At 71.3% G+C, this 45118-nt stretch carries 40 protein-coding genes (1 of these 40 cut by a window edge); 20 read left to right on the forward strand and 20 right to left on the reverse strand.

All coding sequences use genetic code 11. From position 1 onward, the window contains the following. The 6 genes from ACIRL2_RS06285 to ACIRL2_RS06310 all read left to right on the forward strand — a co-directional run. Positions 1 to 110 carry the 3' end of an alpha/beta family hydrolase gene (locus ACIRL2_RS06285; protein ID WP_395866520.1) on the forward strand. Its footprint begins 541 nt before the window's first position, so only the last 110 of its 651 coding nucleotides appear in the window; its start codon lies beyond the left edge, outside the window; its stop codon occupies positions 108 to 110. A gap of 148 nt (positions 111 to 258) precedes the next feature. Then, positions 259 to 894, forward strand: coding sequence for a sigma-70 family RNA polymerase sigma factor (locus tag ACIRL2_RS06290; RefSeq protein WP_063744985.1), 636 nt, complete (start codon positions 259 to 261; stop codon positions 892 to 894). Continuing rightward, positions 891 to 1211: a mycothiol system anti-sigma-R factor gene (rsrA, locus tag ACIRL2_RS06295; RefSeq protein WP_395866222.1), complete on the forward strand. Its 321-nt coding sequence runs from the start codon at positions 891 to 893 to the stop codon at positions 1209 to 1211. Before ACIRL2_RS06290 ends, rsrA begins: the two co-directional genes overlap by 4 nt. A gap of 179 nt (positions 1212 to 1390) precedes the next feature. Beyond that, complete coding sequence (locus tag ACIRL2_RS06300; protein WP_402230507.1) at positions 1391 to 2779, forward strand: HD domain-containing phosphohydrolase; 1389 nt, start codon at positions 1391 to 1393, stop codon at positions 2777 to 2779. Further along, entirely contained in the window at positions 2776 to 4128 is a 1353-nt protein-coding gene (locus ACIRL2_RS06305) for an HD-GYP domain-containing protein (RefSeq protein ID WP_395866219.1), read from the forward strand. Before ACIRL2_RS06300 ends, ACIRL2_RS06305 begins: the two co-directional genes overlap by 4 nt. A 153-nt stretch (positions 4129 to 4281) precedes the next feature. Next, positions 4282 to 4497, forward strand: a complete 216-nt coding sequence (locus ACIRL2_RS06310; RefSeq protein ID WP_355535427.1) for a biotin/lipoyl-binding carrier protein — start codon at positions 4282 to 4284, stop codon at positions 4495 to 4497. Positions 4498 to 4609: 112 nt separating this feature from the next. Here ACIRL2_RS06310 and ACIRL2_RS06315 read toward each other — a convergent pair whose 3' ends face one another. The 6 genes from ACIRL2_RS06315 to ACIRL2_RS06340 all read right to left on the reverse strand — a co-directional run bounded on the left by ACIRL2_RS06315 (position 4610) and on the right by ACIRL2_RS06340 (position 10046). Continuing rightward, positions 4610 to 4804: a hypothetical protein gene (locus ACIRL2_RS06315; protein ID WP_395866217.1), complete on the reverse strand. Its 195-nt coding sequence runs from the start codon at positions 4802 to 4804 to the stop codon at positions 4610 to 4612. Positions 4805 to 4874: 70 nt separating this feature from the next. Further along, positions 4875 to 5438 (reverse strand): GNAT family N-acetyltransferase, encoded by a 564-nt coding sequence (locus ACIRL2_RS06320; RefSeq protein WP_395866215.1) that lies wholly within the window; start codon positions 5436 to 5438, stop codon positions 4875 to 4877. Between the two features lie 23 nt (positions 5439 to 5461). After that, positions 5462 to 7153 (reverse strand): acetolactate synthase, encoded by a 1692-nt coding sequence (locus tag ACIRL2_RS06325; RefSeq protein WP_395866213.1) that lies wholly within the window; start codon positions 7151 to 7153, stop codon positions 5462 to 5464. A 133-nt stretch (positions 7154 to 7286) separates the two neighbouring features. Beyond that, the gene (gene bioB, locus ACIRL2_RS06330) at positions 7287 to 8321 is read right to left on the reverse strand and encodes a biotin synthase BioB (RefSeq protein ID WP_395866211.1); all 1035 of its coding nucleotides are present in this window, start codon (positions 8319 to 8321) and stop codon (positions 7287 to 7289) included. Positions 8322 to 8326: 5 nt separating this feature from the next. Then, complete coding sequence (gene bioD / locus ACIRL2_RS06335; protein WP_395866209.1) at positions 8327 to 9052, reverse strand: dethiobiotin synthase; 726 nt, start codon at positions 9050 to 9052, stop codon at positions 8327 to 8329. A 250-nt stretch (positions 9053 to 9302) separates the two neighbouring features. Then, positions 9303 to 10046 carry a GntR family transcriptional regulator gene (locus ACIRL2_RS06340; protein ID WP_395866518.1) on the reverse strand — a complete coding sequence of 248 codons (744 nt, stop codon included), beginning with the start codon at positions 10044 to 10046 and terminating at the stop codon, positions 9303 to 9305. A gap of 365 nt (positions 10047 to 10411) precedes the next feature. On the opposite strand from ACIRL2_RS06340, the gene ACIRL2_RS06345 reads away from it, so the two are divergent. From ACIRL2_RS06345 to ACIRL2_RS06365, 5 genes are all read left to right on the forward strand, one after another. Beyond that, positions 10412 to 11707, forward strand: coding sequence for an extracellular solute-binding protein (locus ACIRL2_RS06345; RefSeq protein ID WP_395866207.1), 1296 nt, complete (start codon positions 10412 to 10414; stop codon positions 11705 to 11707). 244 nt (positions 11708 to 11951) lie between these two features. Next, a complete protein-coding gene (locus ACIRL2_RS06350) occupies positions 11952 to 12932 on the forward strand; it encodes a carbohydrate ABC transporter permease (protein ID WP_402230513.1) in 981 nt (326 codons plus the stop codon). After that, positions 12929 to 13762 (forward strand): carbohydrate ABC transporter permease, encoded by an 834-nt coding sequence (locus ACIRL2_RS06355; RefSeq protein ID WP_395866203.1) that lies wholly within the window; start codon positions 12929 to 12931, stop codon positions 13760 to 13762. Before ACIRL2_RS06350 ends, ACIRL2_RS06355 begins: the two co-directional genes overlap by 4 nt. A gap of 6 nt (positions 13763 to 13768) precedes the next feature. Then, positions 13769 to 15235: a glycoside hydrolase family 3 protein gene (locus ACIRL2_RS06360; RefSeq protein ID WP_395866201.1), complete on the forward strand. Its 1467-nt coding sequence runs from the start codon at positions 13769 to 13771 to the stop codon at positions 15233 to 15235. A 270-nt stretch (positions 15236 to 15505) separates the two neighbouring features. Further along, a complete protein-coding gene (locus tag ACIRL2_RS06365; RefSeq protein WP_395866200.1) occupies positions 15506 to 16576 on the forward strand; it encodes an SIS domain-containing protein in 1071 nt (356 codons plus the stop codon). 876 nt (positions 16577 to 17452) lie between these two features. Here the strand turns inward: ACIRL2_RS06365 and ACIRL2_RS06370 are convergent. The 3 genes from ACIRL2_RS06370 to ACIRL2_RS06380 form a co-directional block, all read right to left on the reverse strand. Further along, positions 17453 to 17728, reverse strand: a complete 276-nt coding sequence (locus ACIRL2_RS06370) for a DUF4235 domain-containing protein (protein ID WP_402230517.1) — start codon at positions 17726 to 17728, stop codon at positions 17453 to 17455. Positions 17729 to 17798: 70 nt separating this feature from the next. Further along, a complete protein-coding gene (gene nagA / locus ACIRL2_RS06375) occupies positions 17799 to 18953 on the reverse strand; it encodes an N-acetylglucosamine-6-phosphate deacetylase (protein WP_402230518.1) in 1155 nt (384 codons plus the stop codon). 324 nt (positions 18954 to 19277) lie between these two features. Next, positions 19278 to 20459, reverse strand: coding sequence for an 8-amino-7-oxononanoate synthase (locus ACIRL2_RS06380; RefSeq protein ID WP_402230521.1), 1182 nt, complete (start codon positions 20457 to 20459; stop codon positions 19278 to 19280). Positions 20460 to 20537: 78 nt separating this feature from the next. Here ACIRL2_RS06380 and ACIRL2_RS06385 point away from each other — a divergent pair, with 78 nt between their 5' ends. Further along, positions 20538 to 22007 carry a sensor histidine kinase gene (locus ACIRL2_RS06385; RefSeq protein ID WP_395866516.1) on the forward strand — a complete coding sequence of 490 codons (1470 nt, stop codon included), beginning with the start codon at positions 20538 to 20540 and terminating at the stop codon, positions 22005 to 22007. A 205-nt stretch (positions 22008 to 22212) separates the two neighbouring features. Here ACIRL2_RS06385 and ACIRL2_RS06390 read toward each other — a convergent pair whose 3' ends face one another. Continuing rightward, positions 22213 to 22467, reverse strand: a complete 255-nt coding sequence (locus tag ACIRL2_RS06390; protein ID WP_020557388.1) for a WhiB family transcriptional regulator — start codon at positions 22465 to 22467, stop codon at positions 22213 to 22215. Between the two features lie 315 nt (positions 22468 to 22782). Beyond that, positions 22783 to 23712, reverse strand: a complete 930-nt coding sequence (locus tag ACIRL2_RS06395) for a diacylglycerol/lipid kinase family protein (RefSeq protein WP_395866192.1) — start codon at positions 23710 to 23712, stop codon at positions 22783 to 22785. Between the two features lie 73 nt (positions 23713 to 23785). Here ACIRL2_RS06395 and ACIRL2_RS06400 point away from each other — a divergent pair, with 73 nt between their 5' ends. Further along, entirely contained in the window at positions 23786 to 24220 is a 435-nt protein-coding gene (locus ACIRL2_RS06400; protein WP_395866190.1) for a hypothetical protein, read from the forward strand. A 280-nt stretch (positions 24221 to 24500) separates the two neighbouring features. On the opposite strand, the gene ACIRL2_RS06405 is transcribed toward ACIRL2_RS06400, so the two are convergent. From ACIRL2_RS06405 to ACIRL2_RS06415, 3 genes are all read right to left on the reverse strand, one after another. Further along, complete coding sequence (locus ACIRL2_RS06405; protein ID WP_395866514.1) at positions 24501 to 25394, reverse strand: RNA polymerase sigma factor SigF; 894 nt, start codon at positions 25392 to 25394, stop codon at positions 24501 to 24503. Between the two features lie 92 nt (positions 25395 to 25486). Next, positions 25487 to 25930: an anti-sigma regulatory factor gene (locus ACIRL2_RS06410; protein WP_395866188.1), complete on the reverse strand. Its 444-nt coding sequence runs from the start codon at positions 25928 to 25930 to the stop codon at positions 25487 to 25489. Between the two features lie 263 nt (positions 25931 to 26193). Then, positions 26194 to 26838: a CGNR zinc finger domain-containing protein gene (locus ACIRL2_RS06415; protein ID WP_402230525.1), complete on the reverse strand. Its 645-nt coding sequence runs from the start codon at positions 26836 to 26838 to the stop codon at positions 26194 to 26196. 295 nt (positions 26839 to 27133) lie between these two features. Between ACIRL2_RS06415 and ACIRL2_RS06420 the strand changes: the two genes are divergently transcribed. From ACIRL2_RS06420 to ACIRL2_RS06430, 3 genes are all read left to right on the forward strand, one after another. Next, the gene (locus ACIRL2_RS06420) at positions 27134 to 28327 is read left to right on the forward strand and encodes an NADP-dependent malic enzyme (RefSeq protein ID WP_395866184.1); all 1194 of its coding nucleotides are present in this window, start codon (positions 27134 to 27136) and stop codon (positions 28325 to 28327) included. A 139-nt stretch (positions 28328 to 28466) separates the two neighbouring features. Continuing rightward, positions 28467 to 29429 carry a zinc-binding dehydrogenase gene (locus ACIRL2_RS06425; RefSeq protein ID WP_395866182.1) on the forward strand — a complete coding sequence of 321 codons (963 nt, stop codon included), beginning with the start codon at positions 28467 to 28469 and terminating at the stop codon, positions 29427 to 29429. A 49-nt stretch (positions 29430 to 29478) separates the two neighbouring features. Continuing rightward, positions 29479 to 31068 (forward strand): ABC transporter substrate-binding protein, encoded by a 1590-nt coding sequence (locus tag ACIRL2_RS06430; RefSeq protein ID WP_402230529.1) that lies wholly within the window; start codon positions 29479 to 29481, stop codon positions 31066 to 31068. A 287-nt stretch (positions 31069 to 31355) separates the two neighbouring features. On the opposite strand, the gene ACIRL2_RS06435 is transcribed toward ACIRL2_RS06430, so the two are convergent. Both ACIRL2_RS06435 and ACIRL2_RS06440 read right to left on the reverse strand, forming a co-directional pair. After that, positions 31356 to 32159, reverse strand: coding sequence for a helix-turn-helix transcriptional regulator (locus tag ACIRL2_RS06435; protein WP_402230531.1), 804 nt, complete (start codon positions 32157 to 32159; stop codon positions 31356 to 31358). Next, positions 32156 to 33022: a DUF4097 family beta strand repeat-containing protein gene (locus ACIRL2_RS06440; RefSeq protein ID WP_402230534.1), complete on the reverse strand. Its 867-nt coding sequence runs from the start codon at positions 33020 to 33022 to the stop codon at positions 32156 to 32158. Before ACIRL2_RS06440 ends, ACIRL2_RS06435 begins: the two co-directional genes overlap by 4 nt. Positions 33023 to 33241: 219 nt before the next feature. Between ACIRL2_RS06440 and ACIRL2_RS06445 the strand changes: the two genes are divergently transcribed. Continuing rightward, entirely contained in the window at positions 33242 to 34126 is an 885-nt protein-coding gene (locus ACIRL2_RS06445; protein WP_395866174.1) for a DUF4184 family protein, read from the forward strand. A 69-nt stretch (positions 34127 to 34195) separates the two neighbouring features. Here the strand turns inward: ACIRL2_RS06445 and ACIRL2_RS06450 are convergent, their stop codons facing one another. The 4 genes from ACIRL2_RS06450 to ACIRL2_RS06465 all read right to left on the reverse strand — a co-directional run bounded on the left by ACIRL2_RS06450 (position 34196) and on the right by ACIRL2_RS06465 (position 40366). After that, positions 34196 to 34378, reverse strand: coding sequence for a DUF6104 family protein (locus ACIRL2_RS06450; protein WP_020557400.1), 183 nt, complete (start codon positions 34376 to 34378; stop codon positions 34196 to 34198). A 137-nt stretch (positions 34379 to 34515) separates the two neighbouring features. Beyond that, positions 34516 to 38346 carry a multifunctional oxoglutarate decarboxylase/oxoglutarate dehydrogenase thiamine pyrophosphate-binding subunit/dihydrolipoyllysine-residue succinyltransferase subunit gene (locus tag ACIRL2_RS06455; RefSeq protein ID WP_402230537.1) on the reverse strand — a complete coding sequence of 1277 codons (3831 nt, stop codon included), beginning with the start codon at positions 38344 to 38346 and terminating at the stop codon, positions 34516 to 34518. Positions 38347 to 38585: 239 nt separating this feature from the next. Further along, positions 38586 to 39659 carry an ATP-binding protein gene (locus ACIRL2_RS06460; RefSeq protein ID WP_395866512.1) on the reverse strand — a complete coding sequence of 358 codons (1074 nt, stop codon included), beginning with the start codon at positions 39657 to 39659 and terminating at the stop codon, positions 38586 to 38588. Then, positions 39656 to 40366 carry a response regulator transcription factor gene (locus ACIRL2_RS06465; protein ID WP_395866170.1) on the reverse strand — a complete coding sequence of 237 codons (711 nt, stop codon included), beginning with the start codon at positions 40364 to 40366 and terminating at the stop codon, positions 39656 to 39658. The genes ACIRL2_RS06460 and ACIRL2_RS06465 overlap by 4 nt, the downstream gene beginning before the upstream one ends. 307 nt (positions 40367 to 40673) lie before the next feature. Here ACIRL2_RS06465 and ACIRL2_RS06470 point away from each other — a divergent pair, with 307 nt between their 5' ends. The 3 genes from ACIRL2_RS06470 to ACIRL2_RS06480 all read left to right on the forward strand — a co-directional run bounded on the left by ACIRL2_RS06470 (position 40674) and on the right by ACIRL2_RS06480 (position 44409). Then, positions 40674 to 41585 carry a phosphatase PAP2 family protein gene (locus ACIRL2_RS06470; RefSeq protein WP_402230539.1) on the forward strand — a complete coding sequence of 304 codons (912 nt, stop codon included), beginning with the start codon at positions 40674 to 40676 and terminating at the stop codon, positions 41583 to 41585. 217 nt (positions 41586 to 41802) lie between these two features. Beyond that, positions 41803 to 43311, forward strand: a complete 1509-nt coding sequence (locus tag ACIRL2_RS06475; protein ID WP_395866166.1) for an MFS transporter — start codon at positions 41803 to 41805, stop codon at positions 43309 to 43311. Between the two features lie 306 nt (positions 43312 to 43617). Continuing rightward, positions 43618 to 44409 (forward strand): enoyl-CoA hydratase/isomerase family protein, encoded by a 792-nt coding sequence (locus tag ACIRL2_RS06480; RefSeq protein ID WP_402230541.1) that lies wholly within the window; start codon positions 43618 to 43620, stop codon positions 44407 to 44409. Positions 44410 to 45118: the final 709 nt, after the last annotated feature.

Below are 45118 nucleotides of genomic sequence, written 5' to 3' on the forward strand. Positions count from 1 at the left end.
ACCACGGATTTGCCGTGCCCAAGCGTGCCGAGATCACCCAGGAAGCGGCATTGGCCCTGATCACAGCGGGTGTCGGCGATTGGCTGGTGGCCGCGAGCGGGCGGGAATGATCCGTGTCGGCGACGTGTTCCCCCAACTGTCAAGCGTCGACGAGTGGAGGTCGCTCCCATGCTCAAGGCCGCAGGTTCGGTTGTCCGAAACGAGGCACCGTTTCTCGCCTGGCCCGAGTGGGGTGCGGGCACCGATCAGCCTCGGGCGATATCGTCGACTCCTGGCTTGAAGGAGGTGGGTCTCGTACCGGAGACCTTGGAGCAGCAAGACGCGCGGTTCGAGCGGGACGCCCTGCCGTTCCTCGATCAGTTGTATTCGGCGGCCCTGCGGATGACCCGCAACCCGGCGGATGCCGAGGACCTGGTCCAGGAGACGTTCGCCAAGGCGTACGCGTCGTTCCACCAGTTCAAAGAGGGCACCAACCTCAAGGCCTGGCTGTACCGCATCCTGACCAACACCTTCATCAACTCCTACCGCAAGAAGCAGCGGCAGCCGCTGGAATCGCATGCGGAGGAGATCGAGGACTGGCAGTTGCACCGCGCCGAGTCGCACATGTCCACCGGACTGCGCTCGGCCGAGGCGCAGGCGCTCGACCACCTGCCGGACTCCGACGTGAAGACGGCCCTGCAGGCCATTCCGGAGGAGTTCCGGATCGCGGTGTACCTCGCCGATGTCGAGGGCTTCGCGTACAAGGAGATCGCGGACATCATGGGTACTCCCATCGGGACCGTGATGTCGCGCCTGCACCGCGGGCGGCGCCAGCTTCGCGATCTGCTGGCCGACTACGCACGTGAGCGCGGCCTCGTCCCCGCAGGCACCGACCGGAAAGGCTCGGACTCATGAGCTGCGGTGACCACCACGAGGTGGATTGCTCCGAGATCCTCGGGCACCTGTACGAGTACATCGACAACGAGTTGGCGGACGCGGACTGCACCAGCATCCGCACCCATCTCGACGAGTGCTCGCCGTGTCTGGACAAGTACGGGCTCGAGCAGCAGGTGAAGGAGCTGGTGCACCGCTGCTGCGGGCGCGACGAGGTCCCCTCGGAGCTGCGCAACAAGGTGCTGGAGCGGATCAAGCTGGTGCGGGTCGAGGTGGACGCGCAGCGGGTCTCCGTCGAGGAGACCGTGGTCGAGATAGAGCGACCGGGTCGGTCCTGACCCGGCCGACGCGCCGGCGCCGTCGGGTCCTCGACCCGATCGAGTGGCCGACCCGCGCGGGTGGCTGACCCGAACGAGCTAAAACAGGGCGCATGGCCGGGATAAACCGGGCATGCGCCCTTCGGCCGTTGGTGGGGCGCCCTATTCTCGGTGGTCCGAGCGACCAGCCGAGGAGTCGCATGCGCACGCTGCCGCCGAGCGCCCGGATCCACGTCGGGATCGTGGTGGGCGGGTCCGTGCCCGCGCTGATCCTGCTGCCGTGGTCGGGCGTGGACATCGATCGACTGGGCGCTTTGGCGGTGTTGTTCATCGCCTTCGGGGCGGTGGCCCGAGCCCGACTCACCGGCCTGAGCGGCGCCCCCGACGGGGCGCTTTTTCCGTTGGTGTGCGCGGCCGTGCCGCTGTTGCCCGGCGGCGCGGCGGCGGCGATCGTGGTGCCCGGCGTACTGATCGCGCGGGCCCGTGCCGCCGACCCGGTCGCTCCCGTGGTCAACGCCGCGCATCTGGTGTTGTCCGTCGCGGTCGCCTCCCGGGTGTACGAACTCCTGGATGGGTCGCGATATCCGACCGCTTCCGAGTTACCCGCCAAGCTGGTGCCGACGGCCGCGGCGGGAGTGGCGCTGTATGTGGTGAGCGGGCTGCTGGACGCCGCGTTGTGCACCACGACCCAGGGCGCCGCCCGACTCCCGGTGTTGCGCGAGGTGTTCGTGCGCTCGGCCGGCTGGCGGCTGGGCTCGGTGCCGATCGCGCTGATGATGGCCGTGTTGTGGCAGCAGCGGCTGGGCGTGTTCGCGGCCGTGCTCGTACTGCTCCCGCTGTACGTGGCCTTCTGGGCCTACGCCCAGCAGGCGCGCGAGCGGGCGGCGCACGAGGCGACCGTGCGCACCCTGGTGCGCGCGGTGGAGATCAAGGACGGCTACACCCGGGGCCACAGCGAACGGGTGGCCCGGGCCTCGGTGTTGATCGCCCGACGGCTGGGCATGCGGGAGGACCGCGTGGTCCGGCTGCGCTACGCGGGGATCCTGCACGACGTCGGCAAGCTGAGCGTGTCCACCCGGGTGTTGACCAAGCCGGGGCGGCTGGATGCGGACGAACTGCGCGAGATGCAGCGACACCCGGTCAGCGGCGCCGAGATGGTGGCCGACCTGACCTTCCTCGGCGAGGCGCACGGCGGCATCCTGCACCACCACGAACGCATGGACGGGCGCGGTTATCCGGCGGGCCTGGTCGGCGCCGAGATCCCCGAGTTCGCCCGGGTGATCGCGGTCGCGGACGCGTTCGACTCGATGACCTCGACCCGCTCCTACCGGCCCGCGCGCGGCGCGGACGCGGCAATGGCCGAACTGCGGCGGTGCAGCGGGAGCCAGTTCGACCCCAGGATGGTCGAGGCACTCGCCCAGGCATTGGACCGGCACGGCTGGCCGGAGGGCGAGCCGGCCGAGGGCGGCGAGCCGGCCCGGACGCCGAAGCCGACGGGCGAGCTGCGCGACCGGGTGCCCGGGCCACGCGGGGAATCGCCCGTCGACACCCACTCGGTGGCCCGCGGACGGGTCGGTGGCGACTCGTGACGGCGACCGAGGTCCGGCCCGAACGGGGCGGTACGACCGGGCGACTGCGCGCGCACACCGGTACCGCGGTGCTCGTGCTCGGTGCGCTCGCCGCCGTCGCCGCGCTGGCCGCCACCGCGGCCCGAGGCGTCGTGCAGCCGTCCTACGCCCTGGTGTTCGGCACGGTGATCGCCGTCGGCGAGATGGCCCGGGTGAGCCTGCCGGACGGTCGGGAGACCGCTCCGCTGGGCGCGGCCGGCGCGCTCGCGTACGCGCTGCTCCCGGACGTGCACGGCACCGTGTCGCGGCACGGTGTGCTCCAGGTGGTCGCGGTGGTCGGGGTCGCGCTGCTCGCCGGGACGTTGCCGCACGTCGCGCGCGGTCGGGCGCCGGCGCCGGGGTACGTCGCGCGCCGGTTGCTGGCGGCGGGCTTCGCGGCGACGCTGTTTCGGCCGCTGTACGCGACCGGCGGGCTCGATCCGGTGATGGCGCGCGGGTGGGCCTATGGCACGTTCCTGGTCCTGGTGGTGCTGTTGACGTCGCTGTGCGACGCGGTGGCGGCCGCGATAGTGCGGGTGGGCGGCCCGTTCTGCCCCGTGCTGCTGGCCGAACTGCGGGCGCTGTGCGCGGGGTTGAGCCCCACCGAGCGGATCGGGCCGGATGGCGAGGGCACCGGGAACAGGGCCTGCGGGCTGACCGGGATCGGCACCGCCGTGGGCGCGACCGGGATGCTGATCGCGCTGTCCACCAGCGCGTTGGGGCTGTGGGCGGTGCCGGTGTTCTGCGTCCCGTCACTGCTGGTGCTGCTGTCCTTCCGCCGCTACACGGCGATCCGGATGGTGCATCGGCAGACCGTCGACGCGCTGTCCCGGCTGCCGGAGGCGGCCGGGTGCGGGTCGCCGGGGCACGCGGCCCGGGTGGGCGAACTCGCGCACGCGGTCGGGGTGGACCTCGGGCTCGGCGAGGTGGAGCTGCGCGAGCTGGCGTACGCGGCGAAGATGCACGACATCGGGCAACTCGCGCTCGTCGACCCGGTGCCCGGCGGCACCACGCTGGATCTGCCCGAGGCCGAACAGCGCCGGATCGCCCGACTGGGCGCGGACGTGATCCGGGAGAGCGGCGTGCTGGACCGGGTCGCCACCATCGTGGCCGCGCAGGCCGACCCCTACCACGACGACGCGGCCGGGCCGCCGCCACCGCTGGCCAGCCGGATCATCAAGGTCGTCAACGCCTACGACGACCTGATCGCGCCGACCGACGACCCGCGGGCGCGGCGCGAGGTGTTCGCGCGGCTGCGCGCCGACGCGGCCGGGGCGTACGACCCGCGGGTGGTCGAGGCGCTGGCGCAGGTGCTGGAGCGGGCCGACTGAGCGGGAGGCCGGCTGCCGATGCGGGCCGGCCTTGTCGTCGATGACGCCCGCCGCAGGCGGCTTCCCGTGGTTGGATTTCGGGCGGGGCGCGATCGCGCCCCGCCCGACACGCGCTTCACAACGGCCCGACCCGGGCCCGAAGGAGGAACGACGATGGCCGAGCAGGTCCTGGCGGAGATGGTGGCCAACGTGGCCAAGGTCGTCGCCCACGAGGGGGACACGGTCGAGGCCGGCAGCACCCTGGTCATTCTGGAGTCGATGAAGATGGAGATCCCGGTCCTCAACGAGTTCCCGGGCACCATCGCCCGCATCACCGTGGCCGAGGGCGACGTGATCCAGGAGGGTGACCCGATCGCGGTGATCGAGTAGCCGCCCCCGCCGAGGTGTCCTGCGGGGGGCGCCCCGGCCGGGTCGGGCCGACCGCTCGCGCCCGGGTCGAGCGCGCCGGGTCGAGCCGCGCGCACCGGGCCCCTCGTGCCGGTCAGGCCGACGTGAGCACTCCGTGCTCGACGCACTTGGCGGTCCAGCCGCGCGGGGTCACCTGTACGGTCATCCGCCGCCGGCACTGTCCGCAGTAGCGCGGCGGTTCGAGTTCGCGGCGCCGCACACAGTCGTCGTGCGCGGCGCCGGCAAGCTGTTCGCCGCAGTGGTCGCAGAAGGCTGCAATGGTGGTCACGGCCGTAGATTACGGCCTGCGCCCCCAACGCCGGACCGGCCCTCCCGGCGGCCGCGGCACGCGTGCCGGGTCAGGTCCGCGGGGTCTCGCGCAGGTCCTTGAGGTAGCAGATCAGTTCCACCTCGGGCACCGGCCACCAGTCGCGCTCGGGCGCCCGGTGGAAGCCCATCCGCGCGTAGAGGCGGTGTGCGGCGCGCATGTCCCACACGGTGGAGATCGCGACGGCGGTGAAGTGGTGCTTGCGGGCCCGCTCCAGGCAGGCCTCGACCAGCGCCTCGCCGATGCCACGCCCCCGCGCGTCCGGGTCGACCGCGAGCATCCGGAACTCGCCCTCGCCCTCCCGGGAGACCTCCGCGTACGCGCTGCCGGGCAGCACGAACGCGACGGTGCCCAGGATCTTGCCGTCGGCCTCGTCCACGGCCACGAGCAGCTCGGAGTTCTCCGCGCGGTGCGCGGCCTTGCGCAGATCCTCGACGTAGTCCCGGTCGGCGGCGAGCAGACCCGCGTAGCCCGCGACGGTCACTTCCCCCACCGCCTCGTACTCCTCCGGACGGGCCTGGCGAATGTGGACGCCGGCGGGAGCGGGGTGCCGATCGTGGGGTCGGGCCGCGGCGGCGGAGACAGGAGGATTCATAGCCGTCCAGTTTACGCTGCGGATCACACCCCGATGGTCGCACGCGGGTAGATCGCCTCCGGATCGGTGAGCACGTTCAGCAGGTACGGCACGCCGGAGGCGAACGCGCGGCGCAGCGCGGGGGCGATCCGCTCGGGCCGGGTGATCGTCTCGCCCGCGCCGCCCAACGCCCGCACCACGTCGTCGTAGCGGGTCGCCGGGGCCAGGTCGGCGGCCACGTCGTGGCCGTACAACATCCGCATCGGATGCTTCTCCAGCGCCCAGCAGCCGTTGTTGCCCACGATCAGCACCACCGGGAGGCGGTGCCGGACCAGGGTGTCCACGTCCATCAGCGAGAAGCCCGCCGCGCCGTCCCCCAGCAGCAGCACCACCTGGGCCGAGGGCCGGGCCAGCCGGGCGCCCAGGGCGTAGCCCAGGCCGGTGCCCAGGCAGCCGTACGGGCCGGCGTCGAGCCAGCCGCCCGGGCGCGCGGGCTCGATGTACTTGCCCGCGAAGGACACGAAGTCGCCGCCGTCGCCGATCACCACCGCGTCCTCGTCGAGGACGCGGAGCAGTTCGCCGTGCACGCGGGCCGGGTGGATCGGCCGGCCGGCGCTGCCCAGGAGCGGGGCGTCGGACTGGGCGGCGGTGTGCGCCGCGGCGCGCACGTGTGTGGACCAGGTCCGGTACATGCCGACCCGGCCGACCCGTGCCCATGCGACGGTGAGCGCGTCGAACAGGGCGCTGAGGTCGGCGGCGGCGGTGATCGCGCAGTGCGCGTGCGGGCCGGTCCCCGGCGCGGAGTCGGTCAGGTGCACGACGCGGGCGGGCGGGCCGCCGGCCCGGCCGCCGAAGCTGCCGTAGCCGAGGCGGAAGTCCAGCGGCGCGCCCGCCACCAGGACCAGGTCGGCGCCGCCGAGCGCGGCCGCCCGGGCCCGGCCGGCGAGCAGCGGGTGGCCGGTGGGCAGTACACCGCGGCCCATGCCGTTGGCCACCACCGGCAGGCCGATCGTCTCGGCGGCGCGGCGCGCGGCCTGCTCGGCGCCGCCGATCCACACGTCCTGGCCGAGCACCAGGACCGGTCGCAGCGCGCGGGCGAGCAGGTCGGCGATCTCGGCGACCACGTCCGGGTCGGGAGGCACCGGCGCGGGCGGCTCGACGGGTGGCAGCGCCACCTCGGCCCGGTCGTAGAGCACGTCCATCGGCACGTCCAGGAAGACCGGACCCCGGTGCGGGCTGTTCGCCAGGGTGAGCGCGGCGTTCACCTCGGCGGCGATCCGGTCGGTGTCGTGCACGGTGGCCGCGCGCTTGGTGACCGGCGCGAGCAATGGCGGGTGGTCCAGTTCCTGGAGCGCCCCCGAGCCCCAGCGGAACGCGGGTGCCCGGCCGCCCAGCACCAGCATCGGCGAGCCGTTGAACCAGGCGGTGGCCACCGCGCTGATCCCGTTGGTGACGCCGGGCCCCGCGGTCAGGACCGCCAGTCCCGGTCGGCGGGTGAGCTTGGCGGTCGCCTCGGCGGCGAACACGGCGGTCTGCTCGTGCCGTACGTCCACCACCCGCAGCGGCGGCTCGGCGTCGACCGCGGCGTCGTAGAGCGGGAAGACGTGGCCTCCCGACAGCGTGAACATCGTGTCGATCCCGTGCGCCCGGGCGGCGGCGACGGCCAGCGTGCCACCGTGTCCCTCGACCCGCCCGTCGCCGGTTTCGCGTTCTTGGTCCCCTCGTCGTGCGCGCATGTCCGGCCTCCGTCGCCGTAGACGCCGCCACCGTCGTGCCGGAGGGAAACCTATCCGCGTGCGCTACCGGGCAGTAGGGGGCGACCGCCGACGGCCCCGGGGCGGGGCCGTCGGCGGCTCGGGCAGGGGCGCCCTACAGGGTCTGGTTGAGCGCCTTGACCGGCATGCTCAGTTCCTCGAGCAGTTGCAGGTCGGCGTCCGCGGCGCGGCCCAGGGTGGTGAGGTAGTTGCCGACGATCACCGCGTTGATCCCGCCGAGCAGGCCCTCACGCGTGCCCAGGTCGCCGAGCGCGATCTCCCGGCCGCCCGCGTAGCGCAGGATGGTCCGGGGGAGGGCGAGCCGGAAGGCGCCGATGATCTTGAGCGCCTCGCGCGGCTCCAGCACCTCCTGGTCGGCGAACGGGGTGCCCGGGCGCGGGTTGAGGAAGTTCAGCGGTACCTCGTCCGGCTCCAGCTCGGCGAGCTGACCGGCGAACTCGGCGCGCTGCTCGGCGGACTCGCCCATGCCGACGATGCCGCCGCAGCACACCTCCATGCCCGCCGCGCGCACCATCCGCAGGGTGTCCCAGCGCTCCTCCCACGTGTGGGTGGTGACCACGTTGGTGAAGTACGACTTGGCCGTCTCCAGGTTGTGGTTGTAGCGGTGGATGCCCATGTCCGCGAGTTCGTCGACCTGCTCCTGGGTGAGCATGCCCAGCGACGCGGCGATGTTGATGTCGACGGCCTCGCGGATGGCCGCGACGCCCTCGCGCATCTGCTTCATCAGCCGCTCGTCCGGGCCGCGTACGGCGGCCACGATGCAGAACTCGGTGGCGCCGGTCGCGGCGGTCTCCCGGGCGGCCTGCACCAGCGAGGGGATGTCCAGCCACGCGGCCCGTACGGGGGACGGGAACAGGCCCGACTGCGAGCAGAAGTGGCAGTCCTCGGGGCAGCCGCCGGTCTTGACCGACACGATGCCCTCGACCTCGACCTCGGGGCCGCAGTGCCGGACCCGGACCTCGTGCGCGAGCTGGAGCAGCTCTTCCAGGCGGTCGTCCGGGAGGTTCAGCACGGCGAGCACCTGATCGGCGTCCAAGCCGCGCCCCTCGTCGAGGACTTGGTGCCGGGCCACCGCCAGGATGTCGTCGTTCACGGTCTGCGTACGGTCACTGTCGAGGGTTTCCGTCATGTCGCTCACCTCGCGGTCGGATCCTGTATGGCGCGGAACGCGGCCGGATCGAAGGTACCGCCCAGGGCGGGGGACAAACTCGCGCGGGCGGTGAGCAGGAAGTCGGCGGGGTGCAGCGAGCCCGCGCCGGCGGGCAGGACACCGGCCAGCGGGCGGGCGGCCAGGGTCTCCAGATCCCGGACGTTGCAGCGCATCGCCAGGTCGGGTTCGGCGGGCCAGGAGCCGATCACCACGCCGACCAGGTCCACGCCCCGGTGCGCCATCGACTCCAGGGTGAGCGCGGTGTGGTTGAGCGTGCCCAGGTCGGGCCTGGCCACCACGAGCGCGCCCGCTTTGAGCTCGTGCGCGAGGTCGGCGATCGTGGTGCCGTCGTCGTCGAAGCGCACGAGCAGGCCGCCCGCGCCCTCGATGACGACCAGGTCGGTCTCCTTGGCGAGCCTGCGCACCCGGTCGGCGACGCCGTACAGATCCACCGGCGGCAGGCCGGAGACCCGGGACGCGGCGGCGGGGGAGAGCGGGTCCGGGTAGCGGGAGTACTCGTGCAGGTCGGTCACCCCGGCCAGGCGCCGCACGTCCGCGAGGTCCCCCGGCTCGTCCGGTGCCACGCCCGTCTGCGAGGCCTTGACCACCGCTACCGTGCCACCGCGCACGGCCGCGATCGCGGCGACGGCCGCCGTGACGATCGTCTTGCCCACCCCGGTGTCGGTACCGGTCACCACGAGAACGCTCATGGCGGTTCAGCCTAGAGGGACCTTGGGCCTGCGGTTCGTGGACCTGTGGCCCCGGTGGGCGAGCCGGGGGCGGGCGCATGATCGAGGTGGTGGGTGTGCGGCTCGGCGGAGCCGCCTCACTCGCCGATTCGGCGGCCCGCTGCACGGGGCTGTGGGAGCGAACGGCATTGCTCCGGCGATCGGCCGGGCGACCCGGGCAGACCCGGATCACCCGGCCGATGGCGTGCGGCGGGGCCGATCGCCGCCGGGTTCACTCCTGGGGGCGGCGCAGGCGGGCGACGAACTTGTACCGATCCCCCCGGTACACGGACCGGACCCACTCGACCGGTTCACCCTCGGTGTCGAAGCTGTGTCGGGACAGCAGCAACAGCGGCAGGCCCACGTCGGTGCCCAGCAGGCCCGCCTCGCGCGGGGTGGCCATCGCGGTCTCGATCGTCTCCTCGGCCTCGGCCAGGTGTACGTCGAAGCCGGCCGACAGGGCCCGGTAGAGCGAGTTGTGCTTGGCCAGGTGCTTGCGCAGGCCCGGGAATCGTTTGGTGGACAGATGTGTGGTCTCGATCGCCATCGGCTCGGAATTGGCCAGCCGCAGGCGCTCTATCCGCAGCACCCGGTTGCCGGGCCGGATCGCGAGCCGTTCCGCGAGGTGGTCGTCGCAGGTGATGTAGCCGATCTCGATCAGTCGCGAGGTCGGCTCCAGGCCCTGTGCCTGCATGTCCTCGGTGTACGAGGTGAGCTGGAGACTCTGCGCGACCTTGGGCTTGGCGACGAAGGTGCCCCGGCCCTGGGCGCGCTCGAGCCGGCCCTCGATGACCAGTTCCTGGAGCGCCTGGCGCACGGTGGTGCGCGAGATGTCGAACTGCGCCGCGAGGGTTCGCTCGGGCGGCACGGGCGTACCCGGTGGCTGGGTGTTGGTCAGCTCCTGAAGATGGCGCTTGAGGCGGTAGTACTTGGGCACGCGCGCGCTCGACTCGAGGCCGGCGTCGCCTCCTGCCATCGCACTGTCCGCCGCGGTCGTGGTCGCGTGTTCCGCCGTCACCGGTGCCCTCCTGACACGTTCGGTCCCCATCGTGGCACGACCACCGATCCCCCCAGGACCAGGAGTGCGGATGTCGGTCCGATAACAGCGCGGGTTCGCCGTCTACGGAACCTTGACACCCCAATTGGTCTATGCCAACCTCCGAAATGGTCTAAACCATTGATGGTCACCGCGCAACCCTCGTCCCTGGTGCGTCAGTGTTTTCCCATTCGAGTCCCCTCCCCAGTGGGGGACTCGGTCGGTCCGCGCACCTCACGGATCCGACGGGGGACATCGGCAACTCCAAACCGAACTGCGGTGCCCGACATCCTGAGGAGGATGTAGTGAAGCGTCGTCTTCTCGTCGCGGCCGGTGTCGCGGCGGCGCTGACCGGTGTTGCCGCCTGTGGATCCGACAGCAGCGATGACAACAAGGACAACAAGCCGGCGGCGGCGTCCAACGCGCCGGCCGCGGGCAACGGCAAGACCGTCCGCGTCTGGCTGATGAAGGGCTCCGCGCCCGACGACTACATCGCCGCGCTCAAGGCGAAGTTCGAGGCGGACCACCCCGGCGCCAAGCTGGACGTGCAGATCCAGCAGTGGAACGGCATCGGCCAGAAGGTCACCGGTGCGCTGGCCAGCAACGACGCGCCCGACGTGATCGAGGCCGGCAACACCCAGATCGCCCAGTACGGCGCCTCGGGCGGCCTCAAGGACCTCAGCTCCAAGGTCACCGAGCTCGCCGGCAAGGACTGGCTGACCGGCCTGTCCGACCCGGGCAAGGTCGACGGCAAGACGTACGGCATCCCGTTCTACGCCGCCAACCGTGTCGTGATCTACAACAAGGAGCTCTTCGCCAAGGCCGGCGTCCAGCCGCCGAAGACGCGCGCCGAGTGGATCGAGAACACCAAGAAGCTCAACACCGGCGACCAGCAGGGCATCTACCTGCCCGGTCAGAACTGGTACTTCTACGCGGGCCTGCTCAAGGACGAGGGCGCCGACATCGCCACCAAGTCCGGCAGCGCCTGGAAGGCCAACCTGGACGCCGCCCCGGCCGTGGCCGCCGCGAACTTCTACAAGGAGCTCCAGGCCCTCGGCAAGGGCCCCAAGGACAGCGACGAGAAGACGCAGCCCGAGGTCCTCGCGGCGGACGGCGGCAAGATCGCCCAGTTCGTCGCGGTGCCGGCCGAGGCGGAGACCATCGCCAAGGCCAACCCGGCCCTGAAGGACAAGTTCGGCTTCTTCCCGATCCCGGGCAAGGACGCGAGCAAGGCCGGCGCGGTGCTCACCGGCGGTTCCGACCTGATGGTCCCGGAGGCGTCGAAGAACCAGGACCTGGCCTACGACTTCATCAAGCTGATCAACAGCGACGAGTGGCAGACCAAGCTCGCGCAGGCCACCAAGCAGCTCCCGAACAAGACCACGCTCGCCAGCGCCGTCACGGCCGACCCGGGTGGCGCCGCGATGATGGAGGGCGCGAAGAACGGCTTCGCCACCCCCAACTCGCCGAACTGGGCCTCCGTCGAGGAGAACAACCCGATCAAGGCGTACCTCACCAAGGCGCTGACCGGTGGCGACCCGGCCGCGGCCGGCAAGGAAGCCAACGCGTCGATCGAGAAGACGCTGAACACCAAGAACTGACCCGGCGCGTGCACCCGAACCGCTGAGCGCCTCGGGTGAAGCGCAACCGGGCCGAACGACCGGCTCCCGTCGCGGGGTACACCCTCGCGGCGGGACCGGCTCGGCCCACTCGGCGCGGCCCGCCGGCGGTTCCCCGCCGCCGGCTCCGCGCTCTCGCCACGTCCCGCCATCGGGCCGGACGGGCCGCAGACCCCCGACACCGAACAACGGGAAGGCAGCTGTGTCAGCCTCCAAGGCAGATGCGGTGGTCGCGACACCTACGCAGCCCCCGCGCAAAGCGGCACCGACCGGTGCCAGACGCGCAACGAAGCCCCCGCGCAAGCCGTCGGGGATCGCCAAGCTGGTCACCCCCTACCTGCTTGTCGCGCCCGCGATCCTCGGGATCGCCTTCCTGCTGTTCTATCCGGTGGTCCGGAACGTCATGCTGTCGTTCCAGCACTACCGCTTCAAGCAGCTCATCTCGCGGTCGGCCGAGTACGTCGGCTGGGAGAACTACGACGCCGTCTTCAAGGACAGCGAGTTCTGGGAAGTCACCCGGCGCTCGTTCTACTTCACCGCGGTCAACGTCGTGGCGATCATGGTGATCTCGACGCTGTGCGCGCTGATGCTGATGAAGCTCGGCAAGTTCATGCGCATCCTCGTGCTGATCGGCCTGGTCGCCGCGTGGGCGACCCCGGTGATCGCGGCCACCACGATCTTCAAGTGGCTCTTCCGCTCGGACAACGGCGTGGTCAACTGGGCGCTGGTCAAGCTCGGCTTCGACTACGAGAACTACACATGGTTCGCGCACGGCACCTCCACGCTGGTGGTGGTGACCCTGCTGATCGTGTGGCAGTCGATCCCGTTCGCGACACTGACCATCTACGCCGGCCTGACCACCGTGTCCACCGACGTGTACGAGTCGGCGCGGCTCGACGGCGCGGGCCCGGTGCGGATCTTCAGCTCGATCACCTTCCCGATCCTGCGCCCGATCTTCGCGCTGGTGGCCTCGCTCGAAGTGATCTGGATCTTCAAGTGCTTCGCCCAGATCTGGGCGATCGCGGGCGAGAACGGACCGATCAACGACGTGCGCACGCTGCCCGTGTACGCGTATCAGCAGGGCATGTCGCTCAAGTTGTTCGACATGGCCGGGGCGATCTCGACGATCACCGTGCTGATCCTCGTGGTGATGCTCGTCTTCTACTTCCGTCAGATGTTCAAGCAGGAGCGGGAGGCCGACAAGTGAAGGCGCGCACCCTGAAGCGGATTCCGCTCAACGTCGCGGCGCTGTTGGTCTTCGCCGTGTCGATCTTCCCGGTCTACTGGATGGTCCTCACCGCGTTCAAGCCGGCCAAGGACGTGCAGTCGCCGACCCCGAAATTCTGGCCGAGCTCGATCTCGTTCAAGAACTTCGACACCGCGACAAACCAGCCGTTCTTCTGGGACTACTGGCGCAACAGCCTGATCGTGGCCGGCGTCGGCGTACTGCTGGCCCTGGTCGTCGCGTGCTTCGCCGCGTTCGCGGTGGCCCGCATGCAGTGGAAGGGCCGGGCGCCCTTCATCCTGATGGTGTTCATCGCGCAGATGGCGCCGTGGGAAGCGCTGATGATCCCGATGTACCTGATCGCGCGGGACAACGACCTGCTCGACTCGCTGCCGATGCTCACCGCGATCTACTTCGTGATGACACTGCCCTTCTCGATCGTGACCCTGCGCGGCTTCCTCGGCGGCATCCCGGTCGAGTTGGAGGAGGCCGCCCGGGTGGACGGCTGTTCGCGGTTCACCGCGTTCCGCAAGATCGTCTTCCCGCTGCTGGCCCCGGGCCTGCTGTCCACGTCGCTGTTCGGCTTCATCACCGCGTGGAACGAGTTCGCGTTCGCCAACGCGCTGCTGATCAACAACCCGAACCAGCGCACGCTGCCGACCTGGCTCAACTCGTTCAGCAACGGTCTGACCACCGACTGGGGCGCCATCATGGCCGCCTCCACCCTGTTCATGCTTCCGGTGCTTGCGATCTTCCTGGTGTTGCAGGGCAAGGTCACCGGCGGTCTCACCTCCGGCGCGGTAAAGGGCTGATCGACCATGTCCGAACGTCTCGAGCGCCTCGCGCTCGCCGTCCTGCAGCCCGGTTTCGACGGTCTGACCGCGCCCGAGTGGCTGCGCCGACACATCGCCGGCGGGCTGGGCTCGGTGGGTCTGTTCGGTCGCAACATCGCGACCACCGAGCAGGTCACCGCGCTGACCGAGGAACTGCGCCGGGAGAACCCCGACCTCATCGTCGCGATCGACGAGGAGGGCGGTGACGTCACCCGCATCCACGTGAACACGGGCAGCCACTGGCCGGGCAACCTGGCGCTGGGCGTGGTCGACGACATCGCGACCACCGAGGCGGTCGCACGCGGGCTCGGGCGCGAGCTGGCCGCGTGCGGCGTCAACCTCAACTGGGCGCCGTCCGCCGATGTGAACTCCAACCCGGACAACCCGATCATCGGTGTGCGCTCCTTCGGGTCCGACCCCGAACTGGTCGCGCGGCACACCGCCGCGTACGTGACCGGCCTGCAGGCGGCCGGTGTGGCCGCGTGCGTCAAGCACTTCCCCGGCCACGGCGACACCGCGATGGACTCGCACCACGGGATGCCGCTCGTGGACGTCTCGCGCGAAACGCTGGCCACGCGCGAGCTGGTCCCGTTCCACGCGAGCATCGCGGCGGGCAGCAAGGCGATCATGAGCGCGCACATCCTGCTGCCGGCCTACGACACCGAGTTCCCGGCGACGCTGTCGCACAAGATCATGACCGGCCTGTTGCGCGGGGAACTGGGCTACACCGGCCTGATCGTCACCGACGCGATCGAGATGGGCGCGATAGCCGACACCTACGGCATCGCCGACGGCACGGTGCGCGCGATCGCGGCCGGCGTCGACGCGGTGTGCGTGGGCGGCGGACTGTGCGACGAGGACACCGTGCTGCACCTGCGCGACGCGCTGGTGACCGCGGTCCGCGAGGGCCGGCTCGCCGAGGAACGCCTGGTCGACGCGGCCGGCCGGGTACACGCGCTGGCCACGTGGGCCAAGGTCGGCGCGGCCGAACCGGTCGACTACGCACTCGGCCTGGACGCGGCCCGCCGCGCGATCCGGGTGACCGGCACGGTGGTCCCGATCACCACCCCCGCACACGTGGTCGAGCTCTCGCCCACCGCCAACATCGCGGTCGGCGAGCAGACCCCGTGGGGCATCGCCCCGGTCCTGACCGAGGCCCTGCCCGGCACCACGGTCACCCGCGCCCGCACCGCCGACCCGCAACTGGTCGAGGACGCGCTGCGCTCGGCGACCGACCGCCCCCTGGTCCTGGTGGTCCGCAATCTGGACCACCACGACTGGGCGACCGAAATCGTGGCGAGCCTGCTCGCCGCCCGGCCGGACGCCGTCGTGGTCGAGATGGGCATCCCCGGAGCTGCCACTCCGGGCGCCGCCCACCTCGCCACGCACGGCGCCGCCACGGTCTGCGGGATCGCGGCGACGGAGATCCTCACGGCGCGGCGGCTGGGCTGAGCGCGCCGACACACGCTCGGCACGCCGATCGGGCACGAAGCGTCCGGACGCTGTGAACCGGTCGGACACGCTGCCGGCGGACACTGGGAACGGTGGTCGGCCCAAAACCGTGGCTCCGGCCGCCAGCGTGACCGGCGCCGGGATTCCCTCGTGCCCGCCGGTAACACCAACCGATCACCCGGCCCTCGACCCGCCGCACCGAACGCCCGACCGGCGACAACCACCGACACCGAACAAATTCAGCAAGTGGAATCAACGGAAGGCCGCACCATGTCCGCCACCGACGACCGTGACGCCCTGGGACCCGACCGGGGCACCATCATGTCCGCCGAGATGGCGGAGCAGCCTGCCGTCCTGCGCCGGATCCTGACCGAGGGCGCGCCGGCGATCCGGGCCATCGCGGCCGAGATCGCCGCGCGCAACCCGCGCTTCGTGCTGCTGACGGCGCGCGGCACCAGCGACAACGCCGCGCTGTACGCGAAGTACCTGATCGAGGTGCTGCTGGGCAAGCCCGCGGGACTGACCTCGATGTCCACGACCACCGCGTACGGCGCGAAGCCGGACCTGTCCGACTGCCTGGTGATCACGGTTTCCCAGTCGGGCGGTTCGCCCGACCTGGTGGCCTCCACCGAGGCGGCCCGCAAGGCCGGCGCGATCACCCTCGCGGTGACCAACAACCCGGAATCGGCGCTGGCCGCCGTCTCCGAGTTCCACATCGACGTGCTGGCCGGCCCGGAGAAGGCGCTGCCGGCGACCAAGACGTACACGGCGGAACTGCTCGCGCTGTACCTGTTCGTCGAGGGGCTGCGCGCCGGCGACACCTCGCCGGCCGACCTGCTGCCCGCGCTGGCCCAAGACGTCCTGGACCGCCGGGACGAGGTGGCCGAACTCGCCCAGCGGTACCGCTTCGCGCAGCGCCTGGTGATCACCTCGCGCGGCTACGGCTACCCGACGGCGCGCGAGGCCGCGCTCAAGATCATGGAGACCAGCTACATCCCGGCCCAGCCGTTCTCCGGCGCCGACCTGCTGCACGGTCCGCTGGCCATGGTCGACAACGTCAGCCCGGTGATCGCGGTGGTCCCCGACGGCAAGGGCGGTGACGCCCTCCAGCCCGTCCTGGAACGCCTCCGCGGCCGCGGCGCGGACCTGATGGTGATCGGTACCGCCGACCAGGTCGCCCGCGCCTCGGCGGGCTTCGCCCTCCCCGAAGGCGTCGCCGAGGAGGTCCAGCCCATCCTGGAGATCATTCCGCTGCAACTCCTGGCCTACGAGGTCACCATGGCCCGCGGCCTCGACCCGGACGCGCCTCGCGCACTCGCGAAGGTCACGGAGACCCACTGACCTCGTGGCCGTGTGGCCCTGAGGGGTCCATGCGGCTCGGGTCCGCTTGGCCGCGCTCGCGAGGCACTCGGTTCTGCTGCTGTACCCACCCGCCCACCCGTTGCGTGTCCGTTCGAGGCTGCGGTTCCTTGGGGGTGGGCCCGGTCCGGCCCGGTGACCATGTCCTGATGGTTCCGGGGCCGGGCGCACGGTGCTGCGGTTGCGCCTCGGGTTGCTTTGGGTTGTGTACCCACCCGCTCCACCCGTTGCGTTTGCCGCGGAGGTTGGGGTTTCACGGGCGGCGGCGTGACCTGCTCCGGCCCCGCGGCCTCCGGCGTGGCCGGCCACGGGCGGGTGGGATTGGGGGTTCCGGAGTGGTTGCTCGCACATGGGCGGGTTGGCCTGGCCCGGCAAGACCTCGTGACCGATGCGAGAAGCACGAGGTCGGGCGCAGGGCTTGGAGCGCCGAGGCGACTTGGCCCGTCCCTGTGACCCCGGGGTGGCTGCCTGGGTCGGGTGGGCTGGCCGCGGCGAGGAATCGGCTTCCCCTGGGCCCCCGAGCTTGGCTGCGGTCCGGCGCGTCAGTGCCCACGACGCGGTTGAGACCTCGTGATCGACGCGCGAAGCGCGGAGAGCGGCGGAGCCGCAGAACTTTGACTTCGTGCCCCGGAGCGAAGCGGAGGGACACGAAGTCACGAGCGAGGGGCCGCCTTTTTTCTCGGAGGAGCGAAGCGGGGGAGAGAAAAAAGGCGGTGCCTCGCGAGCCGGCGACGAAGCCGCCCAACAAGCAGCAACGCCGTGCCTGCGACTCCGGCCGTGCCCGTTCCCCACGCCCGCGACTCCCCCCATCCCCCGCTCCCCGCTCCCCGCTCCCCGCTCCCCACTACCCCCTCCCCCTCACGCCCCAGGCCACGACCCCGTGGCCCGCTTCACCCCCAGAGCGCCCGCGCGTTCGACCGCGGTGCGGGTGACGGCGAAGATCGCGCCCTCGATCGCGGCGGTGAGCAGGATTTCGATCCAACCCCGGTCGCGGTCCCACGCGTCGGCTGCGTCGTCGCGGCCGGTGAGGGTCGTCCAGGTGTGGTCGGCGAGCTTTCCGGCGAGCATGCCCGCGCCGATGCCGGCGAGCAGGCCGATCGGGCGATAGGGCAGTGCCTTGGCAGTCGTGTTCATGTCCTGCGGCTGCCCCGGGAGGGCGGGTCCACGCCGGCCGAGCCGCCGGCGTGGGGTGTGGCGGCGGCGGTCAGATGCCCGCTTCGTAGGCCACCACGCCGCCGACCCACGTCTTGAGCACCGTCCAGTCGTCGCTCCACCAGACCAGGTCGGCGGCGGCGCCCGGGGTGAGCCGGCCCAGGTCGGTGCGGCCGAGGGCGTCGGCGGGCACCCGGGTGGCGGAGGTGAGGACGCGGGCCGGGGGGTTGCCCAGGCCGACCAGGTTGCGCACGGCGACGTCGAGGGTGAGGGCGGAGCCGGCGATGGTGCCGTCCGGGTTGCGCGGAACGTCGCCCTCGACCAGGGTCACGTCGACGTCGCCGAGGCGGTAGCGGCCCGGTGGCATGCCGGCGGCGGCCATCGCGTCGGTGACCAGCGCGGTGCGCTCGCCGGCGACTCGCAGGACCAGTGAGCAGACCGGGCCCACCACGTGGTGCAGGTCGGCGATCAGGCCGGGGGTCAGGCGCGGGTCGCTCAGCGCCGCGCCGACCACGCCCGGTTCGCGGTGGCCCAGGCCGCGCTGCGCGTTGAACAGGTGGGTGACCATGGTCGCGCCCGCGTCCGCGGCGGCGGACATCTCGGCGGCGGTCGCGTCCGTGTGTCCGGCCGAGACTCGGATCCCCGTGGCGACGATGCGTCGAATGGCCTCGAGCGCACCGGGAAGTTCGGGCGCCAGGGTGATCAGTGTCAGCGCGTCCCGGACCACGTCGTCGAGCAGCAGGCGGTCGACCAGTTCGGCGGTGGGCTTGCGCAGGTATTGCGGTGGGTGCGTACCGGCCCGGACCGGGGACAGGAACGGCCCCTCCAGGTGCACGCCCAGGTCGCGGGCGATCGGCTCCTGGGCGAACTTGGCGCGCAGCTCCGCGGCCCGCACGAGGGCCGCGGTGAGCGTGTCCAGGTCGCCGGTGATGAAGGTCGGGCAGAACGCGGTGACCCCGGTCGAGGGGAGCTTCGCGGCGACCTCGCGCCACGCGGTCGCGTCGGCCGCCACGAAGTCGTGTCCGAACGCGCCGTTGAGCTGGAGGTCGATCAGGCCGGGGGTGAGCACGCCGTGTGGCAGTCGCAGGCCGTCGGGCCCGCCCGGGCCCTCGATGACGCCGGTGATCCGGCCCTGCTCCACACCCACCTCGGCCGGGCCGACAAGCGTCCCGTCCACAAGCACGCGAGGTGCCCCAATGCCGGCCACGCGTGCCCTTCCTTCCCTGCGGGACCGCTACGCGGCCGAACGTTCGGCGGCCTCCCGGTGCGGGCCGGGAGGCCGCCGCCCATTTTGGTTCAGACCAATCCTAGTTGTCTAGACCAATGTCGAGGGAAATTCCACGTATACCGGCTGATATCGGGCCATACATCGACGAACCGCAGGGCGCACAAGTGCAGGGCTCACCGGCGCGGGGCCCACAAGTGACGACCCGAGACCCCGACGCGGCGCAGAACCACGGCGCCCGGCCTCGCGGCGCGCTCACGCCGAAGACGCGGCGCTCGAACCACGGCGCCCGGCCTCCCGGCGCGCTCACACCGAAGTAGCCGCCTCCAGCGCCGTCACCGCCCGAGCGATGTCGGCCGCCGTCAGGTCCGCGCGGGCCGCGAGCCTCAGTCGGGAGATGCCGTCCGGCACCGACGGCGGGCGGAAGCAGCCGACCAGGACGCCGGCCTCCGCGCAGCGCGCGGCGGTGTCGAAGGCGAGTTGCGCGTCGCCGATCAGCACCGACGCCACCGCACCCTCGGGTTCGGTCACCCGCAGACCCGCCTGACGGGCGCCCGCCGACAGCGCGCGCGCGTTCGCCCGGACCGCGTCGGCCAGACGCGGCTGCGCACGCAGGATCCGCAACGCCTCCAGGGCCGCCGCCGCGCACGCCGGCGCCAACCCCGTGTCGAAGATGAACGGCCGCGCCGCGTCCACCAGATGCTCGATCACCCGGGCCGGCCCGAGCACCGCGCCGCCCTGCGAGCCCAGCGCCTTGGACAGGGTCGCGGTCAGCACCACGTCGTCGGCCCCCGCCAGCCCCGCCGCGTGCACCGCGCCCCGGCCGCCCGGACCGACCACACCCAGGCCGTGCGCCTCGTCCACGAGCAACACGGCGCCATATCGCCGTGTGACGGCCGCGAGCTCCGCGAGGGGGGCGATGTCCCCGTCGACCGAGAAAACCGCGTCCACGACCACCAGGGCGCGTTCCTCGGCCCGTTCCGCCAGCACCCGGGCCACCGCCTCGACGTCGCGGTGTCCGGTGATCGCCACCCGGGCCCGGGAGAGCCGGCACGCGTCGACGATCGACGCGTGGTTGATCGCGTCGGACACGACCAGGCCGCCCTTGCCGACCAGTGCGGCGATCACCCCGAGGTTGGCCAGGTAGCCGGAGGAGAACACCAGCGCCGCCTCGGCGCCCATGTGCTCGGCCAACGCGGTCTCCAACTCGGCGTGCAGCGTGGTGGACCCGGTCACGAGCCGCGACCCGGTGGAGCCGCCGCCCCAGGTGCGCACCGCGCGGACCGTCGCCTCCAGCACCCGGTCGTCGCGGCACAGCCCCAGGTAGTCGTTTCCGGCCAGATCCAACCCGCCCGCCGTCGCCGCGCGCGGTCGCAGCCGGCGGCGCAGCCCCGCCTCGACCCGCTCCTTCTCCCGTACGTCGAGCCAGTCCAGCGGGTGACCGCCGCCGCCGATGGACTGCCGGGACGTGGGCGATTCGGTGGACATCGAGACCTCACAGGTGCGGCGGAGTGGGGCGCCCAGGATCGCAGGCCGGTCGGAAAGTACGCTGCCGGTGTGCCCTCGATGAACGATCTCGTCCGCCGCCACGCCGCGCTGCCCGCCGCCGACCTGGAGTGGCTGCACCTGTTGGTGTCCGAGTGGCAACTGCTCGCCGACCTGTCCTTCGCCGACCTGGTGTTGTGGGTGCCCACCGGGGACGGGCAGTACGTCGCGGTCGCGCAGATGCGGCCGAACACCGGGGCTACCTCGCACCAGGACGACCTGGTCGGCGACTTCGTGCCGCGCGGGCGGCGGCCGATGTTGGACGCGGCGCTGGACGAGGGCCGGATCGTGCGCGAGGGCGATCCGGAGTGGCGCGACGACGTACCGGTGCGGGTCGAGGCGATCCCGGTCTCCCGGGAGGGCCGGGTGATCGGCGTGATCGCGCGCAATACCAACCTGCTCACCGCGCGCACTCCCAGCCGGCTGGAATTGACCTACCTCCAGAGCGCCGCGGACCTCGCGCAGATGATCGCCGCAGGGACGTTTCCGCACGCGGGTGAACTGCTCGACATGGACGCGTCGCCGCGCGTGGGCGACGGGCTGATCCGCCTCGACGCGGACGGCGTCGTGCAGTACGCCAGCCCGAACGCGCTCTCCGCCTACCACCGGCTCGGCCTGACCACCGACCTGGTCGGTTGCCACCTCGGCCGGATCACCGCCGAACTCGCGCCGCACGAGGGACCGGTGGACGAGGCGATCTCCGCGGTCGCCAGCGGGTGGGCCCCGCGCGAGACCGAGGTGGAGACGCCCGCGGCGGTGGTGCAACTGCGCGCGATCCCGCTCAAGCCGCGTGGCCAGCGGATCGGCGCGATCATGCTCCTGCGCGACGTGACCGAACTGCGCCGGCGCGAGCGCGAGCTGATCACCAAGGACGCGACCATCCGGGAGATCCACCACCGGGTGAAGAACAATCTCCAGACGGTGGCCGCGCTGTTGCGGCTGCAGGCCCGGCGGATGGACGCGCCACAGGCCCGGGCCGCGCTGGAGGAGGCGGTCCGCCGGGTCGGCTCGATCGCGATCGTGCACGAGACGTTGTCCCAGACGCTGGACGAGCGGGTGGACTTCGACGAGATCGCCGACCGGGTGTTGTCCATGGTCACCGAGGTGGCCGCGTCCTCGGTGCGAGTCCGCACCGCCCGGCACGGCAACTTCGGCGAACTGATCGCGGAGACCGCGACGCCGCTGGCGATGGTGCTGACCGAGCTGTTGCAGAACGCCCTGGAGCACGCCTTCGAGGATCCCGGCTTCACCGACCGGTCCGGCACGCTGGAGGTGCACGCCGAACGCCGCGCGGAACGCCTGCTGATCACCGTCACCGACGACGGGATCGGCCTGCCGGCCGACTTCGATCCGCAGGTCTCCGGCAACCTGGGCCTGCAGATCGTGCGCACCCTGGTCGGCAGCGAACTCGCGGGCCGTTTCGACATGGTGCCCAATCCGGCCGGCGGCACGATCGTCACGCTGGACCTACAGATCCGCCAACGCCGCTGAGCCTCCCGGAGCCGAGCCCGCCGACGCCGCCGACGCACCGACGCCGCGGTCACCCACCGACGGGATCGCGCCGCGCCGACGAACACCCGAACCCGGGAAAGCAGTTGCCCCGCCCTGGTCCGATCGGACCCTGGCGGGGCAACTGCGGGCAATGCTTTGGTGTTCCGGTGATTGAGTCTCCGGAGTGTTCAGCCTGTCGTACTGATCAGGCGGAGGCGCGTGCGCGGTTGCGGGCGGCGCGGCGCTTGAGAGCGCGACGCTCGTCCTCGCTCAGACCGCCCCACACACCCGCGTCCTGACCGGACTCGAGAGCCCAGCCCAGGCACTGCTCCATCACGGGGCAACGGCGGCAGACCGCCTTCGCCTCCTCGATCTGAAGCAGAGCGGGACCGGTGTTGCCGATCGGGAAGAACAGCTCCGGGTCTTCGTCACGGCAGGCAGCAACGTGGCGCCAGTCCATGCGGTCCAACTCCTCGTGGGTCAGCGGGGGCTTCCGGCCCCGCTGTGGCTTGTGAATGTGAACGCTTTCACGAACCCCCCGACAAGCAAGGGGCCGACGAAGTCGGTCCCCAGGTTTGGCAGTGGATTCGGGCGGTGAAGATGACCTTTCGGCCACGTCCCTGCCGCCTCGTAGAGCCTTACAAACCTCGGCCGCCGATACAACCCCCTTGGGCCAGGATTTTTTAAATCATCGGTGTCGACTAGGTCACACCACTACATCGAAGGGATGAACCCGGGATTGGCGTTCGAGTGAAAGGCCAAAAGGCCCTTCCACTCACACAATCACACGCAGTGCACGGGGAACCCCCCGGAAGGTCACACTCCGATGTTCTCCCAGATGGTCCCCATCGACCTGAAGGGAAACAGGTTCTTCAGTCCGAAGAGTGAACGCATCGCAGTCGTGCAGGGACACGACGTGACGCCCATGTGGAGCATTACCCGTGGAGCCCAGCATCTGGGCCAGATGGCGCAATGTGGGCAGTGTTGACATCCGGGTGAGCGCGAAGAGGTCCAATCCGGTGTCATATGACGCTTGTGGACACGGATTCAGCGGCCGGTCGCGCAAAAACGTCCACGGCACCGTGTTCTGCACTATCCCCAGGCAGATTCCCTCGATCGGGTCCCGGCCCGGCACCTCCAGCGTCAGCGGCCCGTGCTTGCGGGTGTCCCGCCCGCCGTAGAACCGGCGCAGCGCGGACCGTACGTACAGGCCGGGCGTCGCCCGCCGCCCGTCGGCCCGGCGCTCCTCGACCCGGCCGACCACCTCGGCGTCGAAACCCAGGCCCGCGCAGAACAGGAACCAGCGCTCGTCGGCCAGGCCCAGGCCGATCTCCCGGCTGCGGCCGGCACGCAACGCCTCCAGCAGGAAACCGGTCGCCTCGACCGGATCGTTGGGCATGCCGAGCGAACGCGCGAAGACGTTGGTGCTGCCGCCCGGGACCACCGCGACCGCGGGCAGCGAGGGGGCGGGTCCGGCCACGAGCAGGCCGTTGGCCACCTCGTTGACCGTGCCGTCGCCGCCCAGCGCGATCACCAGGTCCAGACCGTCGTCGGCCGCCTGCCGGGCCAGTTCCGCCGCGTGGCCCCGGTGCTCGGTGCTCACCACGTCGAGCTTGAGGTCGCCGGCGAGCGCGTGCGCCAGGACGTCCCTGGTTCGCTCACTGGTGGTCGTGGCCTTGGGGTTCACGACGAGAAGGGCGCGCATACCCCCAGCGTATCTACCGGTGGGTAGGGCTCCCATGGGCCGGACGGTCGCCCGCCCCGGTTACAGTCGTGTGGTGACCGAGAGCCCTTCCGCCCAGGACCAGTCGGACCCCGCCGGGGCCCTCCCCCTCACTTGGCGCATCTGCACCGCAGTGGTCGGCGTCGAGGCGTTCGCACTCCTCGGATACTCCCTCTATCTGACCTTCCGGAGCGAGTTCGGCCATCCGACCAACGCGTCCGAGGGCGTCGCGATCGGCATCTACCTGCTGATCCTCGCCGCCGGGATAGTCGCCGCGTTCGTGGGCATGCTGCGCGGCCGACGCTGGAGCCGATCGCCGGCGATCACCGCCAACCTGATCGTGGTCGGCATGGGTTGGTATCTGATCAAGGCCGATCAACTGGTGATCGGCATCCTGACCATGATCGCGGGTGTGATCACCATCGGCGCACTCGCGACACCCGGCATGTACAACGCGCTCGAAGCACGCCACCAGGCCCGCCGAGCCTGAACACCCGCCGCCGGCCCCACGCCCCCCCGGCGCGTCAGCGCCCCCGACCCACCCCCACCCCAGTGATCGACGCGCGAAGCGCGGAGAGCGGCGGAGCCGCAAATGTGGACGGTGTGGCCCGGAGCGAAGCGGAGGGACACACCGTCCCGAGCGAGGCACCGCTTTTTCTTGGAGGAGCGAAGCGGGGGAAAGAAAAAGCGGCGCCTCGCGAGCCGGCGACGAAGTCGCCCAATAGAGCGACCCCTCGCGAGCCGGCGACGAAGTCGCCCAAACAAGCAAACTACTCCTCGACGAGCAGGCGCTCGCGCAGCTGCGCGAGGGTGCGCGCGAGCAGCCGCGAGACGTGCATCTGCGAGATGCCGACCTCCTGCGCGATCTGGGACTGCGTCATGTTGCCGAAGAAGCGCAGCAGCAGGATCTTTTTCTCGCGCGGCGGCAACTGCTCCAGGAGCGGCTTGAGCGACTCGCGGTATTCGACACCTTCGAGCGCGTCGTCCTCGGCGCCCAATGTGTCGGCGACGGCCGGGGAATCGTCGTCGGTGTCCGGTACGTCCAGGGACAGTGTGCTGTAGGCGTTGGCCGACTCGAGGCCCTCGAGCACCTCCTCCTCGGAGATCCCGAGTTGCACGGCGAGCTCGGCGACCGTGGGGGACCGACCGTTGCGCTGGGAGAGCTCGGCGGTGGCCGAGGTCAGCGCGAGCCGCAGTTCCTGGAGCCGGCGCGGCACCCGGACCGCCCAGCCCTTGTCCCGGAAGTGCCGCTTGATCTCGCCGACGATGGTCGGGGTCGCGTACGTGGAGAACTCCACCCCGCGATCCGAATCGAATCGGTCCACCGACTTGATCAGGCCGATGGTGGCCACCTGGATCAGGTCGTCCAACGGCTCGCCGCGATTGCGGAACCGGCGGGCGAGGTGCTCCACCAGCGGTAGATGCATCTCCACCAGCCGATCGCGCACCGCGGCCCGCGCGGGCGGATCCGATTCGAGCACCGCGAGTTGCGCGAACAGCCCGCGCGCGATCTCCCGGTCGTGAGCGTGGCGTTCGGAACCGGCACGCCGCCGGTTCGGCACCGCCGGACCCGTGGGCCCGGCGGATCCGGCAGGTCGAGCCGGTCCGTCCGGCCCCGCCGCCTCGACGCCACCGTCCATCGTCATGCTCGCGTCGCTCACCATGCCCTCACCCTCCCCTCGGCCGCGCCCGGCGGCCTCGTCGGGTGAGGCCGCGCTCGGCTGCGGTTCGTTGGCCGCGCCTTCAACACCACTGCTCACGTCTGCTCCGGCCCGCCACCGCGCTTCTTGTGCAGGCTGATGCTGACCACCTTGTCCTGGTCCACCGTCGCGTCCACCTCGCCGGCGAGTGCCGACAGGACGGTCCAGGCGAACGTGTCGCGCGCGGGTGTTCTGCCGTCGGTGGTCGGCGCGGACACGGTGACGTGCAGCGCGTCGCCCACCAGGTTGAACACGCAGGAGAGGACTCCGCCGGCCACCGCCTGGTCGAGCAGCATCGCGCACGCCTCGTCGACCGCGATGCGCAGATCCTCGATCTCGTCCAGAGTGAAGTCGAGCCGGGCCGCGAGGCCCGCCGTCGCGGTGCGCAGGACGGAGAGATAGGCACCTTCGGCAGGCAGTCGGACCTCGACGAAGTCCCGCTGTCCGGTGCCGGCTTCGTCCGCCGTGTGTGCGGATCGCTGGGACACCCTCACCTCCAAGGTGCTGCTGTGGGTGGCCGCCGCCGCGGGCGGTCACCACCGATGTCGGGGGAACCCCAGCGACGCTACCGCGCCGGCCGAGAACTGTCGTCACCGATGCGGGAACGGGTGCGGGAACGACCGAGGCTGCTGTGTACACGACGGTACGTCACGATATGTGATTTGACGAGTACGTAGTGTACCTGAGTTTGGTAATTTCGCACCGCGAGATCACGCCGTCCATGTACATGTGCCACAGTCCGCGACTCGCCAACCCGCCAATGTCAGGTATGTCGGTCGGGCTCGGGCTCGCGGGCCCGGCGTCTGGCCCGATACAGCGCGACGTTCGTGCGCGAGGTACAGCGGTCCGAGCAGTGCCGGCGGGAGCGGTTTGCGGACAGGTCCAGGAACACGTTCCGGCACGGAGGTGCCTGGCACACACCCAGGCGGTCGATGCCGTGCGCGGTGAGCTGTACCGCCAGACCCATGCCGGCTATCGCGGCGAAACCCTCGGCCGCGCCCACCGCGTCGCCCGCCAGGTGCAGGTGCCACGCGCTGGCGTCGTGGCCGGTCAGGCGCGGATGTACGGGGAACTCGGCAAGCAGGCCGTTGAGGGTGGCGACCGCGTCCGCCTCGCGTCCGGCGGCGGCGTCCACGAAGACCGCGCGCAGGCGGGTGCGGACCGAACGCAGCCGGGTCACGTCGGCGTCGGTCACCCGTGGCGGGATCCGCCGAACGGGTGCGATCAGCGCGAGCACGTCCTCGGGGGAGCGCAGCAGATCCTCGCCGCGCGCCGGTTGTTCGGTGTTGACCAGGCGGACCGCGTGCTCGGCGTAGGAGGAGAGATCCAACGACTGCCCTTCGGTCGCGGTCGCCGCCTTCGCTTCGGGCGCGTGCTTTCCGCGCGCTGTCGCGCCCGAGGTTCGCACGGGTCGACGGGGTCGGATGTGGCGGCGGTTACTGTCAGCCTACTGCGCGTGGCACTAGCGTCTTGGCCAGTTGCGAGAAGGGGTCTGACGCGCCATCACAAAAAGGTGGTAATCGGCTCATCGCCCCGGCGCTCCGCCATTCGGGGGGTATGCCAAAATCGGCGTCACGGGTGACCCCCGTAACCTCAGCCGGATCATGTGCGCTGCACGAAGCGCCGATGTCGCTGAGGCATGCAGCCTGCGATCGCGCTCCGAGAGCTGCACTTCTACTGACAATGTCTACAAAGGGGTCACTGTGGCAGCGGAGATCATCCCCACGGACAGCACGGCGACGGACGAACTCGATCCGGTCTTCGCCCTGCACCGGGGCGGGAAAATGGAAGTTCGCTCGACCGTCCCGGTGCGCAATCGGGACGATCTGTCCCTCGCCTATACGCCCGGTGTGGCACGTGTGTGCACGGCCATCGCCGAGAACCCGGAACTCGTCCACGACTACACGTGGGTCTCCAACACGGTCGCCGTGGTCACCGACGGCACCGCGGTGCTCGGCCTGGGCGACATCGGGCCCGCCGCGTCCCTGCCGGTGATGGAGGGCAAGGCGATCCTGTTCAAGGAGTTCGCCGGCATCGACGCCGTGCCGCTCGCGCTCTCCTGCACCGACGTGGACGAGCTGGTGGACACCATCGCCCGGCTCGCGCCGTCCTTCGGCGGCATCAACCTGGAGGACATCAGCGCGCCGCGCTGCTTCGAGGTGGAGCGCCGGCTCCAGGAGCGGCTGGACATCCCGGTCTTCCACGACGACCAGCACGGCACGGCGATCGTCGCGTTGGCCGCGCTGCGCAACGCGGCCACGGTGACCGGGCGCCGGCTCTCCGACCTGCGCGCGGTCATCTCCGGCGCGGGCGCGGCGGGCATCGCGATCGCCAAGATCCTGATCGAGGCGGGCATCGGCGACCTGTGCGTGGTGGACAGCCGGGGCATCGTGCACGAGGGTCGGGACGACCTCACGCAGATCAAGCGGATCATCGCCGAGCTGACCAACAAGGCCAAGCTCAAGGGCGGCATCGAGGAGGCCATGCGCGGCGCCGACGTCTTCCTCGGCGTGTCCGCGGGCAAGGTGCCCGAGGAGGTCGTGGCGACCATGGCGCCGCAGGCGATCATCTTCGCGATGGCCAACCCGAACCCGGAGATCGACCCGGACCTGGCGCACAAGTACGCGGCCGTGGTGGCCACCGGGCGCAGCGACTACCCGAACCAGATCAACAACGTGCTCGCCTTCCCGGGTGTGTTCGCCGGCGCCCTGTCGGTGCGTGCCAAGCGCATCACCGAGGGGATGAAGGTGGCCGCAGCCGAGGCGCTGGCCGCGGTCGTCGCCGACGAGCTCTCGCCCGACAAGGTGATCCCGTCGCCGTTCGACGAGCGGGTGGCACCGGCGGTGACCAAGGCCGTGGCCGAGGCCGCCCGTCAGGACGGCGTCGCGCGTATCTGAGCCGCGGTCCGTGGATCGGTGATCGTCCGACGGCTCCTCGCCGACCGTTCGACGACGCGATCGCATCCACGGCGACCCGTGGACGTGTGCGGTCCGCCCGACCGGGCGGACCGCACACGTCGTCAGTAGGGTGCCTCCCATGTTTGCCGTGAGTGCCGTGAGCATCGATGCCCAGGACCCCCTGTCCGGCCTCCGGCTCGGGGAGCACCCCGAGCCCGGCCACGACGGCGGGCTGCCGCCGGGGTGGACGACCGTGACCGTCAAGGCCGCCTCGCTCAACCACCACGACCTGTGGACCCTCAAGGGCGTGGGCATCACCGAGGACCGACTGCCGATGATCCTGGGCTGCGACGCGGCCGGGATCGACGAGGACGGCAACGAGGTCGTCGTGCACTCGGTGATCGGCGGCCCGGGCACCGACGAGCCCCGCTCCATCCTGACCGAGCGCTACCAGGGCACCTTCGCCGAGAAGGTCGCCGTACCGCGCTGGAACCTGCTGCCCAAGCCCGCCGAACTGTCCTTCGAGCAGGCCTGCTGTCTGCCCACCGCCTGGCTGACCGCGTATCGGATGTTGTTCACCAACTCGGGCGTGCGCCCGGGCGGCACGGTGCTGGTCCAGGGCGCCGGCGGCGGTGTGTCCACGGCCCTCGTGGTGCTCGGCAAGGCGGCCGGCTACCGGATGTGGGTGACCGGCCGGGACGAGGCGAAGAACGCCCGGGCGATCGAACTCGGCGCCGACGCGGCCTTCGCGTCCGGTGCCCGACTGCCCGAGCGGGTCGACGCGGTGATGGAGACCGTCGGCGCGGCGACCTGGTCGCACTCGGTCAAGAGCCTCAAGCCCGGCGGCACGATCGTGATCTCCGGCGCCACCTCGGGCGACCGGCCGGCGGCCGCGGAACTGACCCGGATCTTCTTCCAGGAACTGCGCGTGGTCGGCTCCACGATGGGCGACCGGGACGAGTTGGCGGGCCTGCTCCGGCTGTGCGCGCACGGCGGGGTGCGGCCGGTGATCGACACCGTGCTGCCGCTCACCGAGGCGCACGAGGGGTTCCGACGGTTGGCCCGGGGCGATCTGTTCGGCAAGATCGTCCTCACCCCTTGATCATCACGCCGGTCCGCACGTGCCCGGGTCGTCTCGGAAGGACCGCCGGATGCCGTTGTCCCGTCGCCGCGTACTAGCCCTCGGGGCCGGTACGGGGGTGGCCGCGGTGTCCGCCGGCCTGCTCGCCTCCTGCACGGGCCGGGAACTGCGTTCCGGGGGCACGCTCACGGTCGGCGTGTCCCGCCTGCCGGATGTGCTCAACCCCGTGTACGCGACGGCCGAGCCGGTGCGCTGGATCGCCGACCCCGTGGTCGAGGCGCTCTATACCTACCGGGACGACACCACGATCGGGCCGGTGCTCGCCGGGGCCGATCCGCAGATCGCGCCGGACGGGCTGAGCTGGACCATCCGGCTGCGGCCGGACGTGCGCTTCCACGGCGGGGACCCGTTCACCGCCGAACACGTGGTGGCCTGTCTGCGCCGGGTGGGCGATCCGGCGACGGCGGGCGACTGGGCGCCGTGGCTGGCGGGCCGGTTCGGCGCGATCGAGGCGCCGGACGCGCGGACCGTACGGATCGAGCTGCCGCGGCCGTTCGGCGCGCTGCGCGCCCTGCTGGCCTGCCTGCCGATCCCGCACCAGGCGACGCTGGGCGATCCGCGGGCGCTGGTCGGCACCGGGCCGTTCCGGTTGGCGGGTGCGGACGGGGCGGTGGTGGCGCTGCGGCGCGATCCGGACCACCGCGGCAAGGCGGTGCCGTTGGAGGGCATCGACTTCCGTGCCTCGACCGACGCGGTGGCCGACCTGAAGGAGCGTCGGCTCGCGGTGTACCCGCGTCCGACACCGGACCAGGTGCGGCGGTTGCGGCGCTCGGACGACACGTACGTGCAGACCGCGAGCGGGCCGGCCGACCTGGTGGTGCTGCCCAATCTGCGCCGGCCCCCGTTCGACAACGTCGCGGTGCGGCGGGCGCTGGCGTTCGGGATGGATCGCACCCGGGTGTCGCAGGAGGTGTACCGGGGCGACGCGGTGATCGGGCAAGGGCCGTTGGGGCCGGGCAACGAGGGGTGGGACCCGGAGTACACGCCGTACGGCCGCGGGGTGAGTCCGACCGCGTCCCCGAAGCCGAGTCCGAGCGCGACCGCCGGGCCGACCGTGGAGCCGGAGCGGGTCACCGCGATGTTCGGCGAGGCGCCGGTGCCGCCCGGGGTGCGGTTCACGCTGCTCGCGGTGGTCGGGGAGGCGGCGGAACTGCCGGACGTGGCGCGGGTGCTGGCCGAGGGGTGGAACCGGGTCGGGTTCACCGTCACGGTCGAGCGGGTGGATCCGGCGACGTGGGTCGCGCGGCGGCGGGTCGGGGACTTCGATGTCGCGCTGGTCGACCTGCGGGGGTCCGCGTACGCGGTGGGGCGGACGGGGTTCGCGGTGTTGTCGGCGGCGGTGTCGACGAGCCCGGAGAGCACGGGGTATGTGAATCCCGAGTTGGATCGCTTGGTCGAGCGGGCCTGGGGGACGGCGGATACCTCTCGGCGGGCGACACTCACGCGGGTGGCGGGGGAGATCGTGGCGCGCGACGCGGTGGTGTTGCCGCCGGTGTATCCGAAGGTCGCGGTCGGGCGGAGCGGGCGGGTCGAGTCGGTGGACGTGCGGCAAATGGGCTTGGGGCGGGTGGAGTTGGCGACGCTCCATCGGCGTGGCTGAACTCGGTTGGTCGGGCTGGGTTGGCCTCATGCGCTCGGTCGGGCTGGGTTGGCCTCATGCGCCCGGTCGGGCTGGGTTGGCCTCAAGCGCCGGCCGGGCTGAGGGGAGTTCGGCTGACCTCGGGCGTGGTTTGGCTGGGTTGGCCTCAAGCGCCGGCCGGGCTGGGTGGCCTCATGCGCCGGCCGGGCTGAGGGGAGTTCGGCTGACCTCGGGCGCCCGGGCCGGGCTGAGTGGCCTGATGCGCCGGTCGGGCTGGGTGGACTTGCGTGATGGCCTGGGGGGTGGGGTCAGGGTGGGGGGTCTTCGGTGAAGATTTGGCGGAGGTCGTTTAGCGCGGTGATCACTACCGTGCGGGCTCGGTCGAATTGGTCGGGGGTGATGCCGGCTCGGTGGGCCAGGGGGGTCAGTTCGGTGCGGATGGTGTCGAGGATCGCTTCGAGGTCGAAGGAGTCCGTGTCGCGGGTGGGGCGGTCGGTTTCCTTGGACCAGGCGTCTTCGGCTCGGGCGCGGGCGGTGGTGGGTTCCGGGTCGGTGGCGCCGAAGCGGCGGCGTAGTTCGCGCTCCAGGTCGTGCAGGCCGGGCTTGCCGGCCAGGTCGACCAGGTTGTGCGCCAGGCCCTCGGCGAGATCGGCCATGCGTTGCGAGAAGATCGGCTCCCAACCCTTGGGCTCGGTGCGTTCCTCGGTCGTGGTGCGGGGCGTCTTGCGGACCTCGCGGGCTGCCCGGCCCAGTTCCTCGCGCAGGTTCTGCGCCGACGTGCGCACCTCGTCCCGGATCTCCCGGGCCCGCTCGTAGACCGACTCCCGAATCTGCGCCTCCAGTTGGGCCAATTCCTCCTGGCGAGCCGCCAACTCGTCCCGGCCGGCGGCGGTGATCCGGTAGACCTTCCGGCCGCCCTCCACGTCGTGCTCGACCAGGCCCTCCTGTTCGAGCTTGGCCAGGCGCGGGTAGACCGTGCCCGCCGAGGGGGCGTACAGGCCCAGGAAGCGGTCGTGCAGCAGCCGGATGACCTCGTAGCCGTGTCGGGGGCTCTCGTCGAGCAGCTTGAGCAGGTACAGCCGCAGGCGGCCGTGCCCGAAGACCGGGGTCATGCGATCACCTTTCCCTCCGGGGCGCGACGCAACAACGTCACAGGGCCCGATACCGAGTTGATCCGGAGCCGTCCCGAGCCCTCGCCGAGCTTGCCGCTGACGTGGCTCGCGCCGAACCTGGCGCTCGTGGTCAGCTCGTCGAACACCGAGTCGACCGAGCCCACCGCGCTGCGCACGTCCACGTGCATGTCGCCCTCGTGCGGCAGTCGTACCGTCAATTCGCCGGAGACGGTGCTCAGCTGCACGTGGCTGCGGCCGACCGCGTCCAGGTCGAGCGTCATCGAGCCGGAGACCGAGTTGGCCCGGACCCGGCCGCCGGTGCCCTCGATCACGGTGAGCGAACCGGCCACGGTCACCACGCCGAGGTTGCCGGCCATCGACTCGGCGTCCACCGACCCGGAGACGGTGTTGGCGTCGACCGTGCCGGTCAGCCCGACCAGGGTCACGTCGCCGCCGATGCTGCGCACGGTGGTGTCGCCGTGCATGCCGGAGACGGTCGCGTGCGCGGAGACCACGCCGATCTCCACCGTGCAGTCCCACGGCACGGCCAGCGAGACCTCGGCGTGCCGGCGACCGAGCGCGCGCCCGTCCGCCATGAACGCCTTGAAGTCGGCCCGCCGCCGGGCGCTCTGGAACCAGTTCATCAGGTGCTTCCCGGTCAAGTCCGGGTAGGAGACGACCAGTTCGCCGCTCACCTCGTCATGGGTCACCTGGAGCGGCGGCCCCTCGACGGCGTGCACCTCCAGGCGCGGCGGTCCGTCGGTGCCCACGACGTCGACCAGGCCGCCGATCGTGCGTACGCGGAGCACGCGCACGGGGTCGAGTGTGAGGTCCTGTGGTTCCTCGATCATCCATCGGGACATGGACCCTCCCCTTCGGGTCGGAGTGCCGAACGCGATATATCGCGAAGCTCTGTCATTCACGATATATCGCGTCTCCCGCACGTCAAGGGAACCATCGGGTCTGCTTTCCGCGTTTCTCGAAGCCGAGGGACTTCGTTCATCCGCGCGTCGTGCCCGTGGCGCGCGCGTGCGCGCGAGCGGGCGCGCCCGCCTACGGCATCCAGCACGGGGGCACCACGCATGCCATTCACGCTCAGCCACATCGCCGCGGTGCTGCCGCTCCAGGGCGCCACCCGTACCGGAACCACGGCCGGGGACGGGGCGGGCCGACACGGGCCGCTGATCGCCTCCGCGCTGGCCTTCGGGGCGATGGCACCGGACGTGATCCTGTTCGTGTCCCTGGACTTCCTGCCGATGCGCGCCGACCGGCAGGCCACCCACGAACTGTGGCCGGGCGTGCTGGGTCTGAACATCGCGCTCACCGCGTTGCTCGTACTCGTCTTCCACCTGCTCGCGAGACCGCTGCTGGTGCTGTGCCCGGATCGGGTCCGGGCGGCCCTGGAGGAGCCGCTCAGACCGCGCCTGCCGGGCCGGCTGTACGCCGCCGCGCGGGCCGGGCGGCCGTTCCTGCGGGAAACCCTCGCGGTCGGCGTGTGGTTGGTGGTCTCCGCGATCCTGGGCGGCCTCTCGCACATCGCGTGGGACGCCTGGACGCACCACGACGACCCGGGCGTGGCGCACGTACTGCCCGAGCTGCGCCGGGAATTCTTCGGCCTGCGGCCGGGCTACGTGCTGCTCCAGCACGTCAGCACGGTGGTCGGGCTGACCACGTGCGCGGTGTGGACGTGGCGCTGGGTGGGCCGGCTGCCGGCACGGCCGATCACGGGCCTGCGGATGCCCGTGGCCGGGCGCTGGGCGGTGCTCGGCGCGCTGGTGCTGGTCGGCGCGCTCGGCGCGGCCAAGGCGCTGCTGCCGTTCCCCGACGGGCGGGTGCCCGCCTTCGAGGTGCTCGGCTTCGGCGCCGCGACCGGCTTCGGCCGGGGCCTGGCGGTGGGGCTGGTGCTGTACGGCGCCGGCTGGGCCCTGTGGCACACCCGTACGCTCCGGCGCGCCGGCGACGCCTGACCGGGACCCGGCGGACCGCGGACCGGCCCGCCGACGCGCGGGCCGGGTTCGGCCCGCGCCGGGGTTCGGCTACTCGTCGTCCTCGTCATCGTCCAACCGGGCGAGCCAGGTCGCGAGCCGCTCGACGGGGGTCTCGAACTCGGGGTTCAGGTCCACGAACGTGCGCAACTGCTCGGCGAGCCACGCGAGGGACACCTCCTCCTCGCCGCGTCGCTTCTCCAGCTCCTCGATGCCACGGTCCGTGAAGTACATGTTCTCCGACTCCGGTGTGTGTGTCCCGTGTGTGTTCGGTGGGTGTTCGGGTGCGCGCTACCCGGGGCACGCGACTCCGCCCCGGCGCGCATCGTACGCGGCCGGGGCGGAGTCGGTGGATCAGCGAAAGCCGAGGATCAGCTCATCGCTTCCTCGACCAGACCCTGCTGCTCGGCCTCGTGCCGCTTGGCCGAACCGACCGCGGGCGACGAGGACGACGGACGCGCGATCCGACGCGGAGCCGGCAGGCCGTACTCGACCAGGTTGAGCGCGATGAACGGCCACGCGCCCTGGTTGGTCGGCTCCTCCTGGGCCCAGACCAGCTCCAGGTCCTTGCCGTAGCGGTCCAGACCGTACCGCTCCAGCTCGGCCTTGAGCTCGGCCACCGGCAGCGGGTAGAGCCGCTCCACCCGCACCAGCGCGACGTCGTCGCGACCGGCCTTGGCCCGGCCGGCGGCCAGGTCGTAGTGGAACTTGCCGGAGGACATGACCACGCGCTTGACCTTGCTCGGGTCCACCGTGGTGTCGCCGATCACCGGCTGGAACTGCCCGCCGGTGAACTCCTCGATCTTCGACGCGGCGGCCTTCAGCCGCAGCATCGACTTCGGGGTGAACACCACGAGCGGCTTGTGGTGCGGGTTGAGCGCCTGCCAGCGCAACAGGTGGAAGTAGTTGCTCGGCAGGGTCGGCGCGGCCACCGTCATGTTGTTCTGCGCGCACATCTGCAGGTAGCGCTCGATGCGCGCGGACGAGTGGTCCGGGCCCTGGCCCTCGTAGCCGTGCGGAAGCAGCAGGACCACACCGGAGTGCTGGTGCCACTTCTGCTCGGCGGAGGAGATGAACTCGTCCATGATCGACTGTGCGCCGTTGGCGAAGTCGCCGAACTGCGCCTCCCACAACACCAGCGACTGCGGCCGGGCCAGCGAGTAGCCGTACTCGAAGCCCATCGCGGCGAACTCGCTGAGCAGCGAGTCGTACACGGTGAACTTGGCCTGGTCGTCGGACAGGTGCGCGAGCGGCGTGTACTCGGCGCCGGACGCGCGGTCCACCAGGACCGAGTGCCGCTGGCCGAAGGTGCCGCGGCGGCTGTCCTGACCGGCCAGGCGCACCGGGCGCCCCTCCATCAGGAGCGAGCCGAACGCGAGCGTCTCGCCCATCGCCCAGTCGATCGTGCCGTCCTCGACCATCGCCGCGCGGCGCTGCAACTGCGGCTGCAGACGCGGGTGCACGGCGAAGTCCTCGGGCAGCGAGACCTGCGACTCGACGATCCGCTTGACCGTCTCGTGCGGGATCCCGGTCGGGTCGATCCGCGGGAAGGCGATGTCCGCCGCTGGCGCGGCCGGGGTCGCCTGCGGAGCCTGCGGCGCGGTGGCCTGCCGGACCTCGGAGAAGACCTTCTCCAGCTGGTCCTGGTAGTCCTTGAGCGCCTGCTCCGCCTCCTCGACGGTGATGTCGCCACGACCGATGAGGGCCTCGGTGTAGAGCTTGCGCACCGAGCGCTTCTTGTCGATCAGGTCGTACATCAGCGGCTGCGTGAAGGACGGGTTGTCGGCCTCGTTGTGACCCCGGCGCCGGTAGCAGATGAGGTCGATCACGACGTCCTTGTGGAACGTCTGCCGGTACTCGAACGCGAGTTGCGCGATCCGCACGCACTGCTCGGGGTCGTCGCCGTTGACGTGGAAGATCGGCGCCTCGATCATCCGCGCGACGTCGGTCGCGTAGATGGACGAGCGCGACGAGGCCGGGGAGGCGGTGAAGCCGACCTGGTTGTTGATCACCACGTGGATCGTGCCGCCGGTGCGGTATCCGCGCAGCTGCGACATGTTCAGCGTCTCGGCGACCACGCCCTGGCCCGCGAACGCGGCGTCGCCGTGCAGCAACAGGGGGAGCACCGGGAAGTCGGCGCCCTCCATGTCGATGATGTCCTGCTTGGCGCGCACGACGCCTTCCAGGACCGGGTCGACCGCCTCCAGGTGCGAGGGGTTCGCCACCAGGGAGACCTTGACCTGCGCGCCGTCCTCAGAGGAGAACGTGCCCTCGGCGCCGAGGTGGTACTTCACGTCGCCCGAGCCGTGCATCGACTTGGGGTCGATGTTGCCCTCGAACTCGCGGAAGACCTGCGCGTAGGACTTGCCGACGATGTTGGTCAGCACGTTCAGCCGGCCGCGGTGCGCCATGCCGATCGCGACCTCGTCGAGACCGTCCTCGGCCGCGGCCGAGATGATCGCGTCGAGCAGCGGGATGGTGGTCTCGCCGCCTTCCAGCGAGAAGCGCTTCTGGCCGACGTACTTGGTGGCCAGGAAGGTCTCGAACGCCTCGGCCGCGTTCAGCCGGCGCAGGATGCGGAGCTGGTCCTCGCGGTCCGGCTTGGCGTGCGGAACCTCGACCCGCTCCTGGATCCAGCGGCGCTGGTCCGGGTCCTGGATGTGCATGTACTCGATGCCGACGGTGCGGCAGTAGGTGTCCCGCAGCACGCCGAGCACGTCGCGCAGGGTCATCAGCGCCTGGCCGGCGAAGCCGCCGACCGCGAACTCGCGCTCGAGGTCCCACAGCGTCAGCCCGTGCTCGACCACGTCGAGGTCCGGGTGCCGGCGCTGCTTGTACTCGAGCGGGTCGGTGTCGGCCATCAGGTGACCGCGAACCCGGTACGAGTGGATGAGCTCCTGCACACGTGCCGTCTTGTTGACGTCGTCCTCGTGCGTCGCGGAGATGTCCTGCACCCAGCGCACGGGTTCGTACGGGATGCGCAGCGAACGGAAGATCTCCTCGAAGAAGCAGTCTTCACCGAGCAGCAACTGGTTCATCCGGCGCAGGAACTCGCCCGACTGGGCGCCCTGGATGATGCGGTGGTCATACGTGCTGGTCAGCGTGAGTGTCTTGCTGACCGCGAGGCGGGACAGGGTGTCCGCGGACGCACCCGCGAACTCCGCCGGGTAGTCCATCGCACCCACGCCGACGATCGTGCCCTGACCGGGCATCAACCGCGGCACCGAGTGCACGGTGCCGATGCCGCCCGGGTTGGTCAGCGAGATCGTCACCCCGGCGAAGTCGTCCACCGTGAGCTTGTTCGAGCGGGCTCGCCGGACGATGTCCTCGTACGCCTGCCAGAAGGCGAAGAAGTCCATCTCGTCGGCCTTCTTGATGGCCGCCACCACGAGCTGGCGGTCACCGTTGGCCTTCGTCAGGTCGATCGCCAGGCCGAGGTTGACGTTCGCCGGCTTGACCAGGAACGGCTTGCCCTCGCGCTCCTCGTAGGAGTGGTTCATCGACGGCATCGACTTGGCCGCCTGGACGAGCGCGTAGCCGATGAGGTGGGTGAACGAGACCTTGCCACCGCGGGCGCGCTTGAGGTGGTTGTTGATCACGATCCGGTTGTCGATCAGCAGCTTGGCCGGCACGGCCCGCACGCTGGTCGCGGTGGGGATGGCGAGCGACGAGTCCATGTTGATCGCGACACGTGCCGCCGGGCCCTTGAGCTGGACGGCGTCCGGCTGCGCGGCGGGCTGCTTCTTCGCGGGCGCGGCGGCCGCCTTGGGGGCGGGTGCCTGCGCGGGCGTCGGTGCGGCGACCTTGGCGGGCGCGGCCTGGACCGGAGCCGGATCGGCGGCCGGGACGGGAGTGGGCGAAGGCGCCGCGTCCTGTACACCGCTCGTCATTATCGGGTGGCTCGGGGCCGGGGCCGGAGTCGTCGTCCCCGTCGCGGTCGACGACACAGCCGCCGTCACGGGGGGTTGCGCCGGGCTCGGCGCGGGGATGTTTCCAGAGTTGTTCGTGGTACCGCTCACTGGTGTGGGGCCGCTCGGGCTTGCCACGGTGGCTTGGCCGGCGGGCGTCGACGGCGTCGACGGCTCGCTGGGCTTGTAATCGGCGAAGAAGTCCCACCAAGCACGATCCACCGAGTTGGGATCTTGCAAATATTGCTGGTAAATCTCGTCGACGAGCCACTCGTTGGGGCCGAAGCTGGCCATCGGGTTGCTAGGGGACTGTGACGACACGGCGGCAACCGCCCTCTTCCGCTTCCTGGGGTGGTGGACAGCGGGAAACAAGGCTACGCCCTTTGACCGGTGTCGCGCAGGCCCCTCGGCCTCCGCGTCGCGTAGATCACAAACGGTTGACCGTTTAGTCGCGTTTGTTGCTTCCCGCCGTATTGGTGGTCACGGAACGTCATGTCGGGATCGTCCCGTGCAGTAAGTGTCCGATCACCCGATTACTTCGGGTCACCGGGCAGGAGCACTCGGATACGGCACCCATGGCTCGACTCGGCTACGGAAATATCACCCCCATGCAGGTCCACGGCCCAGCGGGCGATCGCGAGGCCCAGTCCGGTGCCCCCGTCGGTGGACGAGCTCTCGCCGCCGCGGGTGAACCGTTCGAAGACCCGACCGCGCTCGCCGTACGGGATCCCGGGTCCCTCGTCCTGGACTTCCAGGCACAGGCTTCCGGGGCCCTCGTCGCGTCGTGCGTGCAGACTCACGGTGCCACCGACGGGGCTGTGCCGGCAGGCATTCGCCACCAAATTGGTAACAACCTGATGCAGCCGCTCGGGGTCGGCGATCGCGATGAGATCGGTCGGTCGTACGTCGACCCGGAAGCGAACGTCGCTGCCCAGGGCCCCGGTCTCCTCGGTCAGCGCGGCCAGGAACGGCCCCACCGCGAACTCGCGCGCCTGGAGCGGCACGGCCCCCGAATCCAGCCGGGAAAGGTCGAGGAGTTGTGACACGAGTCGGCCCAGGCGCGCGGTCTGGGTGAGCGCGAGGCCCAGCGTGTCGGGATCGGGTTTCTGCACGCCGTCCACGAGATTCTCCAACACCGCGTGGAGCGCGGAAATGGGCGTGCGCAATTCGTGCGAGACGTTGGCGACCAGTTCGCGCCGGTGCCGGTCCACCGCCTCCAGGTCGGCGGCCATGCGATTGAACGCGCCGGCGAGGGTGCCCACCTCGTCGCGCGAAGTGGCGCGCACCCGGCGGGAGTAGTCGCCGCGCGCCATCGCCTGCGCGGCGGCGGTCATCTCGCGCAGCGGCGAGGTCATCCCGTGGGCGAGCACCAGGGTCACCGCCAGGCACGCCAGCGAGGTGAACACGAGCATGTACCGGAACCGCACCTCGGCCCGCAGCCCCAGGATGATCAGCAGCGTCGAGACGAACACGGACGCGATCACGAGCACGCCGAGCTTTGCCTTGATCGAGCGCAGTCGATCCAGCGGCCGCAGGTTGCCGCGGCGCAGGCGCGGGCGCCGGGGCCGTGGGCGGGGCCGGGTGGGACGCGAATCGGCGGGGTTCAGGACGGTGCCTCCAGCGCGTAGCCCACGCCGTGCACGGTCCGGATCCACTCGGCGCCGAGCTTGCGGCGCAGCGCCTTGACGTGGCTGTCCACGGTCCGGGTGCCGGACGCGTCCACCCAGTCCCACACCTCGGCGAGCAACTGCTCGCGGGAGAGCACGGCGCGCGGGCGCGAGGCGAGGCAGACCAGCAGGTCGAACTCGGTCGGGGTCAGGTGCACCTCGTCCACGCCGAGCCGGACCCGGCGCTGGGTGCGGTCGATCCGCAACCGGCCCAGGTTCAACGCGGCCTCGGGGGAGACCGCGCGGGCCGCCGCCTCGGCGCGCTCCATCCGGCGCAGCAGTACGTGCACCCGGGCGACCAACTCGCGCATCGAGAACGGCTTGGTCATGTAGTCGTCGGCGCCCACCGCCAGGCCGACCAGCAGATCGGTCTCGTCGTCGCGCGCGGTCAGCATGATCACCGGCAGGCCCGGGTGCAGCGCCTGGAGCCGACGGCACACCTCCAGGCCGTCCAGTCCGGGCAGCATCACGTCGAGCACGACCAGGTCGGGCCGGGTGGTCGTGGCCGTGGTCAGCGCGGAGGGGCCGTCGGGTGCGGTGATCGCGCCGAAGCCCTCCGCCCGCAGCCGGGCGGCCACCGCGTCGGCGATCATGGGCTCGTCCTCGACCACGAGTACGAGCCGCTTTTCCCCCGTCGGGTCGGTCATACCCGCAGCCTACGTACCGTCGGCGGGCCGTGCGCACGACTTGGTGAGGCTCCCTCGAACCGGGGAGGCCGCTACGACGTCCAGAGGAGAGAGGCAGGACCGGAGTACCCCGCGGGAGCCGGCCCCGATTGGTACTTCAGGGGGAGGATCGGTCTAACCTGATCCGTCTACCCTGGCTCAAGCGTTGCCGCCGAACACCGCACCCGTGATCCGGGGCGGCGGTGCGGGCAGTGGTCCACGACCCGGGTGGCGACGGCGCGGATCGAACGCGGCCGACCGACGACGGTAGACCGAGACAACCGACAGCATGGGGGATCTGGTGCGGCGCAACGTCACGGAGGGCCCCTCCCACGAGGTCGATCGGCGCGAACAGGCGCCGCCGACCACGCAGGCGGCTTCGGTGACGGGGGTCGGCAAGTCGGACCGGGCGGCGACCGACCCGGCCGCGCAGGCCGCGGCGGCCAAGGCCCGCCGGATGCGCACGCTCAAGGACGCGGCGCGCGAACTGTTCCTGGTCGCGCTGCTGTTCGGCGTCTACAAGCTCGGGCGCGGCCTGGCCTCGGGTGAGACCGGCACCGCGTTCTCCAACGCCAAGCAGTTGCTGACCATGCAGAAGGACCTGCGCCTGCCGGACGAGGCGGCGATCCAGGACTGGTTCATGCAGTCGCACGCCGCGGTGACGTTCTGCAACAAGTACTACGCCTACGTGCACTTCCCGGCGACGGTCGCGTTCCTGCTGTGGTTGTGGATCCGCCATCGCGAGCACTACAAGTGGGTCCGCAACATACTGGCGATGATGACCGGCGCCGCGTTGATCATCCACATCCTGGTCCCGCTCGCGCCGCCGCGGAAGATGCCCGGCTTCACCGACACCGGCATGGACGCGGGCGACTCGCCGTACTCCGGCGCGGGCGCCAAGATCGCAAACCAGTTCGCCGCGATGCCGTCGTTGCACGTGGGTTGGGCCGTGGTGGTCGCGCTCGGGGTCGCGGCGGTGTGGCACACGGCCGGCTCCGGACGCAAGGTGGCGAGTTGGGCGGTCTGGCTGCACCCCGCGATAACGCTGCTGGTGGTCGTGGTGACCGCGAACCACTACTGGATGGACGCGGTGGTGGCGGTGTTGTTGATGATCTTCGCACTGGCGGTACTGCCCGGGCCGGATCGGGCCACGCAGCGCGGGTTGATCCGGCCGATCCCGGCGCCGCGGATAGCGCGCTAGGGGCAGTCCCCCGGATCCCGGCGCCGTGGATGGCGGGCCGGGGGCAGTTTCCGGACCTCGGCGCCGCGGACTGCCGGCTGGGGGCGGTTCCCCGGACAGGTCCCGGCCGCGAGGGCGCGGGCGGGCGCCGCCGGTCGTGGTCGAACCCGTGGGTCGCCGGTTGCGGCCGATCGAGTGGGTCCGAGTTCCCCGCCGTCGCGGTGGGCATGATGCTCAGATGCCCGTCACCTTCCCCTCCGGGGGCATCCGTGCCAAGACCCCGGCCGGCCGGTGGGTGTTGCTCGCCACCGTGCTCGGCTCAGGCATGGCGATGCTCGACTCGACCGTGGTCAACGTCGCGCTGCCCAGCATCGGGAACTCCTTCGACACCTCGCTCGCGGCGCTGCAATGGACGATCAACGCGTACACCCTCACGCTGGCCGGACTGATCCTGCTCGGCGGCGCGCTCGGGGACCGGTACGGGCGGCGCCGGGTGTTCGTGATCGGCGTGGCCTGGTTCGCGGTGGCCTCGCTGTTGTGCGGGATCGCGCCGAACGTGGACATGCTGATCGCCGCCCGTGCGCTCCAGGGCATCGGCGGCGCGCTGCTGACGCCCGGTTCGCTGGCGATCATCCAGGCCACCTTCCACGCCGACGACCGGGCCCGGGCGGTGGGCACCTGGTCGGGTCTGGGCGGCGTGGCGAGCGCGATCGGACCGTTCCTGGGCGGGTGGCTCGTGGACGCGGTCAGTTGGCGCTGGGTCTTCCTGATCAACCTGCCGCTCGCGGCCGTGACCATCGTGGTGGCGCTGCGTACCGTCCCGGAGACCTTCGACCCGCAACCCCGGGGCCGCTTCGACGTGACCGGCGCGGTGCTGGCCGCGCTGGCGCTCGCGGGGGTGACCTGGGCCCTGGTCGAGGCACAGACCACTCCGGTGGCGGCGGGCCTCGCGGGCGCGGCCGGGGTCGCGACGGCCGTGGTGTTCGTCGCCGTGGAGAAGCGCACGCGCGAGCCGATGTTGCCGCTGGACATCTTCCGGGTCCGGTTGTTCACGTCGGTCAACATCGTGACGTTGTTCGTGTACGGCGCGCTGGGCGCGTTCATGCTGCTGCTGGTGCTCGAACTCCAGACGGTCGCGGGGTACTCGGCGCAGCAGGCCGGCTTGTCGCTGCTGCCGGTGACCATGGTCATGCTGCTGCTCTCGGCCCGGTCGGGCGACCTGGCCCGGCGGATCGGCCCGCGCCCGCAACTGACGCTGGGCCCGCTGGTGTGCGCGGGCGGCCTGCTGACGTTGCTGCGGATCGGCCCCGACGCGTACTACCCGGCCGTCGTACTGCCCGGCGTGCTGATCTTCGGCCTGGGGCTCGCCGTGCTGGTCGCGCCGCTGACGGCGACGGTGCTGGCGTCGGTGGACGTCAGTCGGGCGGGCATCGCGAGCGGGGTCAACAACGCGGCGGCCCGCGCGGCGGGCCTGCTCACGGTCGCCGGACTGCCGGCCCTGGTCGGCCTGTCCGGTGACGGCTATCGGGACCCGGGCGTGGTGGACACGGGCTTCGACCGCGCCCTGTGGATCTGTGCGGGTCTGCTGGTGCTGGGCTCGGCGGTGGCCTGGTTCACCATCACGCCCGAATCGCTGGCCCCGACGGAGCCGGAGGCCGAGCGGGCCAAGCCGTGCGTGCGCGTGGGCTGCGACATGGCCGGGCCGCCGCTGGATCCGGGGCACGAGGAGGTGGGGACGGGGCGGTAGGGACGTGGGGGCGCCGGCGCGCGGATGTTGCGCGATCCGGTTCGGGACGAGGGGGTCACGGTGTCGCCGACCACGCCGTGCCCGGGCGAGACCGATCGGGGGGCGGGCGACATCGTGGGGTCGAGCATGGTCGGGTGATCGCCGATGGCACGGCGACCCGGGGCCCGGGTCGGCGGCCGGGGTCCGGAGGTCCGGCCGGCTCGGGTGGACGGGTCGGTTCGGGGCGCCGGGCGGATGGGGGCCGGTGGCCCGTAGCGTGGCCGCGGATGTGCGTCGGTTGTGCGGCGGTGAGGAAAGGGCGGCGGGATGGATACCGGGGTCGATGGGCTCGTGGTCAAGGTCGAGGGCGAGGTGGCGACGCTGCGCATCGATCGCCCGCACGCCCGCGGCGCGTTGACCGCCGCGATGTGGGAGGCGCTGCCGGGGACGTTGGCGGCGCTGGAGGCCGACCCCGAGGTGAGCGTGCTGGTGCTGACCGGCACCGACGGGGTGTTCTCGGCGGGGGCCGACATCCGCGAACTGCGCGGTCACTACGCGACGGCCGAGGCGGCGGACGCCTACCACGCGCTGAACTCGGCCGCAGAGCAGGCGTTGGCGGCGTTCGCGAAGCCGACGATCGCGTATGTGCAGGGCCCGTGCGTGGGCGGCGGATGCCAGTTGGCCGGGGCCTGCGACCTGCGCTTCGCGGACACGACGGCGCGATTCGGGGTGACGCCGGCCAAGCTCGGGATCGTCTACGACGCGGGCTCCACGGCCCGGCTGGCCCGGCTGGTGGGCGTTTCGACGGCCAAGTACCTGCTGTTCTCGGCCGAACTGATCGACGCGGCCCATGCGCTGCGGGTCGGGCTGGTGGACGACGTCTTCGACCCGACCGAGGCCGACGAGAAGGTCTACGGCTTCGCCCGCACGATCGCGTCCCGCTCCCAACTGACGATCCGGGCCGCCAAGGACCTTTTGGCGACGGACACCACGGACCCGACACGGCTCGCCGCGTGGCGCGACACGTGGGAGCGCGAATCCCGCGGCTCGGCCGACGTCCGGGAGGGCCTGGCCGCCTTCACGGAACGACGCGCCCCGCGCTTCGCTTGGCCCCGGTAGCCATGCTCGTGGCCGCGTGGCCCTGATGGGTCCATGCGGCTCGGGTTCGCTTGGCTGCGCTCGCGAGGCACTCGGCTTTGATGGTGTGCCCACCCGCCCACCCGTTGCGTGTGTTCGATGGCTGCGGGTTTTTGGTGACCGGTGGGCCCGGTCCGGCCTGTCGAGCATGTGGTGTGGCTGCTGCGGGCTTGGGCGCATGGTGCTGCGGTTGCGCCTCGGGTTGCTTTGGGTTGTGTACCCACCCGCTCCACCCGTTGCGTTTGGTGCGGAGGCTGGGGTTTTACGGGCGGCGGCGTGACCTGCTCCGGCCCCGCGGCCTCCGGTGTGGCCGGCCGCGGGCGGGTGGGATTGGGGCGTCAGGGGCGGTGTGGGGGCGGGGTCCGGCTCCTCGGCTTCGTGGATCCCCGGTGTGGTCGGGGATTTCGGGGCGGTGTGGCGCTTGGTGTGGCCGGCGTGGAGTTTTGGGGCTGAGGCGGCTGGGTCGGCCTCTCTGGCGCGGGTGGGGCTGCTCGCGGGTGGGTGGGTCAACCACGAGAACGAGGCGGGCTTTCCCTGAGTCGCCGAGTTCGGCTGCGGATTGGCGCGTCAGCGCCCACGATGTGGGTGGGTATTCGTGATCGACGTGCGGAGCGCGGAGAGCGGCGGAGCCGCGGGTTTGGGCTTTGTGGCCCGGAGCGAAGCGGAGGGACGCGAAGCCCCGAGCGAGGGG

Source organism: Embleya sp. NPDC127516, from assembly GCF_044765325.1.
In the GTDB taxonomy this organism is placed as follows: domain Bacteria; phylum Actinomycetota; class Actinomycetes; order Streptomycetales; family Streptomycetaceae; genus Embleya.

Bases quoted from the DNA above. Each gene is read 5' to 3' on its own strand.
- ACIRL2_RS06405 (WP_395866514.1), bottom strand. From the start codon at position 25,394: ATGGTGAGCGACGCGAGCATGACGATGGACGGTGGCGTCGAGGCGGCG.
- ACIRL2_RS06430 (WP_402230529.1), top strand. From the start codon at position 29,479: ATGCCGTTGTCCCGTCGCCGCGTACTAGCCCTCGGGGCCGGTACGGGG.
- rsrA (WP_395866222.1), top strand. From the start codon at position 891: ATGAGCTGCGGTGACCACCACGAGGTGGATTGCTCCGAGATCCTCGGG.
- ACIRL2_RS06470 (WP_402230539.1), top strand. From the start codon at position 40,674: ATGGGGGATCTGGTGCGGCGCAACGTCACGGAGGGCCCCTCCCACGAG.
- ACIRL2_RS06340 (WP_395866518.1), bottom strand. From the start codon at position 10,046: ATGGCAGGAGGCGACGCCGGCCTCGAGTCGAGCGCGCGCGTGCCCAAG.
- ACIRL2_RS06480 (WP_402230541.1), top strand. From the start codon at position 43,618: ATGGATACCGGGGTCGATGGGCTCGTGGTCAAGGTCGAGGGCGAGGTG.
- ACIRL2_RS06390 (WP_020557388.1), bottom strand. From the start codon at position 22,467: ATGGACTGGCGCCACGTTGCTGCCTGCCGTGACGAAGACCCGGAGCTG.
- ACIRL2_RS06445 (WP_395866174.1), top strand. From the start codon at position 33,242: ATGCCATTCACGCTCAGCCACATCGCCGCGGTGCTGCCGCTCCAGGGC.
- ACIRL2_RS06310 (WP_355535427.1), top strand. From the start codon at position 4,282: ATGGCCGAGCAGGTCCTGGCGGAGATGGTGGCCAACGTGGCCAAGGTC.
- ACIRL2_RS06325 (WP_395866213.1), bottom strand. From the start codon at position 7,153: ATGCGCGCACGACGAGGGGACCAAGAACGCGAAACCGGCGACGGGCGG.
- ACIRL2_RS06365 (WP_395866200.1), top strand. From the start codon at position 15,506: ATGTCCGCCACCGACGACCGTGACGCCCTGGGACCCGACCGGGGCACC.
- ACIRL2_RS06455 (WP_402230537.1), bottom strand. From the start codon at position 38,346: ATGGCCAGCTTCGGCCCCAACGAGTGGCTCGTCGACGAGATTTACCAG.
- ACIRL2_RS06380 (WP_402230521.1), bottom strand. From the start codon at position 20,459: ATGTCCACCGAATCGCCCACGTCCCGGCAGTCCATCGGCGGCGGCGGT.
- ACIRL2_RS06385 (WP_395866516.1), top strand. From the start codon at position 20,538: ATGAACGATCTCGTCCGCCGCCACGCCGCGCTGCCCGCCGCCGACCTG.
- ACIRL2_RS06465 (WP_395866170.1), bottom strand. From the start codon at position 40,366: ATGACCGACCCGACGGGGGAAAAGCGGCTCGTACTCGTGGTCGAGGAC.
- ACIRL2_RS06320 (WP_395866215.1), bottom strand. From the start codon at position 5,438: ATGAATCCTCCTGTCTCCGCCGCCGCGGCCCGACCCCACGATCGGCAC.
- ACIRL2_RS06435 (WP_402230531.1), bottom strand. From the start codon at position 32,159: ATGACCCCGGTCTTCGGGCACGGCCGCCTGCGGCTGTACCTGCTCAAG.
- bioD (WP_395866209.1), bottom strand. From the start codon at position 9,052: ATGAGCGTTCTCGTGGTGACCGGTACCGACACCGGGGTGGGCAAGACG.
- ACIRL2_RS06425 (WP_395866182.1), top strand. From the start codon at position 28,467: ATGTTTGCCGTGAGTGCCGTGAGCATCGATGCCCAGGACCCCCTGTCC.
- ACIRL2_RS06440 (WP_402230534.1), bottom strand. From the start codon at position 33,022: ATGTCCCGATGGATGATCGAGGAACCACAGGACCTCACACTCGACCCC.
- ACIRL2_RS06370 (WP_402230517.1), bottom strand. From the start codon at position 17,728: ATGAACACGACTGCCAAGGCACTGCCCTATCGCCCGATCGGCCTGCTC.
- ACIRL2_RS06395 (WP_395866192.1), bottom strand. From the start codon at position 23,712: ATGCGCGCCCTTCTCGTCGTGAACCCCAAGGCCACGACCACCAGTGAG.
- ACIRL2_RS06475 (WP_395866166.1), top strand. From the start codon at position 41,803: ATGCCCGTCACCTTCCCCTCCGGGGGCATCCGTGCCAAGACCCCGGCC.
- ACIRL2_RS06360 (WP_395866201.1), top strand. From the start codon at position 13,769: ATGTCCGAACGTCTCGAGCGCCTCGCGCTCGCCGTCCTGCAGCCCGGT.
- ACIRL2_RS06450 (WP_020557400.1), bottom strand. From the start codon at position 34,378: ATGTACTTCACGGACCGTGGCATCGAGGAGCTGGAGAAGCGACGCGGC.
- ACIRL2_RS06300 (WP_402230507.1), top strand. From the start codon at position 1,391: ATGCGCACGCTGCCGCCGAGCGCCCGGATCCACGTCGGGATCGTGGTG.
- bioB (WP_395866211.1), bottom strand. From the start codon at position 8,321: ATGACGGAAACCCTCGACAGTGACCGTACGCAGACCGTGAACGACGAC.